Genomic DNA, 57,671 nt, shown 5'->3' with positions numbered 1-57,671 from the left:
CACCGACCCGCGCGGCCGGTCCTTCACCGCCGAACTCGTCGCCCGGTCCGGGCTGAGCCCCGCCGTCTGGCTGCAGCACCTCTTCGACGCCCTGCTGCCCCCGCTGCTCCACTTCCTCTACCGATACGGCACCGTGTTCTCCCCGCACGGCGAGAACACCATCGTGATCTTCGACGAGCACGACGTCCCCGTCCGGCTCGCCGTCAAGGATTTCGTGGACGACGTGAACATCACCGACGAACCGCTGCCCGAGCTGGAGTCCCTGCCCGACGAGGTCCGGGCGGTGCTGCTCACCGAGCCCGCGGACTTCCTGCCCCAGTTCATCCACTCCGGGCTCTTCGTCGGCGTCTTCCGCTACCTCTCGGCCCTGTGCGAGGACGGCCTCGGCGTCCCGGAGAGCGAGTTCTGGTCCCTCGTACGGGCGGAGATCCTGCGCCACCAGGCCCGCTTCCCGGAGCTCAAGGACCGCCACGAGCTCTTCGACCTGCTCGGCGAACGCATCGGACGGCTCTGCCTGAACCGGAACCGGCTCTACGAGGACGGGTACCGGGACCGTCCCGACCGCCCGCACGCCGTGCAGCACGGCACCGTACCCAACCCTCTGTACCGGCCATGATTGCTCGCCGGTGCGCCCACTGTCGGTGCCGCCCCGTAGGGTTGGCAGTGCTATGACGAAGCCCTCCCTCCCCGACCTGCTGCACGCCGCCGTCTCCGCCGTCGGCGGCACGGAGCGCCCCGGCCAGGTGGCCATGGCCGAAGCCGTCGCCGAAGCGATCGACGACAACTCCCACCGCCTGATCCAGGCCGGTACCGGCACCGGTAAGTCCCTCGGATATCTGGTGCCGGCCCTCGCCCACGGCGAGCGCGTGGTCGTCGCCACGGCGACCCTCGCCCTCCAGCGGCAGCTCGTCGAGCGCGATCTGCCACGGACGGTGGAGGCACTGCACCCGCAGCTGCGCCGCCGCCCGCAGTTCGCCATGCTCAAGGGCCGGTCCAACTACCTCTGTCTGCACCGCCTGCACGAGGGCGCTCCGCAGGACGAGGAGGACGGCCTCTTCGACCAGTTCGAGGCGGCCGCACCCACCAGCAAGCTCGGCCAGGACCTGCTGCGCATGCGCGACTGGGCGGACGAGACCGAGACCGGTGACCGCGACGACCTGACCCCGGGCGTCTCGGACAAGGCCTGGTCGCAGATCTCCGTCTCCTCCCGCGAGTGCCTGGGCGCGACGAAGTGCGCGTACGGTGCCGAGTGCTTCGCGGAGGCCGCCCGTGAGCGGGCCAAGCTCGCGGACGTGGTCGTCACCAATCACGCCCTGCTCGCCATCGACGCCATCGAGGGCGCCCCGGTGCTGCCGCAGCACGAGGTGCTGATCGTGGACGAGGCCCACGAGCTGGTCTCCCGGGTCACCGGGGTCGCCACCGGCGAACTCACCCCGGGCCAGGTCAACCGAGCCGTGAAGCGTGCCGCCAAGCTGGTCGACGAGAAGACTGCGGACGCCCTGCAGACCGCCTCCGAAACGTTCGAGCGGGTCATGGAGCTGGCGCTCCCCGGCCGGCTGGAGCAGATCCCCGAGGACCTCGGCTACGCGCTGATGTCCCTGCGGGACTCCGCGCGCAATGTGATCTCGGCGATCGGGGCGACCAGGGACAAGTCAGTCCACGACGAGGACGCGGTACGCAAGCAGGCACTGGCCGCCGTGGAGAGCATCCACGGGGTGGCGGAGCGGATCACCAACGGCTCCGAGTACGACGTCGTCTGGTACGAGCGCCACGACCGCTTCGGCGCCACCCTCCGGGTCGCCCCCCTGTCGGTCTCCGGCCTGCTGCGCGAGAAGCTGTTCGAGGACCGCTCCGTGGTCCTCACCTCCGCCACCCTCAAGCTGGGCGGCGACTTCAACGGGGTCGCGGCCTCCCTCGGCCTGTCCGCCGAGGGGGTCGAAGGGGACGACGTACCCGTCTGGCGCGGCCTCGACGTCGGCTCTCCCTTCGACTACCCGAAGCAGGGCATCCTCTACGTCGCCAAGCACCTGGCCACGCCGGGCCGCGAGGGAACCCGCGGCGACATGATGGACGAGCTCGCCGAGCTGATCGAGGCGGCCGGCGGCCGCACCCTCGGTCTCTTCTCCTCGATGCGCGGCGCCAAGGCGGCCGCCGAGGAGCTGCGCGGCCGGCTCGACAACCCGATCCTGCTCCAGGGCGAGGAAACGCTCGGCGAGCTGATCAAGTCCTTCGCCGCCGACCCGAAGACCTGCCTGTTCGGGACGCTCTCGCTCTGGCAGGGCGTGGACGTGCCCGGCCCCAGCTGCCAGCTCGTCGTCATGGACAGGATCCCCTTCCCGCGCCCCGACGACCCGCTGATGAGCGCGCGCCAGAAGTCGGTCGAAGAGCACGGAGGCAACGGCTTCATGGCCGTCGCGGCCACGCACGCCGCGCTGCTGATGGCTCAGGGCGCGGGCCGTCTCGTACGGGCCTCGGGCGACCGGGGTGTCGTCGCGGTTCTCGACCCCCGGCTGGCGACGGCCCGGTACGGGAGCTTCCTGCGGGCCACGCTGCCCGACTTCTGGTACACCACGGACCGCAATCAGGCCCGTCGTTCCCTGGCGGCGATCGACGCGACGGCCAAGGCCGACGGAAAGTAGTCCCGTCCCCGCCGGTTCCGGGGCATGAACAACCCCCGGAACCGGCGCAGTGGGTTCCGGGGGCTGAATAGGGGCGGCGGGGGTCAGACCCGACGCAGTACCGCGACGACCTTGCCGAGGATGGTCGCCTCGTCGCCGGGAATCGGCTGGTAGGCGGCGTTGTGCGGGAGGAGCCAGACATGGCCGTCCTCGCGCTTGAATCGCTTGACCGTGGCCTCGCCGTCGAGCATCGCGGCGACGATGTCGCCATTCTCCGCGACGGGCTGGCGACGTACCGTGACCCAGTCACCGTCACAGATGGCGGCTTCGATCATCGAGTCGCCGACGACCTTGAGGACGAAGAGTTCGCCGTCACCGACCAGCTGGCGGGGGAGCGGGAAGACGTCCTCGACCGACTCCTCGGCGAGGATCGGTCCGCCGGCCGCGATCCGGCCGACCAGGGGAACGTAGGAGGCGGCGGGCTTGCCGGTGGTGTCCGTGGGCTGCGAGCTCGGCTGGTCGGAGCCGCGCACCTCGTAGGCCCGCGGGCGGTGCGGGTCACGGCGCAGGAAGCCCTTGCGCTCCAGGGCCATCAGCTGATGTGCGACGGAGGAGGTGCTGGACAGGCCGACCGCCTGGCCGATCTCCCGCATCGACGGCGGGTAACCGCGACGCTGCACGGAATCGCGAATGACCTCGATGACCCTCCGCTGCCGGTCCGTGAGTCCGGAGCTGTCGGCGCGGATGCCTGGAGGTCGACCTGGCAGCGAGCGTGCGGGGCGTACTACGGGCTCCGCATCCGGGTTCAGGTTTGCGTCGTTCATGGCATGCACCGGCTCGAGTCGGCTCTGGGAGCGGTTCTGGGCAGTGATGGCGGCACTGTCTGCGGTGGTGGTCACGTCGGCCCCTCTCGAAATGTTCTCCCTAGCTGGACAACGGTAGTAGCTTTCGAAAGGTTGCGCCAAACACACGTTCGAGTGAAAAATCGGAGATCGTCCCGCGTGTGCATATCAAGAGGTGTATGGACGATCGGTTGGCCGAACGCGGGTTCGGCTCGACATCCGCCGTTTACGGTACCCTTCCCGGTCGGATCGCCGCCTTCCGGGCCTGCGCCCAGTGTGGCACCGGGAGGCCTCGTGTCCGCCCATCGGACGCCGCGACACGCAGAGCCGCGCAAATCCGCCACAACCCAAGATCTAGTGGTTGGATGAGCGCTGCCACCCAGAGGTTGTGGTCCTCGGGTCTTCCGAGACCCTCGGCATCGCATATGCTGGTGGCTGCTTCACGAGCCCCCGACGGAGTCCGCCTCCGTCGTTCAGGGGCTCCGTGGGGTGATTCGGTCGTGCCAAAACGAAGGGTGAGGGAACCATGCACTGCCCCTTCTGCAGGCACCCCGACAGCCGCGTCGTCGACAGTCGCACGACGGACGACGGCACGTCGATCCGCCGGCGCCGTCAGTGCCCCGACTGCTCCCGTCGCTTCACGACGGTGGAGACGGCCTCGCTGATGGTGATCAAGCGCAGCGGCGTCACGGAACCTTTCAGTCGTACCAAGGTCATCTCCGGCGTGCGCAAGGCGTGCCAGGGGCGGCCGGTCACCGAGGACGCCCTCGCCAAGCTCGGCCAGCGGGTCGAGGAGGCGCTGCGCGCCACCGGGAGTGCCGAGCTGACCACCCACGACGTGGGTCTGGCCATACTCGGCCCGTTGCAGGAGCTCGACCTGGTCGCGTACCTGCGGTTCGCTTCCGTCTACAAAGCTTTCGACACCCTTGAAGACTTCGAGACCGCCATCGCGGAACTCCGCACTCCGCGGTCTCATCCTGAAGAGTGCGAGCTCGGGAGGACCGCCCAGGTCCCCGTGCCCGCCTCCGCCGCCGACTGATCGGACCACCCGTGTCGCGGCGCTCACGCGTCGTGACACGGCCGATCGGCCAGGCGAAGAGACGTAGATACAAGACACAGCACCGTGCCGCGGAATATCGATGGCACTTTAGGGCGTTTTTGCCCGCATATGGGAGGAAGCGGCATGACAGAGACGGCGAGCAGCTCGGCACGTGGTTCCCGCGCCAAGGGGACCAAGGCTGCCAAGGGCGGCCTGCGTATCGAGCGCATCCACACCACCCCGGGCGTGCACCCTTACGACGAGGTGAGCTGGGAGCGCCGTGACGTCGTCATGACCAACTGGCGCGACGGCTCGGTCAACTTCGAGCAGCGTGGCGTGGAGTTCCCCGACTTCTGGTCGGTGAACGCGGTCAACATCGTCACCAGCAAGTACTTCCGCGGCGCGGTCGGCACCCCGCAGCGCGAGACCGGTCTCAAGCAGCTGATCGACCGGATCGTGAAGACGTACACGAAGGCCGGCGAGGACTTCGACTACTTCACCTCGCCCGCGGACGCGGAGATCTTCGAGCACGAGCTGACCTACGCCCTGCTCCACCAGATCTTCAGCTTCAACTCCCCGGTGTGGTTCAACGTCGGTACGCCCCAGCCGCAGCAGGTCTCCGCCTGCTTCATCCTGGCCGTCGACGACTCCATGGAGTCGATCCTCGACTGGTACAAGGAAGAGGGCATGATCTTCAAGGGCGGCTCCGGCGCCGGCCTGAACCTCTCCCGCATCCGCTCCTCCAAGGAGCTCCTCTCCTCCGGCGGCAACGCCTCCGGCCCGGTCTCCTTCATGCGCGGCGCCGACGCGTCCGCCGGAACGATCAAGTCCGGTGGCGCCACCCGCCGCGCGGCCAAGATGGTCGTCCTGGACGTGGACCACCCCGACGTCGAGGCCTTCATCGAGACCAAGGTGAAGGAGGAGGAGAAGATCCGCGCCCTGCGTGACGCGGGCTTCGACATGGACCTGGGCGGCGACGACATCACGTCCGTCCAGTACCAGAACGCCAACAACTCCGTCCGTGTGAACGACGAGTTCATGACGGCCGTCGAGAACGGCACCCAGTTCGGCCTGCGGGCCCGGATGACCGGTGAGGTCATCGAGAAGGTCGACGCCAAGGCGCTCTTCCGCAAGCTCGCCGAGGCCGCGTGGGCCTGTGCCGACCCGGGCATCCAGTACGACGGTGTGATCAACAACTGGCACACCTGCCCCGAGTCCGGCCGCATCACCGCGTCCAACCCGTGCAGCGAGTACATGCACCTGGACAACACGTCCTGCAACCTCGCCTCGCTCAACCTGATGAAGTTCCTGAACGACGACGGCAAGGGCAACCAGTCCTTCGACGCCGAGCGCTTCGCCAAGGTCGTCGAGCTGGTCATCACCGCGATGGACATCTCCATCTGCTTCGCGGACTTCCCGACGCAGAAGATCGGCGACAACACCCGCGCCTTCCGCCAGCTGGGCATCGGCTACGCCAACCTCGGCGCCCTGCTGATGGCCACCGGCCACGCGTACGACTCCGACGGCGGCCGCACCCTCGCCGCGTCGATCACCTCGCTGATGACCGGTACCGCGTACAAGCGCTCCGCCGAGCTGGCCGCAGTCGTCGGCCCGTACGACGGCTACGCCCGCAACGCCGAGTCGCACAAGCGCGTCATGAAGCAGCACGCCGACGCCAACTCCGTCGCGCCGCGCACCGAGGACCTGGACAACAGCATCTGGGCCGCGGCCACCGAGGCCTGGCAGGACGTCTTGCGCCTCGGCGAGAAGAACGGCTTCCGTAACTCCCAGGCCTCCGTCCTCGCGCCGACCGGCACCATCGGTCTCGCGATGTCCTGCGACACCACCGGTGTCGAGCCGGACCTGGCCCTGGTCAAGTTCAAGAAGCTCGTCGGCGGCGGCTCGATGCAGATCGTCAACGGCACCGTCCCGCAGGCCCTGCGCCGCCTGGGTTACCAGGAGGAGCAGATCGAGGCGATCGTCTCGCACATCGCCGAGCACGGTGTGGTCGTCGACGCGCCGGGCCTGAAGGCCGAGCACTACTCGGTGTTCGACTGCGCCATGGGCGAGCGCTCCATCTCCGCGATGGGCCACGTCCGCATGATGGCTGCGATCCAGCCCTGGATCTCCGGCGCGATCTCGAAGACGGTCAACATGCCGGAGACGGCGACCGTCGAGGAGATCGAGGAGATCTACTTCGAGGCGTGGAAGCTGGGCGTCAAGGCGCTCGCGATCTACCGCGACAACTGCAAGGTCGGCCAGCCCCTCTCCGCGAAGAAGAAGGAGCAGGAGAAGGAGGAGGTCACCGCCAAGGCGGAGGAGACCATCCGCGCCACCGTCGAGAAGGTCATCGAGTACCGCCCCGTCCGCAAGCGCCTCCCCAAGGGCCGCCCCGGCATCACCACCTCCTTCACGGTCGGCGGCGCCGAGGGCTACATGACGGCGAACTCCTACCCGGACGACGGCCTGGGCGAGGTCTTCCTGAAGATGTCCAAGCAGGGCTCGACCCTCGCGGGCATGATGGACGCCTTCTCGATCGCCGTTTCGGTCGGTCTGCAGTACGGCGTGCCGCTGGAGACGTACGTCTCGAAGTTCACGAACATGCGCTTCGAGCCGGCCGGCATGACGGACGACCCGGACGTGCGGATGGCGCAGTCGATCGTCGACTACATCTTCCGTCGTCTGGCGCTGGACTTCCTGCCCTTCGAGACCCGTTCGGCCCTCGGCATCCACACCGCCGAGGAGCGCCAGCGTCACCTGGACACCGGCTCCTACGAGCCGCTCGAGGACGAGCTGGACACCGAGTCCCTGATGCAGGCGGCCCCGCTGGCCGCGGTCCCGTCGGCCCCGAAGCCGGTCGTGTCCGCTTCCGTCCCGGGCCCGAAGACGGCGCACAGCAACGCCGAACTGGTCGAGATGCAGCTCGGCGTCTCCGCCGACGCCCCGCTCTGCTTCTCCTGCGGTACGAAGATGCAGCGCGCCGGCTCCTGCTACATCTGCGAGGGCTGCGGCTCGACGAGCGGCTGCAGCTGATCGTGATGCCCGGTCGGGCATGAGCCAGCTGTTCGGGTGGGGTGTTCGCGGTGACGCGGACGCCCCATCCGGCGTTTCACCGACGCCGCGGTCGCACCGCGGACACCTGTGGCGTCCGCACGGCCAACGAGGTCCCCGACCGTACGATGTTCGGCTCGGACGCGCCGTACGGTGACCCGTTCCTCGCGCGGGCCACCGTCGAAAGCGTCACCGGGCCGGGCACGCTGCGCGATCGTGTTCTGGGCGGCACCCTCGCGGAACTGCTCGGTCTTTGACGGCCGGGAGGGGGACCGGGGCGGTGAGGGGCATCAGTGCGGGATACGGCGGGCGGGACGGGTGATCAGTTCCTCGCGGAACTCGGCGATCCGGGAGTGGACCTGGCGCATCAGGTGGGTGTCCTCGATGCGGTCCAGGTAGAGGCAGCGTGCGGCCAGGCCCGGCAGGTCGAAGGCGAAGCACAGGGACATCAGCGGGTTCACGAAGAGCTCGCTGCCCCGCGTGCGGCTCGTGAACTGTACGTCGCCGAAGGAGCCCCGGACGGCTGCGGCGATCGAGCCGTTCACGATGCTGGGACGGTCCGGCGTCTGTTCCTGGGCGTGGGCCACCGCGTCCAGGAAGAGCGCGCCCTCCCTGGTGGCGCGCGGTATGGAGAACGCGCCGAGGTAGGCACCCGCGCGCTCCAGCGCCGCGATGTTCTCCAGCACCAGGCCGTGGCTGACCCCGTGGTACGCGTCCACCCCGAAGCCCACCGACACGACGAGGCGTTCCGGTACGTCCTCCAGAGCGGCCAGTGCCGCCACGCTGGTGAGGTCCTCCTCGGGGGTTCCGAGGCCCGCCTCGTCGCCCCGCATCAGGATGTCCGTGCCGCCGTCGACCAGGACGATCGCGTCGATGCGGTGGAGATCGACCAGCTCGCGGTAGGCGGCGCGCAACGGCTGCACCCCGGTCTGGGGGAAGGCGTACACGGTGGCCGGGTAGCCGTGGATCGCCAGCCACTGGGCCAGGGTCCGCTCGGGGAAGTAGGACAGGTGGGGCGCGCAGTCAGGGGTGACGGCGGCGAGGTCGGGTGCCACCCATGCCTCGGCGGGCAGCCCGGCCAGCGTGCTGAAGGAGAGGTTGGCGAGCTGGACCCGCTTGCCCTGGTGCATGAGGGACAGGGCGACGGGGAGGCCTGCGTAGATGTCGAAACCGCCGCCCGCCCCCGTGACCAGGATGCTTTCGGCGTCGGCGAGGCGGTCGAAAAGCGGGTTGGAGTGCAGTGCCGTCATGGTGATCATTGTGCGGGGCGCGCGGGACGACGCGCCTGCGGATTTCGCGGCGGTGCGAGGGCCGACGAGGCTGACGCGCCGACGCGGCCGACGAGGCGGGGGAACGGGGAGATGGTCAGGTATGTGGAGCGGTGACGAGCTGGACCTGGACGCATATCTGGAGCGGATCGGACATGAGGGGGAACGGGGGACGTCGGGGGAACTCCGTCCGGACCTCCGTACGTTGTACGCAGTGCACCGCGCCCATACCGCCGCCATAGCCTTCGAGAGTCTGGACGTCCTGCTCGGCCGCCCCGTCGCGCTGGACTTCAAGTCGATCGAGGACAAGCTCGTGCACGCCCGCCGCGGCGGCTACTGCTACGAGCAGAACTCGCTGCTGGCCGCCGCCCTGGAGCGGATCGGCTTCGAGGTCTCCGGGCGCGGTGCCCGGAACCGGACCCGCGGCGACTCCGTCCTCGCCGTGACACACGCCGTCCTCGTCGTCACCGTCGCGGGTGAACCCTGGCTGTGCGACGCCGGTTTCGGCTTCCAGGGGCCCCGGGAGCCGGTCCCGTTGGCGCGCCCGGGCTCCGAGGTGCGGCAGGGCGAGTGGACGTACCGCGTCCGCGAGGAGGCGGACGGCGTCCTCGTGCTGTGCCTGCTGCGCGGCGACACCTGGCGGGACCTGTACGCCTTCTCCCCGCAGCACTACCACCCCGTCGACTACGTCGTGCTCAACCACTACAGCTCCAGCCACCCCGCCTCCTCCTTCACCGGGCGGCTGATCGTCCAGTACCCGGGCGACGGCGTCCGCCAGGCGCTCGTCGGGCGGGAACTGACCCGACTGCACCCCGGCGGCCTCGTCGAGCAGGAGATCATCGGCCCGGACGAGCTGCTCGCCGTACTCGACCGGGAGTTCGGGCTTCGGCTGCCCGATCGGGACGCGGCGGAACTGGTGCGGATCCACCGCGCCGAGGACTGACCGGGGCCCCGCCCGGCCCGTACGATGGCGCCGTGCTGGTCAAGTGGATTCGCTGCACGGTGACGGACCGACGCGGGTTCGAGCGCGGGCAGCGAAAATGGGCGGGGCTGCCGGGTGAGCCGGGATTCCGGGGGCAGGGCGGCGGCTGGAGCCGGGGCCGGCAGGGGGTCGCGCATGTCTTCGCGTTCTGGGAGAGCCGGTCCTTCTACGACTCCTTCATGGCCCGTTCGCACGACCGGCTCGCCGCCTCCCAGAACGGCACCTACACCGACCTGCGGGTCACCCTCTTCGACCACCGCTTCGACGTGAAGACCGGCTTCGAGCCGCGCTTCACCGATGCCGATGTCGTACGGGTCGCGCACACCCGGGTCAGGGAGGGGCGGGTCGATCACTTCGCCCTCATGCAGGAGAAGGTGTGGAATCCGGCGATGGCGGGCTCGCCGGGCATGATCCGGGGCCTCTTCGGGGAGGCTCCGGGCCGGGAGTTCCTGGTGCTCTCGATGTGGCACGCCGCCGCCGAGCACGGCAAGTACCGGCAGGAGCGGGTCGAGCGGCTTTCCCTGCGCGCCCAGATCCAGGCCGATGTCGAGGCCCTCACCGGCGATGTCGTCGACCTCGAACCCTCCTGGACGGTATGACCGTACGATGACCGCCGTGGTCCGATCGGCGTGCCCGATCGGCGGCTCGCCCGGTGGCCGAATAGGGTCGAGGAATGGTTCGACCACGGCGCATCGTCCTTGTCCGACACGGGGAATCGGAGGGGAACGCCGACGACTCCGTGTACGAGCGGGAGCCCGATCACGCGCTGCGGCTGACCCCTACCGGTCGCGAGCAGGCATTGGCGGCCGGGGTCCGGCTGCGCGAGCTCTTCGGCGCCGAGACGATCAGCGCGTACGTCTCCCCGTACCGTCGTACCCTGCAGACCTTCCGCGAGCTCCGGCTGGACCCGACGCGGGTGCGGATGCGCGAGGAGCCGCGCCTGCGCGAGCAGGACTGGGGGAACTGGCAGGACCGGAACGACGTACGGCTGCAGAAGGCGTACCGGGACGCCTACGGGCACTTCTTCTACCGATTCGCGCAGGGCGAGTCGGGGGCCGACGTGTACGACCGGGTCGGGTCCTTCCTGGAGAGCCTCTACCGCAGCTTCGAGGCCCCCGACCATCCCGAGAACGTACTGCTGGTGACGCACGGGCTGACGATGCGGCTGTTCTGCATGCGCTGGTTCCACTGGTCCGTGGCCGAATTCGAGGCCCTGTCCAATCCGGGCAACGGCGAATTCAGGGTGCTCCTGATCGGGCCGGACGGCCGGTACCGGATGGACCGCCCGTTTGAGCGGTGGACCACACCCGAGCCTTATGACCTGGACGGCTAGAGTGGCCCGCGATGACCCCTGATTCCACTCCCGAACGGCGCTACGCGCGCGCCATGGCCAGCCTCCGAGGGCTGGCGCTGGGGGACGCCCTCGGCTCCCAGTACTTCGTCCCCGTGAACTACCCGCTGCTCAAGCGGCGCGAGCTGCCCACCGGCACCGAGGCGTGGCAGTGGACCGACGACACCGAGATGGCCTGCTCGGTGGTGGCCGTGCTGGCCGCGCACGGGCGGATCGACCAGGACGCGCTCGCGAGTTCCTTCGCCCACCACCATGACTTCGACCGTGGTTACGGGCCGGCGGTGAACCGGATGCTGCGACTGGTACGGGAGGGGCAGGACTGGCGCACGCTGGCCGCCGAACTGTTCAACGGGCAGGGCTCGTGGGGCAACGGCGCCGCCATGCGGATCGCGCCGCTGGGTGCCTGGTACGCCGACGACCCGGAGCAGGCCACCCACCAGGCGGAGATCTCCGCCTACACCACCCACCAGCACCGCGAGGCCGTGTGCGGGGCGATGGCGGTCGCCGCGGCGGCGGCCATCGCCGCGAGCACCGATGCCCCGCCGAAGGCCTCGGACCTGCTGGACGGGGTGATCGCACTGGTACCGCGCAGCGCGGTGGGCGCCGGGCTGCGGCGCGCGCGGGACATGCTGGACTACGGCGACGCCACCACGGTCGCGGCGGTCCTGGGCTGCGGGCGGCGCACGAGCGCGCACGACACCGTGCCGTTCGCCCTGTGGTCGGCGGCCCGGGCACTGGACGACTACGAGAAGGCGTTCTGGACCACCTCGCAGGTGGGCGGGGACGTCGACACGACCTGCGCGATCGTCGGCGGGGTGCTGGGCGCGCGGGGCGACGCCGTACTGCCTGCCGCGTGGCTCGCACGCACCGAAGCCCTGCCTGCCTGGCTGCCGGAGGTCGCGGCGGGCTGACGCCCGCGGCTCGATCCCCCGCTCGCAGCTCGATCCCACGGGCCGCCGGGGGAGTTGGCGGCGTTTCGGTGCCTCAGCCGCGTTCGCACGTTCCCCTACGTCCGGCGCGCGTGAAATATCCCGCTCCGATTGTCACGGTCCTGACACAGCACTCTTTTGATCCTGTTCAAAACTGCCTGGCACCGGCCTACCCTGTCCGCATCGCTGCCCCACCCTGAACTCCGGGGCGGCCGACAGGGGAGGGAACCTGATGTCAGAGAACACCGGCGGGGCGGACGAAGCCCGGACCGAGGACGTGGCCGACGCACAGGCCACGGCCGGGGATTCGCCGGCGAAGCCGAACCCGGCCGGAGATCCGCCCGCGCGGCCCAGCCCGGCGGGCGGCAGACACACCGGCGCGGCCGGCCCACGCCCGGGCGGGCAGTTCGCCGCGGCGCCCCCGAACCCCTGGCAGGTGCAGCAGCGCTCGGCCACGCCCTCCTGGGCCACACTGGTGCGCCCCGCCGAGGCCGCGCCCATCAGGACCGCGACCCTCGTCGCCGTCCTCGCCTCCGGCCTCGCCGCCGCGCTGCTGCTCGGCGACGGCATGGGCCCCGGTCTGCTGCTCGCGGTGGTGCCCGCCGTCGTCGCCGCCTACGTCGCCGCCCGCGAGGCCCGGCGCGGCGCCCGCCCCTGGACCGTGGCCTGGGTGATCGGCTGTATCGCCCTGCTCGCCGTCCCGGCCCTGCGAGACTCGGCCTGGCCGGCCACGCTGGCGATCCTGTCCGCCGTCCTGCTGGGCGCGCTGGCCCTGCACGGCAGCCGCACCTGGCCCGGCGTCCTGCTCAGCCCGCTCGGCTTCCTCGACGCCGCAGTGTCCGGTGTCGCCTGGCTGGTGAAGGGGCTGCGCTCACGCGGCGGGGGCAGCAAGGACCGCTGGCTGCCCGTCGCCAAGGCGGCCGTGGTGGCCGCCGTCCTGCTGCTGCTCTTCGGTGCGCTGTTCGCCTCCGCCGACGCGGCCTTCGCCGATCTGCTGGGCGACCTGCTGCCGGACGTGTCCGTCGAGGACGGACCCATCCGGTTCATGCTCTTCCTCCTCGGCGCGGCCCTCGCGCTCGCCGCGGCCCGCACCGCCGCCGCCCCGCTGCGCTGGGACCGGATCAAGGTGGCCCCGGGCAAGCCGCGTTCCCGGGTCGAATGGGCCCTTCCGCTCGTCGTGCTCAACCTGCTCTTCGCCGGCTTCAACGCCGTCCAGCTGGCCGTCCTGTTCGGCGGCTACGACAAGGTCCTGAAGAGCACCGACCTGACCTACGCCGAGTACGCCCGGGAAGGCTTCTGGCAGCTGCTCTGGGCGACCCTGCTCATCCTCGTCGTGATCGCGCTCGCCCTGCGCTGGGCCCCGCGCTCCGGGGCGGGCGACCGCCGCTTCGTCCGGATCGTCCTCGGGGTGCTGTGCGCGCTGACGCTGGTCGTCGTCGCCTCCGCGCTGCGCCGGATGGACCTCTACGTGGAGGCGTACGGGCTGACCAGGCTGCGTGTGTCGGTGGCCGCGATGGAGCTGTGGCTCGGGCTGGTCATCGTACTGATCATGGCGGCCGGGCTGTTCGGCGGACGCTGGCCGGCGCGCGCGTTCGCGGGCAGCGTTGCCGCGGCCGTCCTGGCCTTCGGCCTGCTCTCCCCGGACGGGATGGTCGCCGAGCGCAACGTGGCCCGCTTCGAGGAGGACGCGAAGATCGATCTCTCCTACTTCCAGTCCCTGTCGGCGGACGCCGTTCCGGGCCTGGACCGGTTGCCCGAGCCGCAGCGGTCCTGCGCCCTGCGCGGGATCAACGACGAGTTGGCCGAGGCCGGGGACGTCCCCTGGTACGCGATGAGCTGGGGCGAGTACCGGGCCCGGCAGATCCTGCGTGAGCGTCCGGTGACCGCCTCGTACGAGGTCTGCTCGCGCCTGGGTACCTTCGGCAGCCGCGCCGAGTACTAGGTCGGGTACCTATCGGGTACCTGAGGTCGCCGAACGGCGCGTACGGGGCCGGGCGCGGGGATCGTTCCCGCGCCCGGCCCCGGCTTCGTACGGGAGAGCCTGCTCAGGCGGCCGGACCGGCCTTCGCGGCGGCTCCGGCCAAGGCCTCCAGGTCGCTCTTGCGTACCCGGATCACCAGCAGGGCGGTGGCCAGGGCCAGGCCCGCCATGGCGACGGCGGCGTAGAACGCGGTGGAGATGCCGTGGGTGAGAACCAGATCACCCCAGGGGTCGGGCAGGAGGCCGGTCTCCTTGAATGCGGCGATCTGCTCGGGGTCCGCCTGGGCCATGAAGGCCGGGACCTGCTTCGTGGCCTCGTCACGACTGGCCGTGCCGAAGACGGTGACCAGGATGGACAGGCCGAGCGAGCCGCCCACCTGCTGGCTGGCGTTGAGCAGCCCGGAGGCCGCGCCCGCCTCCTTCGGGGCCACACCGGAGACGGCGGTGAGCGTGAGCGTCACGAAGTTGAGGCCCATGCCGAAGCCGAAGAGCAGCATCGGCCCGAGCACTCCGGAAACGTAGGAGCTGTCGGTCCGGATGAAGGTCAGCCAGGCCAGCCCGGTTCCGGTCAGCGTGGAGCCGGCGACCATGAAGGGCTTGGGCCCGAAGCGCGGCAGGAAGCGCTGCGAGAGGCCGGCGGCGGTGATGATGGCGGCCGTCACGGGCAGGAAGCCGAGGCCGGACCGGATCGGCGAGAATCCCAGCACGTTCTGCACGAACTGGACGATGAAGAAGAACATGCCGAACATCGCGGCCGCGAGGCCGAGCATGATCACGTAGGTGCCCGTGCGGTTGCGGTCGGCGAACATGCGCAGCGGGATGATCGGCTCGCGGGCCTGCGACTCGATGACGACGAAGAGCGCCAGGAGCACCAGGGCCGCTGCGAACGAGCCGAGGGTGATCGCGTCGCGCCAGCCCTTCTCGGCGGCGCTGATGAACCCGTACACGAGCGAGGCCATGCCGCCGGTGGAGGTGAGGGCTCCGGCGATGTCGAAGCGGCCGGGGTGGCGCTCGGACTCGGTGATGTAGAGCGGGGTGAGGACCGCGATCAGGACGCCGATCGGCACGTTGACGAAGAGTACCCAGCGCCAGTCGAGCCACTCGGTGAGCATGCCGCCGGTCAGGAGGCCGATCGCGCCGCCGCCCGCGGAGACGGCGGCGAACACCCCGAACGCCCGGTTCCGCTCGGGGCCTTCGGGGAAGGTCGTGGTGATCAGGGCGAGCGAGGTCGGGGAGGCGATCGCGCCGCCGACCCCCTGCAGGGCGCGGGCCGCGAGCAGCTGCCAGGGCTCCTGGGCGAAGCCGCCGAGGAGGGAGGCCAGCGTGAAGATCAGGATTCCGGTCAGGAACACGCGGCGTCGGCCCAGGATGTCGCCCGCCCGGCCGCCGAGCAGCAGCAGGCCGCCGAAGGTGAGGGTGTAGGCGCTGAGCACCCACGACAGGTCGGTGGTGCTGAAGTCGAGGGCGCTCTGGATGTGTGGGAGCGCGATGTTCACGATCGTCGCGTCGAGGACGACCATGAGCTGGCACGCGGCGATGACGGCGAGCGCCACTCCTGGGCGCCCGGACCGACGTGCCGCACCCGGTATCCGGGGTGTGGCGAGTTGAGAGCTTGTCACCGAGGATCCCCCCAAAGTGAAATAGTGAACGCATTCGTTCACTGCGGGTCCACGGTAGGAGTCGCGCCTTAGTGAACGCAAGCGTTCACTAAGGCTGAAAATATGTGCGTCGAACGAGCAGGCCGGTCGGAGGCGGGGAGATGGTGGGTTCGCGCTGGTCGGCGGCGTCGCCGGGGCGTAGGCGGGGTCCTGAGCTCGAACGGGCGATTCTCGACGCCGCGTTGGAGCAGTTGAGCACGGTCGGCTGGAACGCGCTCACCATGGAGGGTGTGGCGTCCGGTGCGCACACCGGCAAGGCCGCGCTCTACCGTCGCTGGCCGTCGAAAGTGGATCTGGTGGTCGATGCGCTGAGGAGTGGCCTCCCGCGGATCGGTGACATTCCCGACTGCGGTTCGATTCGTGAGGACCTCTGTCTGCTGTGCGTGAGCATGCGGGACGTCATGCACTCCCGCGCCGGGCAGGCGCTGCGGTCGGTGCTTCACGAATGCGATCACATGCATGCGGATCGGTTTCGCGGAGTCATCTGGTCCGGCCTGCACGAGCCGGCCCAGCGCCTGATCGGGGTGCTTGTGGAGCGGGGAATCGGGCGGGGTGACGTGCGACCGGACGCGACTGGTCCGTTTGTCGTGGATGTCATTCCGGCGATGCTGATGTACCGAGCCAAGGTGTGCGGAAGCGAATGGGAGGACGCGGACATCGCGGCGCTGATCGACGAGGTGATGGTGCCGCTGCTCAGGGTGTGAGACGCGGTGGGGGTGACGCGGGGCGCGTCGAGCGGATTGCGCGTGCGATCGCGGGTGGGTCGGACCGGGGCGGGGGTGTGCAGTCGGCTCGGGGCGGCGTAACCTTGCTGGCGCCATGCCGTACGAAGCACCCACCCACACCGTCGAACGCTCCCTCCGTGCAACCACCGGCGCCAAGGTCATCGCCGGGGTCGACGAAGTCGGACGAGGGGCCTGGGCCGGACCCGTCACCGTGTGTGCGGCGATCACCGGCCTGCGCCGGCCGCCCGCCGGGCTCACCGACTCCAAACTGCTCACCCCCAAGCGTCGCGACGCCCTGCTCGATGTCCTGGAGGGCTGGGTCACCGCGTATGCGCTCGGGCACTCCTCGCCCGAGGAGATCGACGAACTGGGGATGACGGCCGCCCTCCGACTGGCGGCCGAGCGTGCGCTGGAGTCGCTGCCGGTGCGGCCCGACGCGGTGATACTCGACGGTAAGCACGACTATCTCGGCCCGCCCTGGCGGGTTCGTACGGTGATCAAGGGCGACCAGTCCTGCGTCGCCGTCGCCGCGGCCTCGGTCATCGCCAAGGTCCGCCGCGACCGCATGATGGCCGCGCTCGGGGAACAGGGCGGCGGGATCGAGGACTTCGCCTTCGCCGCCAACGCCGGGTACCCCTCGCCGGTGCACCGGGCCGCGCTGGAGGAGCGGGGGCCCACCCCCTACCACCGACTCTCGTGGTCGTACCTCGACGCGCTGCCCCGGTGGCGCCACCTCAAGAAGGTGCGCCGCAGCGAGGAGTCGACGGAGCTGGAAAACGGAGGCCAACTCGGCTTCGATTTCTGATCGCACGTCTGTGCCACCGACCGGTACGTTTCGTACCGGTGTTTGATAGATATCAACTCATGCCTCTCACCCCCGCCATCGAGGAGCCTCAGATTCACGAGAGTGCCCAGGGTCCCCGCGTCACGCCGGCCGCGAGCCGCACCGCGCAGACCCCCCGCCCTGTACCTGGTCCGCGTCCCGCCGCCGTACCGCGGCCCGGCCGCCCCGGTCCCGCCAGGCCCGCACCGCCCGCGCAGCGAGCGCCGCAGGCCACCCCCGGACCCGTTCCCGCAGCCCCCGCTGCTCCCACCACACCGTCCGTCTCCGCGGCGGTGCCGCAGATCCAGCTGATCCCGGCCTCCGCCGAGGGTGCGTTGGACGCGGCCGAAGAGGCCGTCGACCTGCTGCTCGACACCGGGCGCGCGCCCGGTGACATCCTGGTGCTCACCAGTGGCGACCCGCACCCGTGGGCCGCTCACGAGCTGTCCTTCGGCGAGGCCGCGTACTGGGCCCTGCACGACGCCGGGGACGACGTCTTCTACGCGGACGCGGCGCAGGTACAGCGCGCCGGCGGCCGTCCCGTCGTGGTCTTCGCGGCCAACGGTGGAACGGTCGAGACCGTCGCGGGTGCCCTGCCGGTCGCGCTCACCCGGGCGGGTGCGCTGCTGATCGTGTGCGGCGACCCGCAGCAGATCAACTCCGTTCTGGGTGCGGGCGTCTGACGCCCTGTACCCCAGCAGGGGCGAGGGGCGGGGCGGGCCTTGGGCCGGCCCCGCTGAAGCCCGCGCCGGGGCTCGAGTCGGAGCACGACGCCTGATCCGCCGTACACCCGTTCCCGGGTGTACGGCCGTGAGGCGTGCCCGCGGGCAAGCAGGTCACGGTCTCGTGCGAGCGGCGCGCGCAGGCGTGGCAGCCGCACGGGCCCGGGCGGTAAGCGGGGCCTTGGGCGTGGCCTCACACGCGCTCGTACGCCTGAGTCGTACGCCTGGCTCGTACGCCTGGCTCGTGCGCCTGAGTCGTACGCCTGGGCGGTACGAGGTCAGCGCGCGGCGGTTCGCCGCAGGGCCTCGACCGCGCCGCCTCCGGTGTGCAGGGCGAGCGGGGAGAACTCGGCGACGGTGTCGCCCAGGCGCTGCGGCCGGGAGTCGGAGCTCGGGCGCCTACCGCCACGGCCTTCCCCGAGCACCTGCCAGCCCCCGTGGGTGAGCGTGATGTACGCCCCGCAGCGCAGGCCGTGCAGGGTGCAGGCGTCCCGCAACCCCCACATCCACGCCCCGTCCTCCTCGGTCCACCGCTCGTCGCCCTCACGGCAGTAGAGCAGCACGGCCGTCCGTACCGGCGTCCGCCGCCGCAGGTCGTGCGGGAGGACCCGGCGCAGCCGGGACAGCAGGGCGTTGCGGTACTCCCAGCCGTCGGCCGAGGTCGACCGTTGCACGAAGGAGGCGCTCGCCACGAGTTGCTCCTCCGGGCCGAGGACGGCGATGACCGCGGTCGAGGGCACGGGGCTGTGCCGCGAGTGAAGTCCGCTGACGACCTCGCGCGGATTGCGGAGCAGTGGAATGCCCGCCGCCGTCCATTCCGCGGGTTCCAGCAGTCTGCCGTGCCGGCTGGTGCCGCCGGTGGCTGTCGCCAGGGACGTGGTCGGGGGCGGCGCGAATCCGAAGGTCACGGTCCTCCCTTCGGGTACACGCCCGCGAACGGGCACGGTGGAGTCAGGGCGCGCCGCAGCGCGGCCCAGGAGGGTGCCGAGGAGCCGAGCGGGAGCACCCCAATTCTCGCGTGGCTTCTGAGCGTGCGGCAACGAGCAATTGACGCCGCCGACCGGAATTCGCCGGTATGCCGTTCATATCCTTGCCCCGCCACGCCGAAGATGACGCATTCGGCTAGCCCTGAAGCGCCAGCACCAGCGGGAACACCTCTTTCGCGCCTGCCCGCCGCAGCAGCCGGGCGGCCACCGCGACGGTCCACCCGCTTTCCGTACGGTCGTCCACGAGCAGCACGGGGCCCGCGGACTGCGCCAGCGCGTCGGCCAGCGCCGGGGGCACGGTGAGGGCCTGGTGGAGCCCCCGTACCCGCTGCGCGCTGTTCGAGGACACCGACCCGAACTCCGAGGCCTGGTCCGTGTAGGCGAGCGCGCCGAGCAACGGCATCCGCCCGATCTCCGCGATCCGCGCGGCGAGCGAACCGATCAGCTGCGGGTGGTTGCGCGAGGGCAGGGCGACCACGCCCACCGGCCGGGCCGGCGCGTCCGGGGCGCCCGAGGCCCAGCCGCCCGGGCCCCGGGCCCAGTCGGCGAGCACCGCGACCACGGCCTGCGCCACATCGTCCGGAACCTGCTGGTCCGGAGCCTGCGGGGCCAGCATCGGGCGCAGCCGGTTGCCCCACCCGATATCGGAGAGCCGGCCCAGGGCCCGGCCCGTCGAGGCCTGCTCCCCGGCGGGGATGCGTCCCTTGAGGTCGACGCCGACGGCCGCGAGCCCGGTCGGCCACATCTTGCGCGGCTCCAGCTCCACGCCCGGTCGGCCGAGTTCACCCCGCGCGGTGTCCAGCGCGGTGCTGGAGACCTCCGCCGTGAACCGGGCTCCGGCGCAGTTGTCGCAGCGGCCGCACGGTGCCGCCTCCTCGTCGTCGAGCTGGCGGCGCAGGAACTCCATCCGGCACCCGGTGGCCGCGGCGTAGTCGCGCATGGCCTGCTGCTCCGTCGCCCGCTGGCGGGCGACCCACGCGTAGCGCTCGGCGTCGTAGGCCCAGGGCTCGCCCGTCGAGGTCCAGCCGCCCTTGACACGGTGCACGGCGCCGTCGACGTCGAGGACCTTCAGCATGGTCTCCAGCCGGGTGCGGCGCAGATCCACCAGCGGCTCCATGGCGGGTAGCGACAGCGGCCGACCGGCCTGCGCAAGGACGTCGAGCGTGCGACGCACCTGCTCCTCCGGCGGGAAGGCCACCGAGGCGAAGTACTGCCAGATCGCCTCGTCCTCCCGGCCGGGGAGCAGCAGGACCTCCGCGTGCTCCACACCACGGCCGGCGCGGCCGACCTGCTGGTAGTAGGCGATGGGGGAGGAGGGCGAGCCCAGGTGCACCACGAAGCCGAGGTCGGGCTTGTCGAAGCCCATGCCGAGGGCGGAGGTCGCCACCAGCGCCTTGACCCGGTTCGCCTGGAGGTCGTCCTCGGCCTGCTGCCGGTCCGCGTTCTCCGTCTTCCCGGTGTACGAGGACACGGTGTGCCCGCGGTGGCGCAGGTAGGTGGTGACCTCCTCGGCGGCCGCCACGGTCAACGTGTAGATGATCCCGGAGCCGGGCAGCTCACCCAGGTGGTCGGCGAGCCAGGCCAGCCGGTGCGCCGCGTCGGGCAGGGTCAGTACGGCCAGACTCAGACTCTCGCGGTCCAGCGGGCCGCGCAGCACCAGAGCGTCCGTACCGGCCCCGGTGCCGAGCTGTTCGGCGACGTCGGCGGTCACGCGGGCATTGGCCGTGGCGGTCGTGGCGAGCACCGGGACCCCCGGCGGCAGGTCGGCCAGCATGGTGCGCAGGCGGCGGTAGTCGGGGCGGAAGTCGTGACCCCAGTCGGAGATGCAGTGCGCCTCGTCGACCACGAGCAGGCCGGTGGCGGCGGAGAGCTTGGGAAGCACCTGGTCGCGGAAGTCGGGGTTGTTGAGCCGCTCCGGACTCACCAGCAGGACATCGACCTCACCCGCCGCCACCTCGGCCTGGATGCCCTCCCATTCCTCGGGGTTGGCGGAGTTGATGGTGCGGGCGCGGATGCCGGCGCGGGCCGCGGCCTCGACCTGATTGCGCATCAAGGCGAGGAGCGGCGAGACGATCACGGTGGGGCCTGCGCCGTTCGCCCGCAGCAGGGAGGTGGCGACGAAGTACACGGCGGACTTGCCCCAGCCCGTGCGCTGCACCACGAGTGCCCGCCGCTTGTGGGCCACAAGAGCCTCGATCGCCAGCCACTGGTCCTCACGCAGCCTGGCGGCGCCCGTGGGGTCGCCCACGAGACGGGCTAGTACGGAGTCGGCCGAGGACCTCAGGTCTGCGTTCATACCCCCATGCAACCTGATGCCTCCGACATCGCGCCAATGCCGCTCCGGGCCTGTGGACGGCGACGGCGGGAGCGCGGCGGGAGTTATCCACAGGGCTTTCGGGATCGGATCATGCGCGGGACCTTCGTGGCATGACGAACAACCACGAATCACGCACCCCGTCCGACCGTCCCTCCATCAGCCCGGCCGGAGCCGCCACCGGACCCCAGATCACCCTGCGCAGCCCGGCCGAACTGGCCGACGCGCTGCCCTACATGCTCGGCTTCCACCCGACGGACTCTCTCGTCATGGTCGCCGTGCACGGCGAGGGGGGACGCTTCGGCGGTCGGCTCCGCGTCGGTATCCCCAGCTCGCCCGCGGAATGGGAGGACACCGCCCGACAGGTCGCCGAATGCCTGATCCGGGGCAGCGAACGACGCGGCGGCAAGCCCGACGGCATTGTCGTCTACCTCTGCCAGGAACCGACCGGGGAGGAGAGCGGGCGGCTGGTGATGACCCGGCTGCGCCCTCTCGCCCAGCGGATCCGGCTGGCCTGCGGCGCACTGGACGTGCCCGTGCTGGAGGCCATGTGCCTGTCGGCGGGACGATTCTGGTCCTACGTGTGCCCCGACGAGCGGTGCTGCCCGGCCGAGGGCAGCAGGCTGGCCGCCGTCGGCACCTCGGTGCTGGCCGCCACGGCCACCTTCGCCGGACTCCAGGTCAGGGGCTCGCTCAAGGAGATCGAGAGCAGGTTGGCACCGTTGCGCGGTGCCGTGGCCGAGGAGGCGGAACAGGCTCTGGACCGGGCCGCCGCCGCCCTGATGCCCCGGATCCTCGACGGGGCCACCCGCGAGGAGGTCGGCGCCGAGACCATCGCCCTGGCGCGGACCCTGATGCGGCGCATGACACTGGCCCCGCCCGTCGAGGGCGGCGCCCACGCCGACGACTGGGACGACGCGCTGCTCGGCCACGACGAGGCCGCCTCGCTGATCCTCGGCCTCCAGGACCGTGAGATCCGGGACGTCGCCGCCGAATGGATGGAGAACGACGAGGCGGCCCCCGCCCTGCGGCTGTGGCGGGCCCTGGCCCGGCGCTGCGTCGGGGCCTACGGCGAGCACGCGGCCGCCCCGCTCACCCTCGCCGGCTGGGTCTCCTGGTCCACGGGCGACGAGCCGACGGCCCGCATCGCCTTCGGCCTGGCCCTGCAGGCGGACGCCGAGTACCGCTTCGCCCAACTGCTCCACCACGCCTGCAACGAAGGGATCGACCCCGAGGGGCTGCGGCAGTGCCTGAGGGAGGAGCGGCGCCGCCGGGAGCCCCGGCGGGCGCGCCCCTCCGCCCGCACCCGTCCTCCCGGCCGACGGGACCGGACGAGCCGCCGTGGCTCGCGCCGTACCGCGGGGAGCGAACAGTGAGCGCGCACCGATTCACCTCGTCCGGCGGTCCGGTGCGACTGCTCCGGTACGCCCTGGGCATGCCCCGGCGACGCGGGCTGCACCCCGGGCGCGCCCGGACGGCGCCCGCGACCGTGACCCGGGCGGGGTCGGGGGCGTTCAGCTGTGGGGTGGTGGCGGCCCGGCCGCGCCGCCGCCCAGCTGAACCGACCGGAGCGCAGACAAGGCGACACATGTCTCACCCCGCACCTCCCCGCCCACCCGGCGTGCCCGCCGCCCGCAGGTCCGAACTGCCGCCCGTGCACGACGCCGTCATCTGCGTCTCCGCGCCCTGTCTGGCCATCTCGCCGGAGCACGGCCAGCTGACCGGGCAGGGGATCGACGGGATCTACCGGTCCGGGCGCCGCCTGCTCTCCCGCTTCGTGCTGCGTGTCGGAGGCCGGGACCCGGTCGCCGTGCAGGGACACAGCCTCGCCGCCGACCGGGCCGTCTTCACCGCGACCGTCCGGACCGGCGCCGAGCCCGGCCCCGACCCCGACATCGGTGTGGAACGGGTCCGGCACGCGGACGGCACCGAGCGGATCACCCTGCGCAGTTTCACGGCCCGGCCGGTACGCCTGCCCGTGGAGGTGCTGCTCGGCACCGACCTGGCGGAGCTGGCCGCCGTGGCCGCCGGCCGGGCCGGGCCGGAGCTGCCCGCCGGGGTGCACGCTGCCGGGTTGCGCTGGAGCACCGGCGAGGCAGAGGCCGTGACCGCCGCCGAGCCACCGCCGGACGAGGCGCTGGCCTCGGCGGGGCTGCTGCGCTGGCAGCTCGACCTGGCTCCCGGCGCTTCCCGCACCATCGAGCTGCGGACCACGCAGCACCGCGCGGGTCGGGCCCCTGTCGGGCAGGTGGCGAACCCGCTGGCCGACGCCCGGGCCGAGGGGGACGATCCGAGGGCCGCGGCATGGTTCCGGACCAGCGTCGAGGATCTGGGCGCGCTGCTCCTGCGCGACCCCGAGGAGCCGGGCGACGCCTTCGCCGCTGCGGGAGCACCCTGGCGGCTCGGCCTGGCCCCTGCGGAATCGCTCTGGGCCGCCCGGATGGCGCTGCCCCTCGGGACGGGTCTCGCCGCGGCCACCCTGCGCATCCTCGCCCGCACCCAGACCGAGGATCCGGGGCCGGACCTCGGGAAGATCCCGGGCCCGATGCGCGGAGCGGGCGCGCAGCTCCCACCGGGGTGCACCGGCACCGAGGCGACCCTGGCCTTCCCCGTGGTGCTGGCCGAGGCCCGGCTCTGGGGGATGCCGGAGGACGAGGTGGCCCGGCTGCTCCCGGCCGCCGAGCGGTGCCTGCTCTGGCTGCGGGGCGCCCTGGGGGAGGACGGCTTCCTGGCCGACCCCGACCCGGGCCCGCGCCGCTGCGAGACCCAGGCCCACGCCCATCGGGCCGCCGTGCTCGGAGCCGACCTGCTCGCCGCGTGCGGGCGGCCCGGAGCCGAGGAGTTGCGGGACCGGGCCGTCGGGCTGCGGGAGCGGTTCCGGGCCGGATTCTGGATCGACGGTCCGGACGGCGGACGGCCGGCTTCGGCCCTCCACCCCGACGGAAGGCCGCTGCCACGGCTGACGGGCGCCGCCGCCCACCTGCTCGACACCGGACTGCTCGGTGGCGGCAGGACGGCTCCCGGACTCTTGGACCGGACCCGGGCCGAGCAGCTCGCCCGACTGCTCGGGGCCCCCGCCATGGACTCCGGATGGGGGCTGCGGAGCATGGCCGTCAAGGAGCCCGGATACAACCCGTTCGGGCACCGCTCGGGCGCCGTACGGGCGTACGAGAGCGCGGTGGCCGTGGCGGGCCTGGCCCAGGCCGGCTTCGAGAAGGAGGCCGCCGGCCTGCTCGGAGGACTGCTGGACGCGGCGGAGGCGTTCGGGTACCGGATGCCGGAGATGTTCGCGGCCGAGCAGCGCATCACGGGCAGCGCCCCCGTGCCGCACCCCGCGGCCTGCCGCCCGGCCGCCGTGGCCGCCGCGGCCGGGATCCACGCGCTGACCGCCCTTGCCGGGATCCGCCCCGACGCCCCCGCGGGCACGGTCGCCCTCGCACCCCTTCCCGGAGCCCCCTTGGGAGGACTGCGGCTCTCGGGGCTTCGGGTCGCGGGGGAGCCCTTCGCCGTCCGGATCAGCCGGCTGGGCCTCGGCATGGTGGAGGAGGCGGCCGATGCGCTCCAGTTGGGTGGCTGAGCACGCTCACCCCGTTCCGGCCGGGCCGTCCGCCCGATCGAAGGGCTCCCGCCTTCGGGGTACGGCCTTCAAGGTCACCAAAGCGCTGTTTATCGTCAGGCAGACGACTATGATCGCGGCATGTCGCCCTACGACCCGTCGGCCTATCCGCCCTTCGCCGTCACCGTCGACCTGGTCGTGCTCACCGTGCGGCGCCACGCGCTCTGCGCGCTGGTCGTCCGGAGAGGTGAGCAGCCGTTCCAGGGCCGCTGGGCGCTGCCCGGAGGTTTCGTCCGCGAGGACGAGGACCTGGCGGGGGCCGCCGCCAGGGAGCTCTCCGAGGAGACCGGCCTCTGCGCGCACGACCCCGCCCTGCCCGGCGCGGGCAACGGAGCGCACCTCGAGCAGCTGGCCACCTACGGCGATCCGAAGCGGGATCCGCGGATGCGTGTCGTCAGCGTGGCGCACCTGGTGCTGGCTCCGGACCTGCCTGCGCCCCGGGCCGGGGGCGATGCGAACAGCGCGCGCTGGGCTCCGGTCGACGAGGTGCTGGCCGGCACCGACGAGGACTCCACGGGGCTTGCCTTCGACCACGCCCGGATCCTCGCCGACGGTGTGGAGCGGGCCCGCTCGAAGATCGAGTACTCCTCGCTGGCCACGGCCTTCTGCCCGCCGGAGTTCACCGTCGGCGAGCTGCGCCGGGTCTACGAGGCGGTCTGGGGAGTGTCCCTCGACCCGCGCAACTTCCACCGCAAGGTCACCGGCACCCCCGGGTTCCTGGTGCCTGCCGGAGGTACGACGACCCGTCAGGGCGGACGTCCGGCCCAGCTGTTCCGGGCGGGCGGGGCCACTCTGCTCAACCCGCCGATGCTGCGTCCGGAAGTCTGACACCGCGGCGTACGAGGCGCTTTCGCCGGCTACGGGACCACCGTGCCCGATCCCGGGGCCGGACCCGCCGTCCGTAAGGGGCCCGGCGGCGGCAGTATCGGCATTCCATCGGACCGGTTGCGCCGAATATCGGACATATCGCGTTATCTTGCTTGCGGTACCCACCCTGCCGCTGAGCGGTCTCACCCCCCGCGAGAGAAGCGATGCTCCAGGCCATCGGACTCACCAGCAAGCCCCGCCCCGACGCCCCGCCCCTCGTGGACGACCTCACCTTCGAGGCCCGCCCGGGGCATGTGACCGCCCTGCTCGGCGAGCCGGGATCGGGCAAGACCACCGCCCTGCGGCTCATGCTCGAACTCGAACCGGGCCGCGGTGTCACCTACTTCCGCGGCCGCGCGCTGCACCGGATCCCGCACCCCGGCCGTGAGGTCGGAGTGCTCCTGGGCGATGTTCCCGGCAACCCCGCGCGGACCGTCCGCAATCAGCTACGGATGCTCTGTGCCGCTGCCGGGGTGCCTGCCTCCCGGGCCGACGCGATGCTGGAGGTCGTCGGCATCGCGGGACTGCGGGACCAGCGGCTCGGCTCACTCTCGCTCGGCATGGAGCGCCGGGTCGCACTGGCCTCGGCCCTGCTCGCCGATCCGTGCACCCTGCTGCTCGACGAGCCGGGCGCCGGACTCTCCCCACGCGAACGCGCCTGGCTGCACGGCCTGCTGCGCGGCCACGCCTCCCTCGGCGGCGCGGTGCTCTTCACCACCGACGACGCCAAGGAGGCCGCCCGTAGCGCCGACCGTGTCGTCAGCATCGAGGCGGGCCGGCTCGTCGCCGACCAGGACGCGGCCGAGTTCGCCCGGACCCGGCTGCGGCCGAGGGTCGCCGTGCGCACCCCGCACGCGGCCCGGCTGGCCGATGTGCTGGGCCGCGAGGCCCGAGCCGCCCGGCGTGCGGTGGAGATCGTCGCGGAGAGCGGCAGCCGCCTGTCCGTGTACGGGAGCAACTGCGCCGAGGTGGGCGAGGCGGCGTTCCGGCACGGCGTGCTGGTCCACCAGCTCGCCGACGAGACGGGCGACGCCGGTGCGTCGGCGGTGCCGGTCCCGGCCGCGCGCACCGCTGCCGGAACCCCGCAGGAGCCCGGTGCGGCCCGCACGGAGGCCGCCGCCGAGACGTCCGGCGAGCACCCCCGGCAGATCCGCTCCGGGCGCCCGGCCTCGGCCGTGCGCCGCGTGGGCGGCCCGCTGCGGCCCCTGCGCTACGAGTTGCTCCGGGTCTTCGGGACCGCCACCCCCGTTCTCACCGCCGCCCTGGTCGTCGTCGCCTCCGTTCTCACCGCCCTGGTCCTGGCCCGGGCCGGGCATACCCCGCAGAACCGGCTGCTCGCCGCCTGGCCGGAACTGTTGCCGCTGCCGCCCGCCGCACTGGGCGCGGGACTGCTCGGCGCGCTGGCCTTCGGCGAGGAGTACCGCTACCCCGCGCTCGCCGCCGACCGGGGCACCGTGCCCCGCCGGATGGGACTTCTCAGCGCCAAGCTCGGCATCTGCGCGGCCCTCGCCCTGCTGCTGGGCGCCCTGACGGTGGCCGCCGACGCAGCCGCCCTCGCGCTGGTCTTCGACAGCGGCCCGCTGCGCACGCCGGTGGAGTGGCTGTCACCGGCCGTGAGTTGGGCCGGGCTGCTCATCGGCTGCGCCTGGGCCGGTGTGCTGGCCTCCGGCGTCTTCCGGTCCGCCACGGCGGGACTGGCCGCGGTGCTCGCCGTACCGGTGATGGTGGTTCCGCTGGTGCGCAAGGCGCTGGAGGGCTCGTCCGCGTACCCGTCGACCGGACTCGCGGCCCGGCTGCGCGGCCTGACCTGGGGGCAGTGGCCGCCGGAGGTCGACCGCCTGCTGGTGGGGGCCCTGCGGGTGATGGCCCAACCCGTCGGGACCGCCCTGGTGTTGTCGCTGATGGTCCTGTTGTGCGCCTATGGGTTCACCGGACTGCGCAGCCGGGTCCGTTGGTGATCGTTCCGGTTCGGGAGAAGTCGCGGGGAGGACCATTGCGGTCCGTGTCACGTCAAGCGGACCGCAACTCCCCGCAAAAGGCCCGATTCTTTACGATAAGTCGTCAATTGCGTAGGTGGCACCGATCACCCTTTCGTGTGCTTTTCACCAAAGACCTCAAGGGTGATGGAGGCACGGCCGACAAAGGATTCGTGAGTACCCTTGCGCACACCATGATGACCGCCGCCCGCCATGCCGACTCCGGCCTCGCCGGCCCGGGCGAACTCGACCGCTACCCCTACGGGGAGACCCCCGGGTCCGACCGCGTCGGAGCACCCCACTGGGACGGTGCCGACGTCGAGTTGAGCCGCGTGGGCCGCCGAGCGGCAGGCAGCCGCGGACGCGGACTGCACGGCCAACTCGTCCAGCAGCTCGGCCAGATGATCGTTTCCGGTGACCTCGGCGCGGACCGTCCGCTCGTCCCCGAGGAGATCGGCCAGCGTTTCGAGGTCTCCCGCACGGTGGTCCGCGAATCGCTGCGGGTCCTGGAGGCCAAGGGCCTCGTCAGCGCCCGCCCCAACGTCGGCACCCGGGTCCGTCCCGTCGCCGACTGGAACCTGCTCGACCCCGACATCATCGAATGGCGCGCCTTCGGCCCGCAGCGCGACGACCAGCGCCGTGAGCTCGGTGAGCTCCGCTGGACCATCGAGCCGCTCGCCGCCCGTCTCGCCGCCGGCCACGGCCGCCCGGACATCCAGCAGCGCCTCGCGGACATGGTCGAGATCATGGGCCACGCCCTCGGCCAGGGCGACGCGATCACCTTCGCCCGCGCCGACCACGAGTTCCACGCGCTCCTCATCCAGGTCGCCGGAAACCGCATGCTGGAGCACCTCTCCGGCATCGTTTCCGCCGCCCTCCAGGTCTCCGGCAGCCCGATCACCGCCTGCGACCGCCCGAGCGAGACCTGCGTCGCGCACCACGCGCGGATGGTCGAGGCCCTGGCCGCGGGTGACGCGACGGGTGCCGAGAACGCCATGCGCCAGCTCCTGACGGTTCATCCGGAGGTCGAGCGCGTGGTTCCCGCCCCGCGCGAGCACTGAGGGGCGGACGCGCGGGGGCGCGGGGGTACAGAACATGTCGCCGGGCCCGGTCGGGTCCGGCGACACCGGCGTGAGGCCCCGTTTCGTGGCGGTTCGCTATCCCCGACACGCCGGGTTCGACCACAGGAGCGGCACTCCTGTGCACGGGGTGTGACTCGGGCCACGAAGATTGGGCGTAACGCTCTGCGAGGTCACGCGATGACGTAAGAGGTGATGGCCGACGGAGGGAAGACAGCAGCCCTTGGGGGTGCTGTGCAGCTCCCCGGCCCCTGCCCGCGCCGCCGGCCCATCCCCGGTCGGTGGTCGTCGGCTCCGGTCCAGCACCACCAGGCCCGGGGTCGGAAGCCGTTCCCATCGTTCCGAGAGGTTGTTCGTGTCGGCCAGCACATCCCGTACGCTCCCGCCGGAGATCGCCGATTCCGAGTCTGTGATGGCGCTCATCGAGCGGGGCAAGGCCGAGGGGCAGATCGCCGGCGATGACGTGCGTCGGGCCTTCGAGGCTGACCAGATTCCTGCGACCCAGTGGAAGAATGTTCTGCGCAGCCTCAACCAGATCCTCGAGGAAGAGGGTGTGACGCTGATGGTCAGTGCCGCGGAGTCGCCCAAGCGCGCCCCCCGCAAGAGCGTCGCAGCCAAGAGCCCCGCCAAGCGGACGGCCACCGAGGCCGTCAAGAAGACGGCGGCCAGGACGACGGCGGCGCAGCCCGCGACCACCGCGGCCCCGGCAGCCGGGGCGGCGGATCCGGAGACCGTGGACGCGCTCGCGGGAGAGCCCGGAACGGAGCCCGCCGCCAAGAAGACGGCGGCGAAGAAGACGGCGGCCAAGAAAGCCGCGCCGGCCAAGAAGACCGCCGCCAAGAAGACGGCGGCGAAGAAGACCGCCGCCAAGAAGGACGCGGACGAGGCGGGCGAGGACGAGACCCCTGACGAAGGTCCCGACGCCGCCAAGGCCGAGTCCGAGGAAGAGGAGGAGGGCGGGGAGAACAAGGGCTTCGTCATCTCCGACGACGAGGACGACGCCCCCGCCCAGCAGGTCGTGGTCGCCGGAGCCACCGCCGACCCGGTCAAGGACTACCTCAAGCAGATCGGCAAGGTCCCCCTCCTCAACGCCGAGCAGGAGGTGGAGCTCGCCAAGCGCATCGAGGCGGGTCTGTTCGCCGAGGACAAGCTGGCGAACTCCGACAAGCTGGCGCCCAAGCTCAAGCGCGAGCTGGAGATCATCGCCGAGGACGGCCGCCGCGCCAAGAACCACCTGCTGGAGGCCAACCTCCGCCTCGTGGTCTCCCTCGCCAAGCGCTACACCGGCCGCGGCATGCTCTTCCTGGACCTGATCCAGGAAGGCAACCTGGGTCTGATCCGCGCGGTCGAGAAGTTCGACTACACCAAGGGCTACAAGTTCTCGACCTACGCGACGTGGTGGATCCGCCAGGCGATCACGCGCGCCATGGCCGACCAGGCACGCACCATCCGCATCCCGGTGCACATGGTCGAGGTCATCAACAAGCTCGCCCGCGTCCAGCGCCAGATGCTCCAGGACCTGGGCCGCGAGCCCACCCCGGAGGAACTGGCCAAGGAACTCGACATGACCCCCGAGAAGGTCATCGAGGTCCAGAAGTACGGCCGCGAGCCGATCTCCCTCCACACGCCGCTGGGCGAGGACGGCGACAGCGAGTTCGGTGACCTCATCGAGGACTCCGAGGCGGTCGTCCCGGCGGATGCCGTGAGCTTCACGCTGCTGCAGGAGCAGCTGCACTCGGTGCTCGACACCCTGAGTGAGCGCGAGGCCGGTGTGGTCTCGATGCGCTTCGGCCTCACGGACGGCCAGCCCAAGACCCTGGACGAGATCGGCAAGGTCTACGGGGTCACGCGTGAGCGGATCCGCCAGATCGAGTCGAAGACGATGTCGAAGCTCCGGCACCCGTCCCGCTCCCAGGTGCTGCGCGACTACCTGGACTGACCGGTGGTTCTCGGCGGCGCCGGCCGCCGCCGAGAACCGAGGGTGACGACAGGGCGACGGTGGCCGCGCGGGTGCGCTCGGCCACCGGGCGACCCACTCTGGGTGGAGTCATGCACACTCGGAGTCAGGAGGCCTCATGCGTCGTCCCTTTGCCCGTGCTCTGGCGGGAGCGCTGACCCTGGCGGCGGGAGCGGCCGCGGCGCCGTTCGCCCAGGTGCCGCAGGCGGCCGCGGACAGCGTGGTGATCGGCGGGAAGCCGGTGAAGGTGGCCGACAGCCCCTGGGTCGTCGCCCTCGCCAGCCGTGACCGGTTCGGGGGTACGAGGGGCGGGCAGTTCTGCGGGGGCGTGATCGTCTCCCCGACCAGGGTGGTCACGGCCGCACACTGCCTCGGCAGCCAGGTGCTGGGCGGCCCGGTCGAGTCCGTGGCCGACTTCCGGGTGATCGCCGGGCGTACGGAGCTCCGGGCGGCCGATGGCCGGGAGATCGCGGTGCGCGGGGCAAGGGTGAACCCGGCCTACGACCCGGCGAGCAACGCCGGGGACCTCGCCGTTCTGGAGCTGGCCGAGCCGGTACCGGCCGACCACGTGCTGCCCATGGCCGGGGCGGGGCATCCCGCCTACACCGCCGGGACGGACGCCACGGTGTACGGCTGGGGCGACACGAGCGGCTTCGGTGACTACGCGTACGGGCTTCGTGCCGCCGGGGTGACGGTGCTGGCGGACGAGATCTGCGGGCGCGCCTACCCCGGGGACGCGGACGGGCAGTACCGCGCGGAATCCATGGTGTGCGCGGGGGACAGCGGCGGCGGCAAGGACGCCTGCCAGGGCGACAGCGGCGGGCCGCTGGTGGCGCGGGGGCGGCTCATCGGGTTGGTCTCGTGGGGCCGGGGGTGCGGTCGCGCCGACAGCCCCGGGGTCTACACGCGTATCGCACCGTTGGTCGACTTCGTACTGGCCCCGGAGACGGGCGCACAGCCCGGGAAGGTCCGGGACATCCGGTGGGACGCCCGCGGGGCCTCCGGCGCGTACGCAGGGCCCGTACAGGGGCATCGCACGCCTTAGCCGCAGGCTCGCCGACGTGAGGACGGGCGGCACCCCTGGGTCTCAGGGGTGCCGCCCGTCGACCGGCCTGGCCGGTCCTGGCTCGTCGGATGCGAGGTGCAGGCCTGTGTCAGCGGTCCTCGGGTTCGGCATTGGCAGCCGGAGCGGACGTGAGCCGCTCGGTCTCATCCTGTATTTCCGCGGCGATCTTCTTGAGTTCCGGCTCGAACTTGCGCCCGTGGTGGGCGCAGAAGAGCAGTTCACCGCCGCTCAGCAGGACGACGCGCAGATATGCCTGGGCGCCGCAACGGTCGCATCGGTCAGCGGCCGTCAGCGGGGTCGCGGGTGTCAGAACAGTAGTCACGTCGCCTCTTCTCTAGCTCGACGAGCTGTCGTACCAGGGTCAACATCCAACCAGGCCGAAAACGTTCCCGCTCGCGGCTTTTCCTCGAAACTTCCTTCCGAAGCTGGCCGGCTGCTGCCGGTTGGCGGCGAAGGAGCCGTATTGCGTTGCTTTACGGTTTCGCGTTGTCACTCGTGCGCTTGTTGCAGTTCCATCCTCCCCGGCGAGAGTGCCAGGTTGTTCATGAGGACGTGCCCGAACACTAAATGGTTCATGCGCGGAAGGGAACGTGATGTTTCCTTCACCCGCGCGGGGGATCGAACATCCGTACGGATCTGGACTAGGCTGAAGAATGCGCGAGGGTGGCGTTGCATCGGCTCTACCTGGCCTCGGTACCCTTCGAGCGGCACCCGAGCCACCCCTGCGCCCGACCGGGCCAGAAAAGAAATTCAGCGAGGAGCGAACTGCGTGACCGCCGACACGTCCGTGCCTTCCAGCGCGCTGCTGTCCGGAGCAGACCGGGACGGTTCCAACTACACCGCGCGGCACCTGCTCGTCCTCGAAGGGCTGGAGGCCGTCCGCAAGCGCCCCGGCATGTATATCGGCTCCACCGACAGCCGGGGCCTCATGCACTGCCTGTGGGAGATCATCGACAACTCCGTCGACGAGGCCCTGGGCGGCTACTGCGACCACATCGAGGTGATCCTCCACGAGGACGCCTCCGTCGAGGTCCGGGACAACGGCCGCGGCATCCCCGTGGACGTCGAGCCCAAGACCGGCCTGTCCGGCGTCGAGGTCGTCATGACCAAGCTGCACGCCGGCGGCAAGTTCGGCGGTGGCTCGTACGCGGCCTCCGGCGGCCTGCACGGCGTCGGCGCCTCCGTGGTCAACGCCCTCTCCGCCCGCCTCGACGTCGAGGTCGACCGCAACAGCGCGACCCACGCCATCAGCTTCCGCCGCGGCGTGCCGGGAATGTTCACCGAGCAGGGCCCCGAGAGCCCCTTCGACCCGTCCAACGGCCTCCGCAAGGCCAAGCGGGTCGCCAAGGGGAAGACCGGCACCCGGATCCGCTACTGGGCCGACCGCCAGATCTTCCTCAAGGACGCCCGGCTCAACCTGGAGACGCTCTACCAGCGCGCCCGCCAGACCGCCTTCCTGGTCCCGGGCCTCACCCTGGTCGTTCGCGACGAGCGCGGCATCGACGGGGCCGGCAAGACCGAGGAGACCTTCCGCTTCGACGGCGGCATCAGCGAATTCTGCGAGTACCTCGCCCAGGACAAGGCCGTCTGCGACATCCTGCGCCTGACCGGCACCGGCACCTTCAAGGAGACCGTCCCGGTCCTCGACGACCGCGGCCACATGACCCCCACCGAGGTCACCCGCGAGCTCGGCGTGGACATCGCCCTGCGCTGGGGCACGGGGTACGAGACCAACGTCAAGTCCTTCGTGAACATCATCGCCACCCCCAAGGGCGGCACCCACGTCTCCGGCTTCGAACGCTCGGTAGCCAAGACCGTGAACGAGGTGCTGCGCTCGGCCAAGCTGCTGCGCGTCGCCGAGGACGACGTGGTCAAGGACGACGCGATGGAGGGCATGACGGCGGTCGTCACCGTCCGCCTCGCCGAGCCGCAGTTCGAGGGTCAGACCAAGGAGGTGCTCGGCACCTCCGCGGCCACCCGGATCGTCGCCGCCGTGGTCGCCAAGGAGCTCAAGGCCTTCCTGACCTCCACCAAGCGCGACGACAAGCAGCAGGCCCGCGCCGTGATGGAGAAGATCGTCGCGGCCGCCAGGACCCGGATCGCGGCCCGTCAGCACAAGGAGGCGCAGCGTCGTAAGACCGCGCTGGAGACCTCCTCGCTCCCCGCGAAGCTGGCCGACTGCCGCAGCGACGACGTGGACCGCAGCGAGCTCTTCATCGTCGAGGGCGACTCCGCCCTCGGTACCGCGAAGCTCGCCCGGAACTCGGAGTTCCAGGCGCTCCTGCCGATCCGCGGCAAGATCCTCAACGTCCAGAAGTCCTCGATCTCGGACATGCTCAAGAACGCCGAGTGCGGGGCGATCATCCAGGTCATAGGAGCCGGCTCGGGCCGGACCTTCGACATCGACGCCGCCCGGTACGGCAAGATCGTGCTGCTCGTCGACGCCGACGTCGACGGCGCGCACATCCGCTGCCTGCTGCTCACGCTCTTCCAGCGGTACATGCGGCCGATGGTCGAGGCCGGCCGGGTCTTCGCGGCCGTGCCCCCGCTGCACCGGATCGAGCTGGTCCAGCCGAAGAAGGGCCAGGACAAGTACGTCTACACGTACTCGGACAACGAGCTGCGCCAGACACTGCTGGAGTACCAGCGCAAGAACATCCGGTACAAGGACTCGATCCAGCGCTACAAGGGCCTCGGCGAGATGGACGCGGACCAGCTGGCGGAGACCACCATGGACCCCCGCCACCGAACCCTGCGCCGGATCAACATCGGCGACCTGGACTCGGCCGAGCAGGTCTTCGACCTGCTCATGGGCAACGAGGTGGCCCCCCGGAAGGAGTTCATCACGAGCTCCGCGGCCACCCTGGACCGCTCGCGCATCGACGCCTGATCGGGTGCCGCCGGAGTCCGGCGGCACCCGACACCCAAGGCGCCACGGCATACCGGCGCTCTTCGCTCCATCACCTGTTGGAGTGAAGTGCGTCGGTACACCAGTCCGGAAAGCGCCTATTCCGCACATCCTTGTGGGCACGCGGCCAATGCGGCGGCGGACAAGGAGTGTTCGGTGGACAAGCACGAAGGTCGTGATACCGGAACGATCCGGCTGGACGACCCCTGGTACGACGCGCTGGCCGTCGGGTGGGGCGAGGGTGAGGAAACGTCCCGGCCGACCCCGGTCGCCGGTGGTGGACGCCCGGCGCCCGACGCATCCGACATCTACCTCGAAGTGCAGCGCAGTGCCGCCTTCCAGGAGGTGCGCACCCGCTACCGCAGGTTCGTCGTCCCCGCCACCGCCGGGTTCTTCCTCTGGTACGTCGCCTATGTGGTCGCCGCCACCGCCGCGCCCGGCCTCATGGGCCGGCCCGTGGTGGGCGCGGTCAACGTGGCCATGCTGGCGGGGCTCGGCCAGTTCCTCAGCACCTTCCTGCTGACCTGGGCGTACGCCCGGCACGCGCGGCTGCGGCGGGACCGGGCGGCGCTCGATCTGCGCTGGACCGTCTTCGAGCAGGAACGCGGCCAGGACCGGACCCGGACGAGGAGGGCGGGCCGGTGACCACCGAGCACCAGACCCTCGCGCTGATCCTGTTCAGCGTCTTCATCGCCGTCACCCTCGGCATCACCACCTGGGTCAGCCGGAACCGGCACGGGTCGGCCGAGGAGTTCTATGCCGGCGGGCGACTGTTCTCCCCGATGGAGAACGGTTTCGCCATCGCGGGTGACTACATGTCCGCCGCCTCCTTCCTCGGAATCTCCGGCCTGATCGCCCTCTTCGGCTACGACGGCCTGCTGTACTCGGTGGGCTTCCTCGTCGCCTGGCTGGTGGTGCTGTTCCTCGTCGCCGAACTGGTCCGCAACTGCGGGCGCTTCACCCTGGCCGACGTGGTCGCCGCCCGGATGAGCGAGCGTCCGGTACGGATCGCGGCCGGTACCTCCTCGGTCGTCGTCTCCGTCCTCTACCTCATCGCGCAGATGGTCGGCGCGGGCAGTCTGGTCGGCCTGCTGCTGGGGAATTCGGGCACCGTCGCCCGGACCCTCGCCGTGGTGGGGGTGGGCGCGCTGATGGTCGTCTACGTGTCCTTCGGCGGGATGCGGGCCACCACCTGGATCCAGATCGTGAAGGCCGTGCTGCTGATGGGCGGCGCGATCACCCTGACCGTGCTCGTGCTGCTGCGCTTCCACGGGAACTTCGACCAGTTGCTCACCAGCGCCGCCGACCGGAGCGGGCACGGCCGGGCGTTCCTGAGCCCCGGCCTCAAGTACGGCGGGGACTGGACCTCCCGCATCGACTTCATGAGCCTCGGTCTCGCGCTGGTCCTCGGGACCGCCGGGCTGCCGCACATCCTGTCGCGGTTCTACACCGTGCCCACCGCCCGGTCGGCCCGTCGCTCGGTGGTGTGGGCGATCGGGCTGATCGGTGGCTTCTACCTGATGACCATCGTCCTCGGCTTCGGGGCGGCCGCGCTGGTGGGACCGGACGAGGTGCGGGCGTCCAACGCCTCCGGGAACACGGCCGTTCCGCTGTTGGCGGCCTTCCTCGGTGGAGGCGCCGGTACCACCGGGGGCGCGGTGCTGTTCGCCTTCGTCGCCGCGATCGCCTTCGCCACCATCCTGGCGGTGGTGGCCGGCATCACCCTGGCCTCCTCGGCCTCCGTGGCGCACGACCTGTACGCCTCCCTCAAGCGCCGGCACGCCCGACAGCGCAGCGAGGTCGCGGTGGCCCGGGTCGCGGCCGTCGGCATCGGGGCGGTCGCGATCGCCCTCGGCCTGCTCGCCCAGGATCTCAACGTGGCGTTCCTCGTGGGTCTGGCCTTCGCGGTGGCGGCCTCGGCCAATCTGCCGGTGCTGCTGTACTCGCTCTTCTGGCGCGGCTTCACCACGCGCGGAGCCGTCTGGTCGGTGTACGGCGGTCTGATTCCGGCGGTGCTGCTGGTGCTGATCTCGCCGGTGGTGTCGGGCAGCCCCGAATCCCTGTTCCCCGGGGTGGACTTCCAGTACTTCCCGCTCCAGAACCCGGGGATCGTCTCGATCCCCCTGGGATTCCTGGCGGGCTGGCTGGGCACCGTCACCTCGGGCGAGGAGGCGGACGAGGCGAGGCACGCGGAGACGGAGGTCCGCGCGCTGACCGGGGCCGGAGCGGTCTGAGTGGTCCGAGCGGCCGGGCGTCCGGCTCCCGTCAGGCCGGTCCCTCCGACGGGAGCCAGGTGTAGCGGTGTTCGGGGCGGCCGGTCTCGCCGTAGCGCAGGGCGAGGCTGACCCGGGCGGTGCGTTCGAGGAGTTTGACGTAGCGCTGGGCGGTCTGCCGGCTGATGCCCGCGCGGTCGGCGATCTGCTGGGTGGACAAGGGGCCTTCGGCGGACCGCAGCACCTGGCGGACGAGTTCCGCGGTGCTGGCGGAGTGGCCCTTGGGGAGCTCGTTCGGGGATCCCGCGGCGGCGAGGGCGCCGAAGATCCGGTCCACCTCGGCCTGTTCGGCCTCGCCACCCGTGTCCAGGGTGCGGCGCAGGGCCCCGTACGCCTCCAGGCGGCTGCGCAGTCCGGCAAAGGTGAAGGGTTTGACCAGGTACTGCAGGGCGCCGAGGCGCATGGCGGCCTGCACGGTGGCGAGATCGCGGGCGGCGGTGACCATGATCACATCGGTGCGGTGGCCGAGCTGGCGCAGGCGCCGGACCAGGTCCAGGCCGTTCTCGTCGGGGAGGTAGTGGTCCAGGAGGACGAGGTCCACCGGATGCGAGGCGAGGAACTCCAGGGCCTCCGCGGCCGAATGGGCCTGCGCCTTCACCAGGAAACCGGGAACCTTCGCCACATACGCCGCGTTGATCAGGGCAACACGCACGTCGTCGTCGACGACCAATACGTGGATCGGGGTCTCGTTCACCGCAGGGCCTCCGGGAGTACGACGGAGAATTCCGCCCCTCCGTCCGCTGCTTCACCGGCCCGGGCGCTGCCGCCCTGCCGCTCCGCGAGGCGGCGTACGAGGGCGAGGCCCAGCCCGCGCTCGCGGTGGGCCTTGGGCTGCTTGGTGGACCAGCCCTCCGTGAAGATCTCCTCGCGGCGTGCGGCGGGTACCCCGGGGCCGCTGTCGCGCACCCGCAGCACGGCGGTACGGCCCTCCGCGCGCAGCTCCACCTCGACCAGGGGCGTCGCGGAACCGGCGGCCGCGTCCAAGGCGTTGTCCACGAGATTGCCGAGGATCGTGACGAGGCCGCCAGGGTCCACCAGGCGGTCGGGGAGGAGGCTGGTGCCGGCCAGACGCAGCGGGACGCCGCGTTCGGCGGCGACGGTCGCCTTGCCCACCAGAAGGGCCGCCAGCAGCGGGTCGTGGACCTTCTCGGTGACCTGTTCGGCCGTCGTGCGGTGCACGCCGGCGACCTCGGTGACGAACTCCACCGCCTCCTCGTGCAGGCCCAGCTCCAGCAGGCCGAGGAGGGTGTGGAGGCGGTTGGCGTGCTCGTGGTCCTGGGCGCGCAGGGCATCGATCAGGCCCCGGGTGGAGTCGAGCTCGCGGCCCAGATGCTCCAGCTCGGTCCGGTCGCGCAGGGTGGCGACGGCGCCGCCGTCCTCGGTGGGCATCCGGTTGGCCACCAGCACGCGGGGGCCCTGGACGGTGAGCAGGTCCCGCCCGGTGACGCGGCCCGACAGGACATCGGCGGTGCGGCCCGCGCCCAGTAGGTCCTCCAGCGGGCGCCCCGCGCAGTCGTCGGCGGCGTCCGGGGCGAGGCCCAGCAGGCGGGCGGCCTCGTCGTTGACCAGCCGGACCCTGCCGTCGGGGGCCAGGGCGATCACGCCCTCGCGGATGGAGTGCAGCATGGCCTCCCGCTCGGCGAGCAGGCCGGCGATGTCGGAGAAGGCCAGATCGCGGGTCTGCCGCTGGATCCGGCGGGAGAGCAGATAGGCGGCGAGGGCGCCGGCCGCCAGGGCGCCGCCCGCGTAGGCGAGCAGACCGGGGATCGCGCCGAGCAGCCGGTCGCGGACGCTGTCGTAGGCGATGCCGACCGAGACGGCGCCGACGATCTCGCCGTCGGCCGCGAGGAGCGGGACCTTGCCGCGGGCGGAGCGGCCCAGGGTGCCCTCGTCGATCTCCATGACCTCGCGTCCCGCCAGGGCGTCGCTCGGGTCGGTGGAGACGGGCAGCCCGATCCGTTCGGCACTCGGGTGCGAGCGGCGGATGCCGTCCAGGTCGAGCACGACCACGTACTCCGCTCCGGTGGCCCGGCGGATCCGCTCGGCCGAGGACTGCACGGGGCTGTCGGCCGAGGGCCCGGAGGACAGGACCCCGGCGGCCAGCGCGGGATCGGCCGCGGCGCTCTGCGCGATGGCCAGGGCGCGCCGCATGGCCTGGTCGTCGAGCTGGGCACCGAGCGGCGCCAGGAACAGTCCGGTCGCCAGTACGGCGACCCCGGCGGCGATGGCCAGCTGGGTCAGCAGGATCTGGGAGACGGCCCGTCTGGGCAGCCCGAGGCGCCGAGCGCTCAAGAGGGGGAACCGCATGGGCAGCAACGGTAGGTCGGCTCCGGTGCGAGCGGAATGCTTACGCCCGACTTGTCGGGTACCCCACTCCTGTCATGCCCGGACGGTGTTCCAGGCCTCACTGCGGGTGAAGTAGGTGTCGTAGAGCTCCTGGACCTCCAGCAAGGACTCCGGCGGCACCTTCCCGTAGGCGATCCGTTCCAGGTGGCGGAAGTACTCGAACCGTTCGATGCCGGGCGTGATGACGATGAGGATGTCGGCGTTCTCACCGGGCGCGGCGGCGAACGCGTGATCGAGGCCGGGCGGCACGATGACGAGATCGCCGCGTTCCGCGATCACCACCTGGTCGCCCGACAGGAGCTGGGCGGTGCCGTCGAGCAGGTAGAACAGCTCGGCGGACCGGGAGTGGTGATGGGGCGCGGCCCCGTTCGCGCCGTCCAGCAGGCTCACCCGCTGGGTCGACAGGGCGCCGCCGGTGGCAGTGCTGTCGGCGAGGAGCCGGATGGTGGTCGGGGCGGCGCCGATCGTCTCGGCCTCGGCCGAGCGCACGATCACCGATTCGTCGAAGGAAGGCACGATCAGGGACATGTCGTCTTCTCCTGGAGGGTGGGCGATGAGGGACGGGAGGCGGGTGGGCGGGCGGTCAGGCCCGGGCCGGTTCGGCGGCGGTGCGAACGGCCGGGGCCGGACGCTCGCGCAGCAGCAGGCCGGCGGTCAGGGCGACGGCGAACGCGGTGGCGCCGTGCACCCCGTAGGCGTGCCCCGCGGGCCCGCCGTTGCCGAGGACGATCACCATGTCGCCAGCGGGGACGAAGGTGATCGCCGCCATCGCCCAGCCGAGCGCCCGGCGCTGCCCGGTGAACAGGAGCGCGAAGACGACCAGGCCGGTCGCGATGTCGCGTACGCCCTTGACGGCGAGGAAGCCGGCGCCGTCGTGCTGCGGCCAGGTCGGCAGCCCGAAGTCGGCGGCGGTGGCCTGTGGAGCGATCAGGTAGCTGAGGCCGATGTACACGATGAACGCGGCGCCGGTGGCGGCCAGGGCGGTGGTGAGGTGCTTGAGGGACACGTGAGTCTCCTGACAGTGGGTGCGTGGGTCGGCGGCAGGGAAGGGGATCAGCGCGGGGCGGCGGTACGGCGGACGGCGCGCACCCGGCGGGCATAGGCGGGGCGCCCCACGGTGCGCCACAGCAGGCGTCCGGCGAGGGGAAGCGAGGCGAGCATCGACGCGCGCTCGGCCCGGTCGGCCTCCTCCAGGACCATCCCGAGGAAGAACAGCAGCTTGGGCTTGGGCGTGGCGGCCAGGAAGTGCTCGCCCAGCCGGTCCCACTCGTGCGCGGAGAGATGGCGGGCGGCGAGCGGCAGGAGCGATTCCTCCTCGTCGTCCAGGTGCTCCAGCAGCACGGTCCGGTGCTCGGCGAGGAGCGAGACGAGCACGTCGCGTTCCGCCTCCCCGGCCCACCCCTCCCAGGCGGGCAGGGCCTCTCCGACGGCCTCGAGGCTCGCCGCGACCCGGTCGTGCTGGGCCTCCATCCGCAGGACGAGATCCGCTTCGAGGTCGACCCGGGCCATCAGCGGCGGCCACAGGTACGCGTCTTCGCCGTGGTGGTGGCCCGTCAGGCCGAGCCGGTAGTCACGGAAGTGGTCCCCGAGGGTCCGGGCCCGCGCCGTGTCGCCGGGGGCGACCGCGGCGATCAGCTCGACCAGCAGACGAGCCTCGCGGCGCAGGCCGCGGTGGATGACCACCATCTCGTGGGTGTTCGGCCGCGCCGTGCTCCGGTGGGACCGCGGTCCTTGCGCCGTACGTGGCTGCGTCGTCTTCATGGAAAGAGACTCGACGCCGGCACATGGAGGCTTTTTGGAGGCCACTTGGAGGCCACTTGGAAGGATCTCCGACGTCTTGAGGCCTTGTACGGGCCGGAGTTGGCCGAATCCGCGTAGGTTGGTGCGGTCATGGTCCACATACGCGTACTCGGCTCCTTCGCGGCCGAGCGGGACGGCGAGGCGATCCCGCTCGGCGGCCACCGTCAGCGTTCCGTGCTGGCCCTGCTCGTGGCGGCGCGCGGCCGGGTCGTGTCCGTCGACCGCATGATCGAGGAACTCTGGCAGGGGGCGCCGCCCGCCCGGGCCGTGGCCTCGCTCCAGGCCTACGTCTCCAACCTGCGCCGCCTCCTCGAACCGGGCCGGGCCCCGCGCACCCCCGCCCGGCTGCTGGTGAGCGCGCCGCCCGGGTACGCGCTGCGGCTGCCCGAGGACGCCGTCGATGCCTGGCGCTTCGAGCGGCTGCTCGGCCGGGCCCGTGAGGCCCTGCCCGCCGAGCCGGACACCGCGGCAGCCCTGCTCCGCGAGGCACTGGAGCTGTGGCAGGGGCCGGCTTATGCGGAGACGGCCGACGAGCCGTGGGCCCACGCGGAGCTCCTGCGGCTCGGCGAGCTTCGGCTGGCCGCCCGCGAACTCGGCATCGCTGCCGGGCTGCGGGGCGGCGCCGACCTGGCGGCCGCGGTCACCGAGGCCGCGCTGCTGACCCGTGAGGAGCCGCTGCGCGAGGAGGCCTGGCGGCTGCACGCCCTCGCGCTGTGGGCGGCGGGGCGGCAGGCCGACGCGCTCGCGGCGCTGCGCCGGGCCAGGACGGTACTGGCCGACGAGGTGGGACTGGATCCCGGCGCCGCCCTGATCGAGCTGGAGAAGGCGGTCCTCGCGCAGGACGGCCGTGTGCTGCGCGAGGCCACGCGGCCCGTAGAGCCCGTGGCGCCCGCGCCGCCCGTGTCGCGTGCGGCGCAGCCGGCGCCGGCGCCGGCGGAACAGGCGTTGCTGCCCGCGGCGCCCCCGGCCGGTCGGGCCGAGCCGTTCGTCGGGCGCGAGGAGGAACTGGCGCGGCTGACGGCGCAGGCGCACCGGGCCCGCGCGGCCGGCCCCGGTGTCGCGATGGTCAGCGGCGAGGCCGGGCTGGGCAAGTCGGCCCTGCTGCGCGCCCTCGGCGACCGGCTCCGCGCCGAGGGCTGGCTCGTCGCCTTCGGGCGCACCACCGACGCCGAGGGCGCGCCACCGGCCTGGGCCTGGGTCGAAGCCCTGCGCGCCGTCGCCGAGGCGGCCCCGCCCGAGCCCGCGGTGGCCGCCGCGCTGGCGCCCCTCCTGGCCGAGGACGCGCCCGCCGCCGTCCACACCGCCGGCCGCGAGGATGTCGCCGCCGGACGGTTCCGGTTGCACCGCGCCGTCGGCCGGTGGCTGGCGCGAGCCGCGCGCGGACGGCCCGTCGCGGTCCTTCTGGACGACCTGCACTGGGCCGACACGCAGACGCTGGCACTGCTTTCGGGGGCGGCCGACGTCCCCGCGGGTACCGCCCTGCTCCTCGTGGGCGCGTACCGGCCGGAGGACACGGAGGGCCGGCTCGACGACACCTTGGCCGGTCTGGCCCGGCGTACACCGGACCGGATCGCGCTGCGCGGCCTCGGCGAGGAGGCCGTGGCCGAGGTGGTCCGTGCGGTAGGGGGTCCGGGGGTCGACGCGGACGTGGTGGCCGCGCTGGCCGAACGTACGGGAGGGAACCCCTTCTACGTCCGGGAGAGCGCCAGGCTGTTGGGGAGCGAGGGCTCGCTCGTGGCGCTGTCCGAGGTTCCCGAGGGCGTCCGGGACGTGCTGCGTCGGCGGCTCGGACGCCTCCCCGAGCCGGTGGTGTCCGTACTGCGCCTGGCCGCGGTCGCCGGACGGGAATCCGACGTCGAGGTCCTGGTCGGGGCGGCGGACACCGGAGAGGACGGCGTCCTGGGCGCGCTGGAGGCCGGTCTGCTCGCCGGGCTGCTGGTCGAACCCGAGCCGGGGCGGGTCCGCTTCGCCCACGCGCTGGTGCGCGACACCCTGCTGGCGGACCTCAGCCTGCTGCGGTCCTCGCGGATGCACGGCCGGATCGCGGTCTGCCTGGAGCGGCTCGCCCCGGACGACATCTCCGCGCTGGCCCACCACCACGTACGCGCGGCCTCCTCGGCGACGGCGGCGAAGGCCGTCGCGTACTGCCTGCGGGCCGCCCGGCTGGCCGAGAGCCGCTTCGCCCACGACGTGGCCGCCGCGCTGCTCGTCGACGCGGTGGAGTGCTTCGAGCGGGTGCCCGCGGAGGCCGGTGGTGACCGGGACGCCGAGCGGGCCGAGCTGCTGGGCCGGCTGGTACGGGCCCAGGTGCGGGCGGGGGCGGTCATGGACGCGCGGACGACCCGGCGGACGGCGATCGACCGCGCGGTCGGCGCGGGCCGGGACGACCTGCTGATCGCGGCGTTCACGGCATGGACCGAGCCGACGCCGTGGCAGACACGGCCCTACGGCGTGGTCGACGGGCCGGTGGTGGAACTGCTGGAGCGGCTGCTGGCGCGGCCCGGTCATGAACCGGCCGTACGGTGTCTGCTGTTGGGCGCGTACGCCGCAGAGCTGTCCGACGCCAAGGTGGCGGCCGTACGGGCGGCGGCGCGCGAGGCGCTCGCCCTCGCGGAGCGCACCGGGGACCCCGTGCTGCGGGCGGGGGCGCTCGCGTCGCTGGTCAAGGAACTCGACGCCGATCTGGAATGGCCCGAACGCGCCGCCCTGGGAGGCGAGCTCGAACGGATCGGCGCCGCGCACGAGCTGCCGGGCCACCAGTGGTACGGGATGTTCATCCGATCCACGGCTCTGGCCGCCGAGGGCGATGTGGCCGGTGCCCGTCGGCTCGTGGACCGGTGGACGCAGTTCGCGCGGACCTACCGGATGCCGGGACCGGCCGCGGTCGGTGAGACCGTCGAGGCGACCTGGGCCCATGTCGAGGGGCGGTTCGAGGAGGCGGAGCGGCTCTACCGGCAGGCGGCCGCACGGATGGCCCGGCAGGGATCCCCGCACGCGGAGGGGATCCTGGCGATCGCGATCGCGACGCTGTGGGCGAGCCAGGGCCGGCTCGCGCAGTCGCTGCCCCGACTGCGGCAGGTGTACGCGGCCTTCGGCCCGCCGGCCGGAGACCTGCTCGCGGTCGCGCTGGCCGCCGCGGGTCAGGAGCGGGAGGCCCGCGAGATCCTCGACCGGGCGGGTCCGCTGCGGACGGACTACTTCTTCAAGGTCTTCGCGACCTTCCGGGCGATGACCCTGGTCGCGCTCGGGGAACGGGCGGGCGCCGAGGAGTTGTACGCGGCGCTGCTGCCCTACCGCGAGGCCCCGCCGGTCTCCTCCGGATTCACCGTGGCGGTCAGGCCGGTCGCCCGCACCCTGGGTGAACTGGCCGTGCTGCTGGGCCGCGAGGGCGAGGCCGCCGGGCACTTCGCGCGCGCGGCGGCCGTCGCCGAGCGGTGGCACAGTCCGTGGGGGGCCTGGGGAGCCACCTGATGTCCGGCGCGGTCCGACGTCCGGGGCCTGAGCTCGGCCGGGTCGGACCCGATACGGCTAAGGCAGCGGCAGCGGCAGCGGCAGTGGCTGCGGTGGGCGGGGCCCGTGGTACTGCCCGCTCGGCCGCATCCGCAGCGGCCGCTCCTGGTACTCCTCCAGCGCGTGCGCCATCCAGCCCGCCGTACGGGCGATAGCGAAGACGGTCTCCCCGGCCTCCGCCGGCATCCCGCACGACACCGTCAGCACCGCCAGCGCCAGGTCCACATTGGCGTGCAGTCCGCCCTGCCGGGCCATCACCGCGGCCACCTCGCGCGCCGCACCCAGCGCCGCCCCGGCCTGCTCCAGTCCTGCCAGCCGGGCGAAGAGCGCCCGTGCCCGCGGGTCCTCGCCCTGGTACAGCCGGTGGCCGAGTCCGGGGACCCGGCGCCCCGCCCGCAGGTACTCCGCCACCACCGGCGCGGCCCCGCCCTGTTCCAGCACCTCCACCAGCATCCGGTGCGCGAGCCGTCCGGCCGCGCCGTGCAGCGGGCCCTCCAGGGCGCCGAGCCCGGCGGACACCGCAGCGTACGGATGGGCTCGCGCGGAGGCCGCCACCCGTACGGCCAGGGTCGAGGCGGCCAGGTCGTGGTCGACCAGCAGGGCCAGCGCCAGGTCCAGCACGGCCAGCGCGTCCGGGTCCGGCTCCCGTGCCGTCAGCCGCGACCACAACTGCCGGGCGATCCGGCCGTCCCCGGACCACCGGGCCGGACCCGCGGCGGGGAGCGCGCCGACCAGTGTGGGGATCAGGGCGCGCGCGGAGCCGAGTACCGCCTCCTCCGACAGGTCGAAGCGCAGCGGATCCGCCACCGCGGCGGCGGCGACCGCCACCCGCAACCGGTCGATGGGACCGCCGTGTTCAGGCAGCGCGGCCACAGCCCGCCGGGCCGCGTCGAGGGCCGCCGGGGGAGGGGTGAAGCGGGCCCCGGGCGTGAGGGTGCCCGTCCACAGCCACTCGGCGACCTCCTCGTAGCGGTACCGGGAGGCCAGCTCCACGGCGTCCACGCCGCGGAAGAAGTACCGGTCGGGCTCGATGAGGGTGAGCGCCGTACGGACGGAGAGTTCCCCGGTGGGGGCCGCCGCCTCGCGCCGGCTGCGCCGGGCCAGCGCCTCGACCTCGGCGGCGTCGAAACTGCTGCCCCGCCCGGCGGGATCGCGGCGGCTCGTGAGCTGGCCCCGACTGACGTACGCGTACACCGTCGCCGGTTTCACCCCGAGTGCGCGGGCCGCCTCCTGTGTGGTGAGCCTGCGCCCGCTGTCCGTCTGGTCGCTCATGACACACACCCTACAGATGCACAGTCATATTGATTCAATCAATATTGACAGCGATTGAATCCATCATGGATGGTCGATCCATGAACACCATCTCGGAAGTACCCCGCGGACTCGCGGGGGTCGTGGTCACCGAAACCGGTCTGGGCGATGTCCGAGGCCGGGAGGGCTTCTACCACTACCGCCAGTACTCGGCCGTCGAGCTCGCCGCCACCCGCACCTTCGAGGACGTGTGGCACCTGATGTTCCGCGGCGCGCTCCCGGCCGACGCCGCCGGGCGCGCCGCCTTCGCGGCCGAGGTCGCACCCCTGCGCCGACTGCCCGCGGAGGTCCGGGACGCCCTGCCCGCCCTGGCCCGGGCCACCCGGCTCTCCGGCCCCCTCGCCGGGCTGCGCACCGCGCTCTCGCTGCTCGGGGCCTGCGCCGGCTTCCGGCCGGTCTACGACCTCGACCCCGACCGCCGGGCCGCCGACGCGCTGGCCGCCTGCGCCGCCGTACCGACCCTGCTCACCGCCCTGCACCGGCTGGGGCAGGGCCTGGAACCGGTGGAGCCGCGCGACGACCTCCCGTACGCCGCCAACTACCTCTACATGCTGACCGGCAGGGAACCCGACCCGGTCCGGGCCCGCGCGGTCGAGCGGTACCTGATATCCACCGTGGACCACGGCTTCAACGCCTCGACCTTCACCGCCCGGGTGATCGCCTCCACCGGCGCCGATGTCGCGGCCTGCCTGACCGGGGCGATCGGCGCCCTCTCCGGCCCCTTGCACGGCGGCGCCCCCAGCCGGGCCCTGGACACCCTCGACGCCATCGGGACCGTGGACCGGATCGGGCCGTGGATCCGTGAGCGGGTCCTGGCCGGAGACCGGATCATGGGCTTCGGTCACCCCGTCTACCGCACCGAGGACCCCCGGTCCCACATGCTGCGCGAGATCGCCCTCCAGTTCGGCGGCCCCCTCGTGGACTTCGCGGTCGAGGTCGAGCGCCAGGTCGAGGAAATCCTCGCCGAGCTGAAGCCGGGCCGGGAACTGCACACCAACGTGGAGTTCTACGCGGGCGTGGTCATGGAGCTCTGCGGACTCCCGCGCGAGATGTTCACGCCCACCTTCTGCGCGGCCCGTGTGGTCGGCTGGAGCGCGAACATCCTCGAACAGGCCACCGATTCGAAGATCATCCGCCCGGCCGCCCGCTACACCGGTCCCACTCCTCCCCACCCCGTGCCGCCCCTGCGCTGACGGAGGCCGGCTACGATCGACCGGGTGAACAGCAGGCAACCCATTCCCGTCGTCGTCCTCGCCGGTTTCCTCGGATCCGGCAAGACCACCGTGCTGAACCACCTCCTCGCCGGTCGCGGGGGCACCCGCATCGGGGTGGTCGTCAACGACTTCGGATCGATCGAGGTCGACGCGATGTCGGTGGCCGGCCAGGTGGGGGACTCGATGGTCTCCCTCGGCGGCGGCTGCCTATGCTGCGCCGTCGACGGCAGCGAACTCGACGCCTACCTGGAGAAGCTCTCCGCCCCCGTCCACCGGATCGACGTGATCGTCATCGAGGCGAGCGGGCTGGCCGAGCCCCAGGAGATGATCCGGATGCTCATGGCCAGTGAGAACCCGGACATCCGGTACGGCGGCATGGTGGAGGTCGTGGACGCCGCCGAATTCGACGCGACCCGCGCCAAGCATCCGGAGACCGACCGCCACCTCGCCGTCGCGGACCTGGTGGTGCTCAACAAGACCGACCGGGTGGACGCGGGCGAACGAGCCCGGATCGAGCGGGAGCTCGCCGTGCTCTGCGCCCCGGGCACCCCGGTCGTGGGCGCCGACCACGGCCGGATCGACCCGGAACTGCTCTTCGACCGCAGGCCCTGGACCGAGACCCGGGGACAGCTCTCCTTCGAGGACCTGCTCGCCGAGGCCGACGGCCACGGCCACGACCACGGCCACGACCGCTGCGGACACGCGCACGCCGCGTACGAGAGCACCGAGTTCACCACCGAGCAGGCCCTGTCCCCGCGCCGGTTCATCGACTTCCTCGACCGCCGCCCGGCCGGGCTCTACCGGATCAAGGGCTTCGTCCACTTCGGCGTACCGGGGTACGAGGAGTGCTACGAGGTCCACGCGGTCGGGCGCTTCCTCCGCTTCGCCCCGAGGCCCTGGGGGCGGGGTGAAGCGCGCGTGAGCCGACTGGTCCTGATCGGCTCCGGCACCGACGGGCCCGGACTGCTGCGCGAGCTGGAGGCCTGCCGCGAACCGGCCCCGCACGAGGCGCTCCCCGAGAGCATGTGGTGCGTACTGCGGTACGTGGGCAGGCCCGGGTCCGGAGCCGAGTCCGAGCACGGCAGCGAGTCCGGGACCGAGCAGGGGACCGAGCCCTCGGACGAGGGCTGAGGGCGCCGCGAGCCCGGCCCGATCGGCAGGACGGTCCGGCCCAGCCCGGTCCGGCCCGGCTCTCAGGCGACCTCGACGCCGAACTCGCCCAGCAGGTCCTCCAGGCCGCCCCGGTAGCCCTTGCCGCCGATCACGAAGTCCCAGTCGCCGTTGGCGCGGTGCCGGAAGGAGCCGAGGACCAGGGCGGTCTCGCCGGCGCGCCCGTCGGAGACGTCCAGCCGGCCCAGTTCCTCGCCGCCGGCGGACAGCAGCCGGATGTGGGCGTCGGTGAACCCGGCGAGGTCGGCGTGCGGATCGACCTCCGGGTCGATCGCGGCCACCAGCACCAGCCGGTCGGCCTGCGACGGCAGGGCGTCGAAGGAGACCTCCAGCGCCGCCTTGTCGGGAGCCGCGTGTGCGCGGGCCCGCACCGAACCGTCCGGGGTGCGCGGGTTGTTGAAGAAGACGAAGTGCTCCTCGCTCAGCACCCGGTTGCCCGTGCAGACGAGCGCGCACACGTCGAGGGCCACGGAACCCGACCAGGACATGCCGAGCACGTTGTGGTCGGCCGCGGGCGCCGCTTCGGCCGCCCGCCGGGCCGGGGCGGGTGCGCCGTCGCCGAGCCGGCCGCGCAGTCCGTACTGGTGGAGCAGCTCGACCAGGTCCGCCCCGGGAACCAACTCCAGCGGCTTGCCGTTGGCGAAGGTGTACGACCCGGGCCCGAAGGACGCGGTGGTGACCAGCACCCCCTTGTTCGCCCCCTTGTCCTGGACCGTGCCGTACAGATCACGCACAGCCGTCGGCGGCACCGTGTTCCGGTAGCGCTTGACCTGCACCACGATCCGCCCGCCCCGGATCGGCGCCGGGTCCACCGCCTCCACATCGACCCCGCCGTCACCCGACCGTTGCGTGGTCACCGCCTCCATGCCCATCGCCCGGAACAGCTCGGCGACCAGGTTCTCGAAGGCGATCGGATCCATCGCGAACAGATCCGGCTCGTCCTCGTCCGTCTCGCCCGGGTGCCCGCCATGGCTGACGACCTCTCCGCCGACCTCGTCGGGCCGACGCCCGGGGCGTACCGCCGTCAGCTGGTCGGGCCGTGTCGACAGCAGCCCGCCCAGCCCCGAGACCAGGCAGTCCACCGCGCTGACCTGCTCCAGCCGCAGTCCGGCGAAGGCGCTGCGCGCCGCCGGTACCGTGGCGAGCACGAACCGCGCCTCCTGACCGGTCGCCGGATCGTGGCAGTCCACGAAGCCGTTGACCTCGACCGAGTCCAATACGTCGAACTCGTCCGCCGCGTACAGCTCGCGCACCACCAGCAGCAGGCACTGGGCCAGCAGGTCCCGGTACAGGGCCCGCCGTTCCGTGACCGGGCGGGGCTTGATCTTGTCCTGGTCCGTGCTCGGCAGGTACTGCACCGCCCGGGCCTCCGGCACCACCGCGTACCCGGGCAGCTCCCAGTCGAGCACCAGCCGGCGCGCGGCCGGGTCGTACGCCGCCGTCACCTGCCTGGGCAGCGCCTCGGGCCAGGCCGTCGAGGCGTACAGGGCCGCCGAGAAGTACTCCACGGCCGCCTCCGCGTCACCCGCGCGCAGCGCGTCGGCCAGCTCCGTGAGCCCGCTGTCGTGCGCCAGCGCCCCGGCCGTCTGCTCCGCCGCCCACCGGTCGTACTGCCGGCGGTACGCGGCCAGTTGCTGCCGGCGCTGAGCCTCCGCGGCGTTCGCCGCCTGCCAGGCCTGGGTGTAGCGGGCGTGCGCCTCGCGCTCCGCCTGCGCCCGATGGTTCGAGCCGAGCGTCCAGCCGCTGCTCTGCCGCTGGAAGTCCTCGATGCGGGGCATCGGCACCGGGTGCGCCAGGGCCCCCGGGTCGAAGGGCTGCAGAGCGTCGGGCCGGGCCAGGGCGGATATCCGGAACGCCGGTGCCCGGCAGCCCGCGGCCAACAGGCCCTTGAGGGCTTCGACCTCGGCGTCGAACTGCGCGGTCCGCCGCAGGGCCTCGGCCTCGCGGTACTGCCGGTGGCTCCGGTTCGCGTCCCGTTCGTGGGCCCGCTGCCGACGCTCGGCCTCCCGCTGCTGGACCAGCTGCGTCTGTTGCTGTCGGCGCTGTGCCTCCGCCCAGTTCCCGATCAGTCCGCTGCCCGCTCGACGGCTCATCAGCTGCGTTCTCCCCCCACCGCGTCCACGGGGAAAACACTAGTCGGCATTCGGGTGGTACGTCCCCCCGGTCGTACCACCCGAACGCCCTCCCGCGCCCTACAGCGCGGCCCCCGCCAGCGCCGCCACCGTCGACGGCAGCGCGGCCCCGGAGCCGTCCCGGCGCGGGTCCACGGCCGGCAGTTGGGCCGGCGTACCGTTCGCCGCCGCCGCGCGGACGGGGGAACCACCCGCCCAGGCCAGGACCAGTACGTCCTCGCCCTTCAGGAACCGCTGGCAGCGCACGCCACCCGTGGCCCGGCCCTTGCGCGGGTACTGGTCGAAGGGGGTCAGCTTCCCGGAGGTCACCGAGTCGTCCAGGGTGCCGTGCGAGCCCGCCACCGTGAAGACCACGGCGTCCCGCGCCGGGTCCACGGCCGAGAAGTGGATCACCTTGGCGTTGTCGGCGAGCTTGATGCCCGCCATACCGCCCGCCGGGCGGCCCTGCGGGCGGACCTGGCCCGCCGGGTAGCGCAGCAGCTGGGCGTCGTCGGTGATGAAGACCAGGTCCTCCTCACCCGTGCGCAGCTCGACCGCGCCGACGATCCGGTCGCCCTCCTTGAGGGTGATGACCTCCAGCTCGTCCTTGTTCGCCGGGTAGTCCGGCACGACGCGCTTGACCACGCCCTGCTCGGTGCCCAGCGCGAGGCCCTGCGAGGACTCGTCCAGCGAGGTCAGGCAGACCACCTTCTCGTCCGCCTCCAGCCCGGAGAGGAACTCCGAGACCGGGGCGCCGCCCGCCAGGTTCGGCGCGGCGTGCGTGTCCGGCAGCTGCGGCAGGTCGATCACCGACAGCCTCAGCAGCCGCCCGTACGAGGTGACCGCGCCGACATCGGCCCGGGCCGTCGCCGCGACCTGCGAGACGATCAGGTCGTGCTTGGCGCGGGCGCCGCCCTCCTCCTCCGGCAGCGCTTCGCCGTTCGCCGTACGGGCCAGCAGGCCCGTCGAGGACAGCAGCACCCGGCACGGGTCGTCCGCGACCTCCAGCGGAACGGCCGCCACCGCGATGCCCGCTGACTCCAGCAGCACCGTACGGCGCTCGGTGCCGAACTTCTTCGCGACGGCCGCCAGTTCCGCGGAGACCAGCTTGCGCAGCTCGTTGTCCGACTCCAGGATCCCGGTCAGCTCGTCGATCTCGCCGGTCAGCCGGTCGCGCTCGGACTCCAGCTCGATCCGGTCGAAGCGGGTGAGCCGGCGCAGCGGGGTGTCCAGGATGTACTGGGTCTGGATCTCGCTCAGCGAGAACCGCTCCATCAGCCGGGACTTGGCCTGTGCCGAGTTGTCGCTGTCCCGGATGAGCCGGATGACCTCGTCGATGTCGAGGAGCGCCACCAGCAGGCCCTCGACCAGGTGCAGCCGGTCGCGGCGCTTGGTGCGGCGGAACTCGCTGCGCCGCCGGACGACCTCGAAGCGGTGGTCGAGATAGACCTCCAGCAGCTCCTTGAGGCCCAGCGTCAGGGGCTGCCCGTCCACCAGCGCCACGTTGTTGATGCCGAAGGACTCCTCCATCGGCGTCAGCTTGTAGAGCTGCTCCAGCACGGCCTCGGGGTGGAAGCCGTTCTTGATCTCGATGACCAGGCGCAGGCCGTGCGAGCGGTCGGTGAGGTCCTTGACGTCGGCGATGCCCTGGAGCTTCTTCGAGCCGACCAGGTCCTTGATCTTCGCGATGACCTTTTCGGGGCCGACCGTGAAGGGCAGTTCGGTGACGACCAGGCCCTTGCGGCGCGCCGTCACGTCCTCCACGGCCACCGTCGCGCGGATCTTGAAGGTGCCGCGGCCGTTCTCGTAGGCGTCCTTGATGCCCGAGAGCCCGACGATCCGGCCGCCGGTGGGCAGGTCGGGGCCCGGCACGAAGCGCATCAGCGCCTCCAGGTCCGCCTGCGGGTACCGGATCAGGTGGCGGGCGGCCGCGATGACCTCGCCGAGGTTGTGCGGGGGCATGTTGGTGGCCATGCCGACGGCAATGCCGGACGCGCCGTTGACCAGCAGGTTCGGGTACGCGGCGGGCAGGGCGACCGGTTCGCGCTCCTGGCCGTCGTAGTTGGCGGTGAAGTCGACGGTGTCCTCGTCGATCGACTCCGTCATCAGCGACGTGGCGTCGGCCATCTTGCACTCGGTGTAACGCATCGCGGCCGGCGGGTCGTCGTTGCCGAGCGAGCCGAAGTTGCCGTGGCCGTCGACCAGCGGCACCCGCATGGAGAAGGGCTGGGCCATGCGCACGAGGGCGTCGTAGATCGACGCGTCACCGTGCGGATGGAGCTTGCCCATGACCTCGCCCACGACACGGGCGCACTTCACGTAGCCGCGGTCGGGCCGCAGGCCCATCTCGTTCATCTGGTACACGATGCGCCGGTGCACCGGCTTCAGGCCGTCCCGGGCGTCGGGCAGGGCGCGGGAGTAGATCACCGAGTACGCGTACTCGAGGAAGGAGCCCTGCATTTCGTCGACGACGTCGATGTCGAGGATCTTCTCCTCGAAATCCTCCGGCGGCGGGGTCTTCGTGCTGCGGCGGGCCATCGCTGCGCGGCTCCTTAAACCAAAATGGGGTGTGCTGGCTGGCGGGTGGGGTGTCTGGTCGGTCGGGTCCGGCTGGTCTCACCGGGCCCTGGCTGGGTCCGGCACTCTTGTGGTGTCCGGCGAGGGTACGACGCGGACCATTGTGGCCCGACGCACCGACAACGCCGACTCCGACCCCGGGGGTCCCCCGGACGGAGTGCGGGGGAGTGACCCGGGAACTTATCCGGCGGTCGGCGCGCTTGCATACAGTGGCAGGTCGATAAGAAATCTCTGCATCGCGATCGAAGGGACCACATGCCCATGGGTCACACGGCCACAGCCCAGGCCGGCTCCGGCGGCCTGACAGCGACCGAGCACCGGCTGGCCAACGGCTTGCGCGTGGTGCTCTCCGAGGACCACCTGACCCCGGTCGCCGCGGTCTGCCTCTGGTACGACGTCGGCTCGCGCCACGAAGTCAAGGGACGCACCGGCCTGGCTCACCTCTTCGAGCACCTGATGTTCCAGGGGTCGGCGAGCGTACCCGGCAACGGGCACTTCGAACTGGTCCAGGGCGCCGGCGGTTCCCTCAACGGCACCACCAGCTTCGAGCGCACCAACTACTTCGAGACGATGCCGACCCACCAGCTGGAGCTCGCGCTCTGGCTGGAAGCGGACCGGATGGGGTCCCTGCTGGCCGCCCTGGACGACGAGTCCATGGAGAACCAGCGCGACGTCGTCAAGAACGAGCGCCGCCAGCGGTACGACAACGTCCCGTACGGCACGGCCTTCGAGCGGCTCACCGCCCTGGCCTACCCCGAGGGTCACCCGTACCACCACACCCCGATCGGCTCCATGGCCGACCTGGACGCCGCCTCCCTGGAGGACGCGCGCACCTTCTTCCGCACGTACTACGCGCCCAACAACGCGGTGCTCTCCGTCGTCGGGGACATCGACCCCGAGCAGACGCTCGCCTGGGTCGAGAAGTACTTCGGCACCATCCCCGCGCACGACGGCAAGCAGCCGCCCCGCGACGGCTCGCTGCCCGACGTCATCGGGGAGCAGCTGCGCGAGGAGATCGTCGAGGAGGTCCCGGCGCGTGCGCTGATGGCCGCCTACCGGCTGCCGCACGACGGCACCCGTGAGTGCGACGCCGCCGACGTGGCGCTGACCATCCTGGGCGGCGGCGAGTCCTCGCTGCTGCACAACAGGCTGGTACGCCGCGACCAGAGCGCCGTCGCGGCCGGCTTCGGCATGCTGCGCCTGGCCGGGGCGCCCTCCCTGGGCTGGCTGGACGTCAAGACCTCCAGCGGGGTCGAGATCCCCGCCATCGAGGCGGCCGTGGACGAGGAGCTCGCGCGGTTCGCCGCCGAGGGTCCGACGGCCGAGGAGATGGAGCGCGCCCAGGCGCAGCTGGAGCGCGAGTGGCTGGACCGGCTGAGCACGGTCGCCGGCCGCGCCGACGAACTGTGCCGCTTCGCGGTGCTGTTCGGCGACCCGCAGCTGGCGCTGACCGCCGTCCAGCGCGTCCTGGACATCACCGCCGAGGAGGTGCAGGCCGTGGCCGCGGCCCGCCTGCGCCCGGACAACCGCGCGGTGCTCGTCTACGAGCCGCTCGCGGCCGACGAGTCCGACCAGCACGACGAGTCCGAGGGCTCCGACGAGAACGAGGGGGCGGAGCAGTGAGCGACACGGCAGCCGTCACGATGACCTTCCATCCGCGGCCGCAGGCCGGCGAGCCGCAGCCGTGGGCCTTCCCGGCCCCCGAGCGCGGGCAGCTGTCCAACGGGCTGACCCTGCTGCGCTGCCACCGGCCGGGCCAGCAGGTCGTCGCGGTCGAGGTCAACCTCGCCGCCCCGCTGGACGCCGAGCCCGAGGGCCTGGACGGCGTGGCGACCATCATGGCGCGGGCGTTCTCCGAGGGCACCGACAAGCACTCCGCCGAGGAGTTCGCGGCCGAGCTGGAGCGCTGCGGCGCCACCCTGGACGCGCACGCCGACCACCCGGGCCTGCGGGTCTCGCTGGAGGTCCCGGCCTCCCGGCTGCCCAAGGCGCTCGGCCTGCTCGCCGAGGCGCTGCGCGCCCCGGCCTTCGCCGACGCCGAGGTCGACCGGCTGGTGCGCAACCGGCTCGACGAGATCCCGCACGAGCTCGCCAACCCGCAGCGCCGCGCCGCCAAGCAGCTCTCCAAGGAGCTCTTCCCGGCCACCCTGCGGATGTCCCGGCCGCGCCAGGGCTCCGAGGAGACCGTCGCCCGGATCGACTCCGGCGCCGTACGCGCCTTCTACGAGGCCCACGTACGCCCCGCCACCGCCACCGCGGTGGTCGTCGGCGACCTGACCGGCATCGACCTGGACGCCGTGCTCGCGGACACCCTGGGCACCTGGACGGGCAACACCGCCGCCGCCCGCCCGGTGCCGCCGGTGACCGCCGACGACACCGGCCGCGTGGTCATCGTGGACCGGCCCGGCGCGGTCCAGACGCAGCTGCTGATCGGCCGGATCGGGGCGGACCGCCACGACCGGGTGTGGGCGGCCCAGGTGCTGGGCACGTACTGCCTGGGCGGCACCCTCACCTCGCGCCTGGACAAGGTGCTGCGCGAGGAGAAGGGGTACACCTACGGCGTGCGCGCCTTCGGCCAGGTGCTGCGCTCCACCGCGGACGGCAAGGGCGCCTCGATGCTCGCCATCAGCGGCTCGGTGGACACCCCGAACACCGGCCCGGCGCTGGAGGACCTCTGGAAGGTGCTGCGCACCCTCGCCGAAGGCGGTCTGACCGACGCCGAACGCGATGTCGCCGTGCAGAACCTGGTGGGCGTGGCCCCGTTGAAGTTCGAGACGGCCGCCTCGGTCGCGGGCACCCTCGCCGACCAGGTCGAGCAGGAGCTGCCGGACGACTACCAGGCGCAGTTGTACGCCCAGCTCGCCGCGACGGGCACCGTGGAGGCCACCACGGCGGTCGTTCAGGCCTTCCCCGCGGACCGACTGGTCACCGTCCTGGTGGGCGACGCGGCGGTCATCGAGGAGCCCGTGCGGGCCCTGGGGATCGGCGAGGTCACGGTCGTCTCCAACTGACGGTCGGACGAAGGTCCCTTGAGGGCCGGCCGAAGAATTCGGCAAGGGGTTCTGGTGACTTGGTCACCAGAACCCCTTTTGTCCGTTTAGTGGTGAGGTTGCTTGTATGCGGTGTGGCGTACGCAACAAAATGCCGCGTCTGTTTGGCGATTGACTGATGATCCGCCTAGCGTCGGCCGTGCTGTTCGTCAGTTGTGCCCGCCGCACCCGCGGCACCGGACAGCGATCGCCGAGTCCCCGTCAGGCGCGAGCCTGGGGAGCCGGGGACCCACATGAGTCCCTGGGGTGAATCGGACCCCCTCGCAAGAGGAGGCCCGTAGGAGACCTTCCTGCTCCGAACCCGTCAGCTAACCCGGTAGGCGAGAAGGAAGGAAAGGATCAAACCCTTCATGGCGTTTGGCAGTCGTCCCGCTGGTACCGGTAAGCACCGTGGCTCCAGCCGTCTGAGCAAGAAGACCGCCGGTTACGCCGGTATCGCCGCGATCGCCACCACGGGTGTCGTCGGCTCCCTCGCCGCCCCGGCCTTCGCCGCGGACAACCACAGCAGCACCATCGGCCAGGACAACGGCCTCGGTGCCGTCGTCGTCGCCGAGGACCTCGCGGGTGACATCGCCGACCAGGCCGAGTCCCAGCACCGCGTCGCCGAGCAGGACGCCGCCAAGGCGCAGGCCGAGGCCGACGCGAAGCAGCGGGCCGCCGAGGCCAAGCGCATGGCCGAGGCCAAGGCGAAGGCCGAGCGCGAGGCCGCCGAGCGCGCCGCCCGCGAGGAGGAGCGCAAGCGCCTCAACACCTTCGTCGCCCCGGTGGACGGCTCGTACGTCAGCACGCAGTACCACGCGGGCGGCGGCATGTGGTCCTCCGGCAGCCACACGGGCATCGACTTCCACGCCGCCTCCGGCACCTCGGTCCACGCGGTGGGCCTGGGTACCGTCGTCGAGGCCGGCTGGGGTGGCGCGTACGGCAACAACGTCGTCATCAAGCACAACGACGGCACCTACACCCAGTACGGGCACATGTCCTCGCTGAACGTCTCCGTCGGCGACCAGGTCACCCCGGGCCAGCAGATCGGTCTGTCGGGCTCCACCGGCAACTCCAGCGGCCCGCACCTGCACTTCGAGGCCCGCACGGGCTCGCAGTACGGCTCGGACATCGACCCGCTCTCGTACCTGCGCTCGCACGGCGTCAGCGTCTGACCCTCGCGGCGGCACGCCTCGCACGGTTTCACCGAAGACCCCGACTCTCCGAGTCGGGGTCTTCGTGTGTTGCGTCTTCGTGCAAATGTTTCGTATTTCCGGCCGCTCTCGGAAATTATCGTGTGTTGCAATAGAGTCGCAGTACGCGCATGTGCGTGCAATGGCGCCGGCGGTCGGAAATAGGCGGAGGTTCGGTCTTGCGTATTCCTGCGCACGCGGTATGCACGGCAATCCGCGACGATATCGTCTCCGGGGTGTTCGAGCCGGGCGGCCGGCTGACCGAGGAGGTGCTGGCCCGCCGGTACGGGGTCTCGCGCGTCCCGGTGCGCGAGGCCCTGCGGACCCTGGAGTCGGAGGGGTTCGTCACCACGCGGCGTCACGCGGGGGCGTGCGTGGCC

Annotated in this window: 44 protein-coding genes and 1 riboswitch (2 of these 45 cut by a window edge); of the genes, 30 read left to right on the top strand and 14 right to left on the bottom strand. The window is 72.0% G+C overall.

From position 1 onward, the window contains the following. Together BCL76_RS04665 and BCL76_RS04660 are read left to right on the top strand one after the other, a co-directional pair. Positions 1 to 616, top strand: the final stretch of a protein-coding gene (locus BCL76_RS04665; protein WP_375137879.1) for an IucA/IucC family protein. Its footprint begins 1,265 nt before the window's first position; the window shows 616 of its 1,881 coding nt (coding positions 1,266–1,881); its start codon lies off the left edge, out of view; it ends in the stop codon at positions 614 to 616. Between the two features lie 52 nt (positions 617 to 668). Further along, the gene (locus BCL76_RS04660) at positions 669 to 2,639 is read left to right on the top strand and encodes an ATP-dependent DNA helicase (RefSeq protein WP_033217429.1); all 1,971 of its coding nucleotides are present in this window, start codon (positions 669 to 671) and stop codon (positions 2,637 to 2,639) included. Positions 2,640 to 2,722: 83 nt separating this feature from the next. Here BCL76_RS04660 and lexA read toward each other — a convergent pair whose 3' ends face one another. Further along, complete coding sequence (gene lexA / locus BCL76_RS04655) at positions 2,723 to 3,517, bottom strand: transcriptional repressor LexA (protein ID WP_030713361.1); 795 nt, start codon at positions 3,515 to 3,517, stop codon at positions 2,723 to 2,725. Between the two features lie 469 nt (positions 3,518 to 3,986). On the opposite strand from lexA, the gene nrdR reads away from it, so the two are divergent. The 3 genes from nrdR to BCL76_RS04640 all read left to right on the top strand — a co-directional run bounded on the left by nrdR (position 3,987) and on the right by BCL76_RS04640 (position 7,807). Next, the gene (gene nrdR / locus BCL76_RS04650) at positions 3,987 to 4,499 is read left to right on the top strand and encodes a transcriptional regulator NrdR (protein WP_109778198.1); all 513 of its coding nucleotides are present in this window, start codon (positions 3,987 to 3,989) and stop codon (positions 4,497 to 4,499) included. A 144-nt stretch (positions 4,500 to 4,643) separates the two neighbouring features. Continuing rightward, positions 4,644 to 7,532 carry a vitamin B12-dependent ribonucleotide reductase gene (locus BCL76_RS04645; RefSeq protein WP_109778197.1) on the top strand — a complete coding sequence of 963 codons (2,889 nt, stop codon included), beginning with the start codon at positions 4,644 to 4,646 and terminating at the stop codon, positions 7,530 to 7,532. Positions 7,533 to 7,678: 146 nt separating this feature from the next. Further along, positions 7,679 to 7,807 (top strand): hypothetical protein, encoded by a 129-nt coding sequence (locus tag BCL76_RS04640; RefSeq protein WP_258309297.1) that lies wholly within the window; start codon positions 7,679 to 7,681, stop codon positions 7,805 to 7,807. 33 nt (positions 7,808 to 7,840) lie between these two features. Here BCL76_RS04640 and BCL76_RS04635 read toward each other — a convergent pair whose 3' ends face one another. Then, the gene (locus BCL76_RS04635; protein ID WP_109778347.1) at positions 7,841 to 8,800 is read right to left on the bottom strand and encodes a DUF1152 domain-containing protein; all 960 of its coding nucleotides are present in this window, start codon (positions 8,798 to 8,800) and stop codon (positions 7,841 to 7,843) included. A 121-nt stretch (positions 8,801 to 8,921) separates the two neighbouring features. On the opposite strand from BCL76_RS04635, the gene BCL76_RS04630 reads away from it, so the two are divergent. The 5 genes from BCL76_RS04630 to BCL76_RS04610 all read left to right on the top strand — a co-directional run bounded on the left by BCL76_RS04630 (position 8,922) and on the right by BCL76_RS04610 (position 14,022). After that, positions 8,922 to 9,761: an arylamine N-acetyltransferase family protein gene (locus BCL76_RS04630; RefSeq protein ID WP_109778196.1), complete on the top strand. Its 840-nt coding sequence runs from the start codon at positions 8,922 to 8,924 to the stop codon at positions 9,759 to 9,761. Positions 9,762 to 9,793: 32 nt separating this feature from the next. After that, positions 9,794 to 10,399 carry a YdbC family protein gene (locus BCL76_RS04625; protein ID WP_030713338.1) on the top strand — a complete coding sequence of 202 codons (606 nt, stop codon included), beginning with the start codon at positions 9,794 to 9,796 and terminating at the stop codon, positions 10,397 to 10,399. Positions 10,400 to 10,473: 74 nt separating this feature from the next. Then, on the top strand, positions 10,474 to 11,133 hold the full coding sequence (locus tag BCL76_RS04620) for a histidine phosphatase family protein (RefSeq protein WP_109778195.1): 660 nt from the start codon (positions 10,474 to 10,476) through the stop codon (positions 11,131 to 11,133). 11 nt (positions 11,134 to 11,144) lie between these two features. After that, positions 11,145 to 12,062, top strand: a complete 918-nt coding sequence (locus tag BCL76_RS04615) for an ADP-ribosylglycohydrolase family protein (RefSeq protein ID WP_109778194.1) — start codon at positions 11,145 to 11,147, stop codon at positions 12,060 to 12,062. Between the two features lie 250 nt (positions 12,063 to 12,312). Beyond that, entirely contained in the window at positions 12,313 to 14,022 is a 1,710-nt protein-coding gene (locus BCL76_RS04610) for a DUF4153 domain-containing protein (protein WP_109778193.1), read from the top strand. A gap of 103 nt (positions 14,023 to 14,125) precedes the next feature. Here BCL76_RS04610 and BCL76_RS04605 read toward each other — a convergent pair whose 3' ends face one another. Further along, the gene (locus tag BCL76_RS04605; protein ID WP_109778192.1) at positions 14,126 to 15,679 is read right to left on the bottom strand and encodes an MFS transporter; all 1,554 of its coding nucleotides are present in this window, start codon (positions 15,677 to 15,679) and stop codon (positions 14,126 to 14,128) included. A gap of 140 nt (positions 15,680 to 15,819) precedes the next feature. Here BCL76_RS04605 and BCL76_RS04600 point away from each other — a divergent pair, with 140 nt between their 5' ends. From BCL76_RS04600 to BCL76_RS04590, 3 genes are all read left to right on the top strand, one after another. Then, a complete protein-coding gene (locus BCL76_RS04600; RefSeq protein WP_109778191.1) occupies positions 15,820 to 16,422 on the top strand; it encodes a TetR/AcrR family transcriptional regulator in 603 nt (200 codons plus the stop codon). Between the two features lie 115 nt (positions 16,423 to 16,537). Next, positions 16,538 to 17,248: a ribonuclease HII gene (locus BCL76_RS04595; RefSeq protein ID WP_109778190.1), complete on the top strand. Its 711-nt coding sequence runs from the start codon at positions 16,538 to 16,540 to the stop codon at positions 17,246 to 17,248. A 59-nt stretch (positions 17,249 to 17,307) separates the two neighbouring features. Next, entirely contained in the window at positions 17,308 to 17,949 is a 642-nt protein-coding gene (locus tag BCL76_RS04590; RefSeq protein WP_109778189.1) for a hypothetical protein, read from the top strand. 317 nt (positions 17,950 to 18,266) lie between these two features. Here the strand turns inward: BCL76_RS04590 and BCL76_RS04585 are convergent, their stop codons facing one another. Further along, positions 18,267 to 18,896, bottom strand: a complete 630-nt coding sequence (locus tag BCL76_RS04585) for a hypothetical protein (protein ID WP_030713307.1) — start codon at positions 18,894 to 18,896, stop codon at positions 18,267 to 18,269. Positions 18,897 to 19,110: 214 nt separating this feature from the next. Then, complete coding sequence (locus BCL76_RS04580) at positions 19,111 to 21,270, bottom strand: RecQ family ATP-dependent DNA helicase (RefSeq protein ID WP_109778188.1); 2,160 nt, start codon at positions 21,268 to 21,270, stop codon at positions 19,111 to 19,113. Between the two features lie 131 nt (positions 21,271 to 21,401). Between BCL76_RS04580 and BCL76_RS04575 the strand changes: the two genes are divergently transcribed. The 7 genes from BCL76_RS04575 (at position 21,402) to BCL76_RS04545 (ending at position 31,828) form a co-directional block, all read left to right on the top strand. Continuing rightward, positions 21,402 to 22,664, top strand: coding sequence for a DUF4192 domain-containing protein (locus BCL76_RS04575; RefSeq protein WP_109778187.1), 1,263 nt, complete (start codon positions 21,402 to 21,404; stop codon positions 22,662 to 22,664). A 212-nt stretch (positions 22,665 to 22,876) separates the two neighbouring features. Then, on the top strand, positions 22,877 to 24,865 hold the full coding sequence (locus BCL76_RS04570) for a glycogen debranching N-terminal domain-containing protein (protein ID WP_109778186.1): 1,989 nt from the start codon (positions 22,877 to 22,879) through the stop codon (positions 24,863 to 24,865). Between the two features lie 120 nt (positions 24,866 to 24,985). Next, positions 24,986 to 25,732: an NUDIX hydrolase gene (locus BCL76_RS04565; protein WP_109778185.1), complete on the top strand. Its 747-nt coding sequence runs from the start codon at positions 24,986 to 24,988 to the stop codon at positions 25,730 to 25,732. A 203-nt stretch (positions 25,733 to 25,935) separates the two neighbouring features. After that, positions 25,936 to 27,729, top strand: a complete 1,794-nt coding sequence (locus BCL76_RS04560) for an ATP-binding cassette domain-containing protein (RefSeq protein WP_109778184.1) — start codon at positions 25,936 to 25,938, stop codon at positions 27,727 to 27,729. 191 nt (positions 27,730 to 27,920) lie between these two features. Continuing rightward, positions 27,921 to 28,808, top strand: a complete 888-nt coding sequence (locus BCL76_RS04555; RefSeq protein WP_109778183.1) for a FadR/GntR family transcriptional regulator — start codon at positions 27,921 to 27,923, stop codon at positions 28,806 to 28,808. 373 nt (positions 28,809 to 29,181) lie between these two features. Further along, on the top strand, positions 29,182 to 30,765 hold the full coding sequence (locus BCL76_RS04550; RefSeq protein ID WP_258309296.1) for an RNA polymerase sigma factor: 1,584 nt from the start codon (positions 29,182 to 29,184) through the stop codon (positions 30,763 to 30,765). 136 nt (positions 30,766 to 30,901) lie between these two features. After that, positions 30,902 to 31,828 (top strand): serine protease, encoded by a 927-nt coding sequence (locus tag BCL76_RS04545; protein ID WP_109778181.1) that lies wholly within the window; start codon positions 30,902 to 30,904, stop codon positions 31,826 to 31,828. 109 nt (positions 31,829 to 31,937) lie between these two features. On the opposite strand, the gene BCL76_RS04540 is transcribed toward BCL76_RS04545, so the two are convergent. Continuing rightward, entirely contained in the window at positions 31,938 to 32,171 is a 234-nt protein-coding gene (locus BCL76_RS04540) for a DUF7455 domain-containing protein (protein ID WP_030016583.1), read from the bottom strand. Positions 32,172 to 32,618: 447 nt separating this feature from the next. Between BCL76_RS04540 and BCL76_RS04535 the strand changes: the two genes are divergently transcribed. From BCL76_RS04535 to BCL76_RS04525, 3 genes are all read left to right on the top strand, one after another. Continuing rightward, positions 32,619 to 34,739 carry a DNA gyrase/topoisomerase IV subunit B gene (locus BCL76_RS04535; protein WP_030765985.1) on the top strand — a complete coding sequence of 707 codons (2,121 nt, stop codon included), beginning with the start codon at positions 32,619 to 32,621 and terminating at the stop codon, positions 34,737 to 34,739. A 174-nt stretch (positions 34,740 to 34,913) separates the two neighbouring features. Further along, positions 34,914 to 35,402, top strand: coding sequence for a DUF485 domain-containing protein (locus tag BCL76_RS04530; RefSeq protein WP_109778180.1), 489 nt, complete (start codon positions 34,914 to 34,916; stop codon positions 35,400 to 35,402). Then, positions 35,399 to 36,991 carry a solute symporter family protein gene (locus tag BCL76_RS04525; RefSeq protein WP_109778179.1) on the top strand — a complete coding sequence of 531 codons (1,593 nt, stop codon included), beginning with the start codon at positions 35,399 to 35,401 and terminating at the stop codon, positions 36,989 to 36,991. Before BCL76_RS04530 ends, BCL76_RS04525 begins: the two co-directional genes overlap by 4 nt. A gap of 31 nt (positions 36,992 to 37,022) precedes the next feature. On the opposite strand, the gene BCL76_RS04520 is transcribed toward BCL76_RS04525, so the two are convergent. The 5 genes from BCL76_RS04520 to BCL76_RS04500 form a co-directional block, all read right to left on the bottom strand. Further along, positions 37,023 to 37,724 carry a response regulator gene (locus BCL76_RS04520; protein ID WP_030765974.1) on the bottom strand — a complete coding sequence of 234 codons (702 nt, stop codon included), beginning with the start codon at positions 37,722 to 37,724 and terminating at the stop codon, positions 37,023 to 37,025. Next, positions 37,721 to 39,337, bottom strand: a complete 1,617-nt coding sequence (locus tag BCL76_RS04515) for a sensor histidine kinase (RefSeq protein ID WP_109778178.1) — start codon at positions 39,335 to 39,337, stop codon at positions 37,721 to 37,723. The genes BCL76_RS04520 and BCL76_RS04515 overlap by 4 nt, the downstream gene beginning before the upstream one ends. A gap of 72 nt (positions 39,338 to 39,409) precedes the next feature. Continuing rightward, complete coding sequence (locus BCL76_RS04510) at positions 39,410 to 39,904, bottom strand: cupin domain-containing protein (protein ID WP_109778177.1); 495 nt, start codon at positions 39,902 to 39,904, stop codon at positions 39,410 to 39,412. Between the two features lie 55 nt (positions 39,905 to 39,959). After that, positions 39,960 to 40,382 carry a DUF4267 domain-containing protein gene (locus BCL76_RS04505; RefSeq protein WP_109778176.1) on the bottom strand — a complete coding sequence of 141 codons (423 nt, stop codon included), beginning with the start codon at positions 40,380 to 40,382 and terminating at the stop codon, positions 39,960 to 39,962. Between the two features lie 47 nt (positions 40,383 to 40,429). After that, complete coding sequence (locus BCL76_RS04500) at positions 40,430 to 41,137, bottom strand: hemerythrin domain-containing protein (RefSeq protein ID WP_109778175.1); 708 nt, start codon at positions 41,135 to 41,137, stop codon at positions 40,430 to 40,432. Between the two features lie 129 nt (positions 41,138 to 41,266). On the opposite strand from BCL76_RS04500, the gene BCL76_RS04495 reads away from it, so the two are divergent. Next, positions 41,267 to 44,647, top strand: coding sequence for a BTAD domain-containing putative transcriptional regulator (locus BCL76_RS04495; RefSeq protein ID WP_109778174.1), 3,381 nt, complete (start codon positions 41,267 to 41,269; stop codon positions 44,645 to 44,647). Positions 44,648 to 44,704: 57 nt separating this feature from the next. On the opposite strand, the gene BCL76_RS04490 is transcribed toward BCL76_RS04495, so the two are convergent. Then, positions 44,705 to 45,958, bottom strand: coding sequence for a citrate synthase (locus BCL76_RS04490; RefSeq protein ID WP_109778173.1), 1,254 nt, complete (start codon positions 45,956 to 45,958; stop codon positions 44,705 to 44,707). Between the two features lie 65 nt (positions 45,959 to 46,023). Between BCL76_RS04490 and BCL76_RS04485 the strand changes: the two genes are divergently transcribed. After that, on the top strand, positions 46,024 to 47,190 hold the full coding sequence (locus BCL76_RS04485) for a citrate synthase (RefSeq protein WP_109778172.1): 1,167 nt from the start codon (positions 46,024 to 46,026) through the stop codon (positions 47,188 to 47,190). Between the two features lie 24 nt (positions 47,191 to 47,214). Continuing rightward, positions 47,215 to 48,342 carry a CobW family GTP-binding protein gene (locus BCL76_RS04480; RefSeq protein ID WP_109778171.1) on the top strand — a complete coding sequence of 376 codons (1,128 nt, stop codon included), beginning with the start codon at positions 47,215 to 47,217 and terminating at the stop codon, positions 48,340 to 48,342. A 62-nt stretch (positions 48,343 to 48,404) separates the two neighbouring features. Here the strand turns inward: BCL76_RS04480 and BCL76_RS04475 are convergent, their stop codons facing one another. Together BCL76_RS04475 and BCL76_RS04470 are read right to left on the bottom strand one after the other, a co-directional pair. Next, on the bottom strand, positions 48,405 to 50,474 hold the full coding sequence (locus BCL76_RS04475) for a restriction endonuclease (protein ID WP_181382425.1): 2,070 nt from the start codon (positions 50,472 to 50,474) through the stop codon (positions 48,405 to 48,407). A gap of 99 nt (positions 50,475 to 50,573) precedes the next feature. Continuing rightward, positions 50,574 to 53,030: a DNA gyrase/topoisomerase IV subunit A gene (locus BCL76_RS04470; RefSeq protein ID WP_109778170.1), complete on the bottom strand. Its 2,457-nt coding sequence runs from the start codon at positions 53,028 to 53,030 to the stop codon at positions 50,574 to 50,576. A 300-nt stretch (positions 53,031 to 53,330) separates the two neighbouring features. Between BCL76_RS04470 and BCL76_RS04465 the strand changes: the two genes are divergently transcribed. From BCL76_RS04465 to BCL76_RS04450, 4 genes are all read left to right on the top strand, one after another. Further along, positions 53,331 to 54,692 (top strand): M16 family metallopeptidase, encoded by a 1,362-nt coding sequence (locus tag BCL76_RS04465; RefSeq protein ID WP_109778169.1) that lies wholly within the window; start codon positions 53,331 to 53,333, stop codon positions 54,690 to 54,692. A 20-nt stretch (positions 54,693 to 54,712) separates the two neighbouring features. Next, positions 54,713 to 56,080 carry a M16 family metallopeptidase gene (locus BCL76_RS04460; protein ID WP_109778345.1) on the top strand — a complete coding sequence of 456 codons (1,368 nt, stop codon included), beginning with the start codon at positions 54,713 to 54,715 and terminating at the stop codon, positions 56,078 to 56,080. Positions 56,081 to 56,297: 217 nt separating this feature from the next. Next, positions 56,298 to 56,456, top strand: a riboswitch (cyclic di-AMP (ydaO/yuaA leader). 13 nt (positions 56,457 to 56,469) lie between these two features. After that, complete coding sequence (locus BCL76_RS04455) at positions 56,470 to 57,273, top strand: M23 family metallopeptidase (protein ID WP_109778168.1); 804 nt, start codon at positions 56,470 to 56,472, stop codon at positions 57,271 to 57,273. A 197-nt stretch (positions 57,274 to 57,470) separates the two neighbouring features. After that, a protein-coding gene (locus BCL76_RS04450; protein WP_109778167.1) for a GntR family transcriptional regulator crosses the window boundary here: on the top strand, positions 57,471 to 57,671 show its beginning. Its footprint extends 477 nt past the window's final position; the window shows 201 of its 678 coding nt (coding positions 1–201); it begins with the start codon at positions 57,471 to 57,473; its stop codon lies off the right edge, out of view.

Source organism: Streptomyces sp. CG 926, from assembly GCF_003148825.1.
Lineage (GTDB): Bacteria > Actinomycetota > Actinomycetes > Streptomycetales > Streptomycetaceae > Streptomyces.
This window is presented reverse-complemented; position numbering and strand designations above follow the sequence as displayed.

Bases quoted from the DNA above. Each gene is read 5' to 3' on its own strand.
- BCL76_RS04630 (WP_109778196.1), top strand. From the start codon at position 8,922: ATGTGGAGCGGTGACGAGCTGGACCTGGACGCATATCTGGAGCGGATC.
- BCL76_RS04455 (WP_109778168.1), top strand. From the start codon at position 56,470: ATGGCGTTTGGCAGTCGTCCCGCTGGTACCGGTAAGCACCGTGGCTCC.
- BCL76_RS04600 (WP_109778191.1), top strand. From the start codon at position 15,820: ATGGTGGGTTCGCGCTGGTCGGCGGCGTCGCCGGGGCGTAGGCGGGGT.
- BCL76_RS04475 (WP_181382425.1), bottom strand. From the start codon at position 50,474: ATGAGCCGTCGAGCGGGCAGCGGACTGATCGGGAACTGGGCGGAGGCA.
- BCL76_RS04645 (WP_109778197.1), top strand. From the start codon at position 4,644: ATGACAGAGACGGCGAGCAGCTCGGCACGTGGTTCCCGCGCCAAGGGG.
- BCL76_RS04660 (WP_033217429.1), top strand. From the start codon at position 669: ATGACGAAGCCCTCCCTCCCCGACCTGCTGCACGCCGCCGTCTCCGCC.
- BCL76_RS04620 (WP_109778195.1), top strand. From the start codon at position 10,474: ATGGTTCGACCACGGCGCATCGTCCTTGTCCGACACGGGGAATCGGAG.
- BCL76_RS04485 (WP_109778172.1), top strand. From the start codon at position 46,024: ATGGATGGTCGATCCATGAACACCATCTCGGAAGTACCCCGCGGACTC.
- BCL76_RS04500 (WP_109778175.1), bottom strand. From the start codon at position 41,137: ATGAAGACGACGCAGCCACGTACGGCGCAAGGACCGCGGTCCCACCGG.
- BCL76_RS04610 (WP_109778193.1), top strand. From the start codon at position 12,313: ATGTCAGAGAACACCGGCGGGGCGGACGAAGCCCGGACCGAGGACGTG.
- BCL76_RS04515 (WP_109778178.1), bottom strand. From the start codon at position 39,337: ATGCGGTTCCCCCTCTTGAGCGCTCGGCGCCTCGGGCTGCCCAGACGG.
- BCL76_RS04565 (WP_109778185.1), top strand. From the start codon at position 24,986: ATGTCGCCCTACGACCCGTCGGCCTATCCGCCCTTCGCCGTCACCGTC.
- BCL76_RS04495 (WP_109778174.1), top strand. From the start codon at position 41,267: ATGGTCCACATACGCGTACTCGGCTCCTTCGCGGCCGAGCGGGACGGC.
- BCL76_RS04640 (WP_258309297.1), top strand. From the start codon at position 7,679: ATGTTCGGCTCGGACGCGCCGTACGGTGACCCGTTCCTCGCGCGGGCC.
- BCL76_RS04545 (WP_109778181.1), top strand. From the start codon at position 30,902: ATGCGTCGTCCCTTTGCCCGTGCTCTGGCGGGAGCGCTGACCCTGGCG.
- BCL76_RS04595 (WP_109778190.1), top strand. From the start codon at position 16,538: ATGCCGTACGAAGCACCCACCCACACCGTCGAACGCTCCCTCCGTGCA.
- nrdR (WP_109778198.1), top strand. From the start codon at position 3,987: ATGCACTGCCCCTTCTGCAGGCACCCCGACAGCCGCGTCGTCGACAGT.
- BCL76_RS04590 (WP_109778189.1), top strand. From the start codon at position 17,308: ATGCCTCTCACCCCCGCCATCGAGGAGCCTCAGATTCACGAGAGTGCC.
- BCL76_RS04580 (WP_109778188.1), bottom strand. From the start codon at position 21,270: ATGAACGCAGACCTGAGGTCCTCGGCCGACTCCGTACTAGCCCGTCTC.
- BCL76_RS04465 (WP_109778169.1), top strand. From the start codon at position 53,331: ATGGGTCACACGGCCACAGCCCAGGCCGGCTCCGGCGGCCTGACAGCG.
- BCL76_RS04575 (WP_109778187.1), top strand. From the start codon at position 21,402: ATGACGAACAACCACGAATCACGCACCCCGTCCGACCGTCCCTCCATC.
- BCL76_RS04470 (WP_109778170.1), bottom strand. From the start codon at position 53,030: ATGGCCCGCCGCAGCACGAAGACCCCGCCGCCGGAGGATTTCGAGGAG.
- BCL76_RS04510 (WP_109778177.1), bottom strand. From the start codon at position 39,904: ATGTCCCTGATCGTGCCTTCCTTCGACGAATCGGTGATCGTGCGCTCG.
- BCL76_RS04560 (WP_109778184.1), top strand. From the start codon at position 25,936: ATGCTCCAGGCCATCGGACTCACCAGCAAGCCCCGCCCCGACGCCCCG.
- BCL76_RS04615 (WP_109778194.1), top strand. From the start codon at position 11,145: ATGACCCCTGATTCCACTCCCGAACGGCGCTACGCGCGCGCCATGGCC.
- BCL76_RS04460 (WP_109778345.1), top strand. From the start codon at position 54,713: ATGACCTTCCATCCGCGGCCGCAGGCCGGCGAGCCGCAGCCGTGGGCC.
- BCL76_RS04490 (WP_109778173.1), bottom strand. From the start codon at position 45,958: ATGAGCGACCAGACGGACAGCGGGCGCAGGCTCACCACACAGGAGGCG.
- BCL76_RS04635 (WP_109778347.1), bottom strand. From the start codon at position 8,800: ATGACGGCACTGCACTCCAACCCGCTTTTCGACCGCCTCGCCGACGCC.
- BCL76_RS04570 (WP_109778186.1), top strand. From the start codon at position 22,877: ATGTCTCACCCCGCACCTCCCCGCCCACCCGGCGTGCCCGCCGCCCGC.